Source organism: uncultured Psychrobacter sp., assembly GCF_947495825.1.
In the GTDB taxonomy this organism is placed as follows: domain Bacteria; phylum Pseudomonadota; class Gammaproteobacteria; order Pseudomonadales; family Moraxellaceae; genus Psychrobacter.
The window spans coordinates 115,343-163,696 of the sequence record NZ_CANMAH010000009.1 but is presented as its reverse complement, the minus strand read 5'-3'; the positions used below and the strand labels follow the sequence as shown (position 1 = coordinate 163,696).

Sequence of the window (48,354 nt, the reverse complement as noted above, 5' to 3'; positions counted from 1 at the left end):
ATGGCTCACCATCTAATCAGCTGAAAACCTTGAGAAAATGGTGTGATATTTAATCCTTATCTACTACAGCCCCTTAAAATGTCGCCTGCAAACTGACAGACATTTGACGCTCAGGCCCCATCCAGCAGTTATTGATATCGTAACAGGCACCGACATAGGTTTTATCAAACAAGTTATTGATGCTTGCGCCGACAGCCAGCATCGGACTGATTTGATAATTGCCACCGATATCGACCAAGGTCACGCTTGGTAGCTCATCCGAGTTTTGTTTATCAAGCTGCATGCCGTCTTCGTAGCGTACGCCTGCATTCAGTGTAAGCTTATCTGTGGCGTAGTAGTCGGCCCACAGCGTGGCTTTGTGCTTAGCTGTCTGCGCTGGGGTATTGCCGACCACATCAGGGTTAAATTCATCTTTTGTAATCTCAGCGTCGGTATAGCTATAGCTTGCCGCAACATCCACCCAGTCATTGAGCATATGACTGCCTGATATCTCAAAGCCTTTTGACTCAATCTCACCGGTCTGAGTTTGGCTTCTATAGTTGATTTCGTCTGCGACCACGACGTTTTTTTGCGTGATATCAAAGACAGCGAGCGTGCCTTTGGTCGCGCGATCTGAGGACAGATATTTGATACCCGCTTCTAGCTGGTCGGCGGTGGTGGGTTTAAACGCTTCATTGGTAATAAAGTTGCTACCAACGACAGGCTGAAACGACTGCGAATAGCTGGCATAAGGCGATAAACCATTATCCAAATCATAAATGGCCGCCAGACGACCACTGGTTTTTGAGGCGTCATTATCGATCGTTTGTGCATCGTACACCGCGCCTTGTGCGGCTTTGGTTTGCTCAGTGATACTCTCAAACTTATCGTGACGCAAGCCTGCGACCACGGTCAAATCTTGCCACTGCATCTCATCTTGTACATAGAGCCCAAGCTGGCTTTGCTCGATGTCTTCGTCTTGACGATAGGCATCTAGCGGCAGGGTATCGGTATCGATCTGGGAAAAATTGGGGTTTGATAAGTCAAGGTTTGGCGTACCCGCTGCGCCCGCATCATAGTAAGTCGCGCTACTGTCGGTTTCTTGATACTCAATACCGAACAACACATTGTGCGAGGTGTTGGCCGTGTCGAATTGATAAGCCAGCTGGTTGTCTGTGGTCCAGTTTTTCATGCGCTCATCAGTGGTATACGCCACGCGGTTTAAGATCTTATCGCTACCATCGACAAACCCGCCACTATTATACATATTGCGCTGCTCGGCTTCGGCATCGGTGTAGCGTAAGATGTGCTTAAAGGTGAGATTGTCATTGATATCCCAGTTTACCGTAATGCTTGGCATCAGTACTTCTTTACTAAAATGATTCCATTGATCCCCTGCATAGGCGTCGCTGTCTAATTTGCCATAGCTGGCGTTGTAGACTGTACCGACAGCGGGTAGTGGGGTGGATGGCACCATCTCTGGATCATCTTGATAAAACAGATTGGCAAGCACAGAGACGTCGTCAGTCGCCTGCCACTCAAGCGATGGATTAATTAGTAATCGCTCTTCTTCGGTGGTCTGCATTTGACCGTCTTTTTGCCGTTTTAATGCCACCAAGCGATAGTTGAGCGCATCGCTGACTGACCCTGTCGTATCGACCGCTATCTCTTTTAAGTTTTGATTGCCAAGTCGCAGCTGCACTTCGGTTTCTTGCGTGCTCTTTGGGGTTTTGGCGATCTGGTTGACCATACCACCTGGTGCGGCATAACCGTAGAGCGAAGAGGCGGGACCTTTGACCACCTCTACCGCTTCGGTGGCATAAATATCTACCTGCGGCATGAGATTCCACGCGCCATCATAGGGCAGTCTGAGGCCGTCATAAAAGTTTGAGTAGGTCTTAAAACCGCGGATATTATACTCATCAAAGATAGAGACTGTGCCGCGGCTCTCCGAGCTTACGCCTGGCTCATAACGCAAAGCAGCGTTGACACTATCTGCTTGGCGCTTTTGTAACAACTCCTGATCGATGCGGGTATAGCTCATGGGCGCATCTTCAGGGTCTAAGGCGGTCTTGGTACCGGTGCTGCGATAGCCATCGGCATAGACAGTAATGGCCTCTAACGTGGTTGATGGGGCGGTCGAGGTCGAAGCAGTGATCGTTTCGCTTGCGCTGATGACTTCCGCGCTTTTAGATGACTCAGCACTGCCTGAGTTGTCGATTGTCTTGGCCGCAACCGATTGCGCAGCTGCGATATGACTGATACCCATTAATAGGCCGATCTGTACGGCCAATGTCAGGTGTTTTTTTCGGATGGTTCGGATAGATAGAGGGGGTAAATGAGACCGCATCTGATGTCCTTTTGAGCTGAAATGGTTGGCTTTTGGGTACAAAGTTGTAACAATACTTACAACAATGAGAATAATAACATTAATGATAATTGTTATCATTAATAAGTTGCATTCAAGGACTTCGTATAGTCAAATCTAAATTGCTCGCTAAAGCGTTGGTTTTCTTACGTGCTGTACCTGCGCTGCTCGATGCTGCGTAAAACGACACTTCATCTCGCCATATCGTTTTTATATCGGGTTGACTATAGAAGTATCGACCACTGCAAGTAGTGCGTATCGTGCCAAGCGCGCGTCATTTATTTGAGCATCGCAATGGCGTCAATGCTGGCGCGCTGCCGTTCTTCAGCGTTTAGCTCTATCAGTCGACCAGCTTTCATCAGTAGCAATCGATCGGCATGCTCAAAATAGCTGTCGTCGTGACTAATGATAAACAAGGTTTTGCCCATGGCTTTGAGCTTAGGTATCAGTGTTTGATAAAACACACGGCGAAAGGCAGGGTCTTGGTCTGCGGCCCATTCATCGAGGAGGAGAATGTCTTTTTGTTCGGCGACAGTGATGAGCATGGCCAGTCGTTTTCGTTGGCCTTGTGACAGCTTATCGGTAGAGAGGGTGTCGTCAGTGATGCTCACTTTGTCTTGCAGGTTGAGCTGATGCAGCCATGTATCCGTCAGTACTCGATCAGGCGCTTGTCCTTTAGGGCCGATGAGCTGCGTAAACAGGTGCTGATCGCTAAAAATCGCTGAAAACAGCTGGCGATAATCGGCGCTACTTTGTAAGTTGTTAGTTTGTAAGTCGCTACTTTGTGAATCGCTGTTTTGAGAATGAATGAGCTTTCCATCGACTGTTACGGTGCCCGTCGTTGGGGCAAAAATCCCCGTGATGATCTTGGCCAGCGTAGACTTGCCGCTACCATTTGCCCCTATCAAAAACACCACATCGCCGCGTTGCAAAGTTAACGTAACAGACTGTAAGATATCATCGGCATGCTCGCTGTCGACAGCTGTCACATTTTGGCTATCGATGTTGTGTGGATAGCGATAACAGATATCCTGAAAACAGATGGTTTGCCAGTTTGTCGCCGCGCTGTCTGTCTGAAAATCCGGCTGATAATCAGCAAGTGCCAACGCCTGTATTTTTTCTAAAGCCACTTGGGCAGTTTGTAGCGTGGGGTAAGCGCCGACAGCATGTAGGAGCGGGGACTGCATAAATAAAATTGTCAAAGAAAACGTCGTGGCCACAGCCATGGAGACGCCCAGAGAGCTTGCGACGGCAAAGACGATACCAATCGCGGCAAACATCATGATATTGGACCAGTTCACTGCCGATAAATGAAAGGTATCAGACTTGGTCACGGTCTGTTCATAGGCTTTGGCGTGCCGCAAAAAGTCGTCGTTATACAGCCTTTGGGCGCGGTGTTGGTTGAGCGCCAGCTCTTTACGCCCTTCTATGATGGACTGATAATCTTGGTATAAATAATCATTGATCTCGCGTAGCTCTGTCAGATGCGTATAGACGTGCTTGACCAAAATAGTACTGATCCAAATCGTCATCACAATCCAGCACATGACAATCAATAACAATGGCAGCGACAGCCAGCTCAGATACAGCCCGACACCTACCGATAAAATCACGCCTTGTACCAGCTCTGGCATGCGCACAAACGCGGTGGTGATAGACTGAATGTCAGAGGATAGGCTGGCAAGTAAGCGCGCGCTCCCTAGATTATCTATCTGCGGCACGGCGGTGTCGATGATTTGTTTGACCAGTTTTGTCCGTAGTTCATAGACAAATCGATGACCCAAGCGCGTGAGGGCATATTGTGCTAAAAACGTGGTCGTTAGCAATAGCAGCACCAATAGCGAAAACTGCCCCAAGCTCTGCCATGATAAAGCACTAAAGACAGACTGGCTGATAAAGGTGTGATTGATATACGCGATGATACCGACGCTGACGGCGGCATTGAACAGGTTTAATAAAACAACTTTTAAAAACGGCAGGCGATAGTGCGCCCATACCATATGATACAAAGAAGCGGCAGCGCGAGGGGACATAAAGACTCAGTAAATATACGTTTTTGAGGGTTTTAAAGAAGCTTGGCGTTCGCCCTATAGATGCTTATAAGGCTGAACGCTGATAAAAAACAAATACAGGCTATATAAATAGAAGCTATGACAAGTAGAAGCTATAAAAAATAGCTTTTTATGTCGATTCCTTGCTCTGCGACTGGGTGAAAAAACACAGCCTAAGAAGCCGGCTGAATGTCTAATTTAAACTCCCATGAGGTCGCCGTCGTCGCCGTGCTATCAGGATAATTGATCTTATCCAAACGCACACGCGCATAGCTGTTACCTTCGGCGGATCTAATGAGCGCGCCTTGAGCACTATCAAGTGGTTTGGCATTTAGCTGATGGGTCATGCCATTGTAGGTATACCAGCCAAAATCCAAATTCGGAAAACTGCCAGTATACGCAGGGTTGAGATCTGAGCCTTTACTGTCAATCACCCAGCTTCTAGCGCTTAGCGGCTTGTCGTAGTCTGCTGTGCTGGTAAGGTCGGCTAAGGTCGCTGCACTACCATCGGTGATAAATTGACTGACAATAGGCTCGTCTTTTGCATCATAATATCCTGCTGGTGTGGCGGCAAGATAACCGCCAATCTTACCACTGGCCGAATCCCCACCATTTAAAATCACATCATTACGCTTAAAGCCGATCTGCCAAGTGCTGTCTTTGTCCGTGCTGCTTTGGCCTGTTTTTAGGTCAACATATACCCAGTCATCATTGTTGGTGGCGTTGATGGTTTGGGTCTGTACCTGGTTTGGTAGCGCCGTATCAATCCAGCGAATGGTTGGGTAGCCAGATTTTCCAGCATCATTATAGTAGTTGGTAATCTGTAGGGCATAGATCGGCTGCTGGACGCTGCTGTCTGTCATGTCGCTACTACTGTCTGTGGTGACCATATAGACACGGTTGTTGGGATATAGCTGATGATTGCCTTGTAAGTTGTACTCAAACCAAGGCTTGGCAGTAAACACCCCGCCGCTGCGGTCTTCATTATAGTGCAGGCTGATGTCACGGCCTGTATCAGGGTCAAGGGTGGCATTGGTATAACGGCTCAGATCAGACCAGTCGATCAAGCCAAAAACCCCGCCCAAACCTGCGCCAGAGTCGCCACTATTGGACCAAAGCTTGACTGAGCGTGCTTGGTTTTCAAACTTAATATCCCACGTATCGCCGTCACATGAGCTTTCAGCTTTGGCATCAAAGTCATAACAAGTGGCACTATCAGGTGCTAGGTTGGTGACTTGCCATGTGGCGGTTTCGTTAAAGCTGGCACTGCTGGCAGGCGGTGTGCTGCCAGCATTATCGCTATTTCCGTTATTGCCACTACTCGAGCCATCACTGCCGCCACCGCAGCCGGTCATGCTAAGGGCTAATAGGCTGCTGCTAAAAAGTAGTGCCAATTTGGTCGGCTTGGTGCTCATTGCTAGGGTGGGTTTGGTCATGTCAGGCTCCTTGATGGTTATTGTTTTGGCTAAAGATAAAAACAGCGCTATAGACAGAGTTTTTTAAACAATTGCTTTACAAGCGTTGCTTTAAGATAAGTGCGGGCAAGGGCTTACCAGTGATAGCTGGCACCCAGTAGCCATTCACGATTGTCGATCGGACGATAGTCGCTGGCATCGGTGACATCACGCTGTACATCGAAGATATTATTAATCGCCGCGTATAGGCTCAGGTTTGCCGTCATGTCATAATTGAGCTTGCTATCGAGCGTCCACCAAGACGGCGAGTACGTCTGTGCGCTGGTGCTGACGAGCTGTTTGGACTCGTAGTTGAGGCGCGGGATCAGCTGTAGCTTGTCATTGATTTGATAGTCAAGTGCCAGCATAGCTTTGTGATTGGGCTTATAGGTCAGCTCGGTATCGGTGACATTGTTGTGGGTCTTGAGATACGCATAGCTGGCTTGTAGTTTGGTGCGCTCATCCACTTGCCAGTCGATACCGATATCGCCGCCATAGGTTTTGGCGCTATCGACGTTCATAAACTGATAGACAGCAATATTGCCATCAAAGGTCGAATTGTCCTCGTCGGTTTGGATAAGGTCGTCAACGTCATTATAAAAACCATTGACGGTGAGATTGAGTGTATCGCTCAGCTGACCTTGATAGCCGATTTGGTAACTGGTTGAGGTCTCCGGCTGCAAGTTTGGGTTGCCCATCACTTTATAGCCCAAATTGCTATGATCAAAGACGTAGTAGCGCTCTTTGAGATTGGGCACACGGTAGCCGCCGCCAATACTGCCACGCAAGATATGGTCGCGGCCGCTGGCGTCCATGAGATTATATTTGAGCGATACTGTTGGTGCCGTATGGCTACCAAAGTCTTCATCGTTTTGGTAGCGAATACCGCTCAGTACCTCCCAGTTATCACCGATTAGCCAGTCGTCTTGTATATACAGCTCACCGACATCACGGCTGACCTCATCACTGATCAGCTCGTTGACTTGGTTTTTCGTTTGGCTCAGCTTGTCTTGCTGAAGCTGCCCGCCGACCTGAATAAGATGAATGTGATCGCCGGATAGCACCCACTCAGGTAGGTCGAGCTGCGCCTGCGCTAGCGTGGTACTGATGTCGGTGTCACGGGCGCTAGTGATGGTCTGCTGGGTTTTGGTATTAGACTCACTTTGATAGTCCTCATGCAGGGCTTGAGCGGACAGCCGATAGGTCTTGCTACGATCGTCTGCATGCGGCGTGATATCAGCACGCGCACCGACACTAAAGCGCTGCTTGCTGATGTGCTCATCTCGCTGCTGCGCCAAATAGCGCGGTGCCACATAGTAATTAAAGCGGCTGATGTCATCTTCTTTATAGTGACTGGCCTCTAGCCAATATTGAGCATTTTTGACCACGCGGCTATCGTCGCTACTATTGCTGTCGTTTGACATGCCTTTGCCATCAGGGCGGTAGCTTAGGCGCGCGCTGATTTGTGACTGCTCGCTGGCGTCTTTTAGTCTGGGCCACGCTTTATGATCCAAGCTCAAGCCATCATTGTCTAGATATGAGCCTGATAGGCGCGCGTGAAAGCGTTGGTCTTTATCTAAAGCGCCTTCTACGCTGGCTTCGACATAGCGTTTGTTGGCGTCTATTTCTTTACCTGAAGGGTTTTGCTCACCATTACTGGCGATCTCGGTGGTGATATGTCCTGTCGCTGCGCCGATAGGTTTGGTGATGATATTAATCACCCCGCCCATGGCCGCACTGCCAAACTGCGCTGACGCCGCTCCTTGTACCACTTCTATTTGCTCGATATCCATATTCATGTATTGATTTAAGTTCACCGTCGAGCCGGTACTGGCGGTAATCGGTAAGCCATCGATGAGCACCAATACCTGATCGCCGGTGAAGCCTTGCATACTGACTTCATAGCCTGTTTTGCCATGGACTTCGCGCAAGTAAACATTGGGCAGCAGCGCCAGAGCTTCTTTTAAGGTATGGGCATGGTTGTCATCGAGCGTTTGGCGGCTAAGTACTTGCATGGCGACGGGCGCATCGCTTAAGGCACGCTCAGAGCGTGTGGCGGTCACCACGATAGGGTCGAGACGGACGCTTGGTAGGGCAGTATCATCGGTAAGCTCAGGGCCGTTGTCTAAAAAATCTGCTGCTTGGACGCTGGCAGGGGCCAACGCAGACAACGCCAAAGCGATGCTAGTAACCAAAGCACGCTGTCGCCACTGTGGTAAACGAGCAGAGAAGCGGGTATCTGGTAAATAAGAGCGAAGTGGGGACATCGACATAAGTAAGACAACCTTTATAAAAAAAGCAAAAACAGAGGGGTTTGACGCTCTGCTTTATTAAAATTATTTATCAAGACAACAAAGTAAGCAGCTAGCAGTGATTTAATCCTTCAAGGTTTTGTTACTTAAAACCTCAACGCGAGTAACAAAGTCCAGATATCATATTTTAAATGATAATAATTATCAATATGTAAATGATAATTATTTATATTTACAAACTAAAAAAATATTGCCATAATTATTTTCGTTCAATAGCGCCTGACAAAAACGATAAGCGCAAACATGGAGCGCTGTCATTTTGCTTGATTTGGTCAGATAGATTGGGCCAAGGGCGGCGTGTCTATTATTCAGTCATTTATCTCTTTGCTGTACATCTCTTTGCGTATATAGCGAGCTGATTGGCTTTTTATGACTTATTTTATGGAGACCCTCATGAGTCAACCGTTATCTTTAACCACAAAAAATACCGAGCTGTGGCAACAGTACCAAGCACTAAAAGTAAACACGCCGATGCTGTTTCCGACAGAAGGGGCAGCGGCATTGGGGGTCAGCGAGTTTGAGCTGATGCTCGCATCGCCTTACAGTCAGTACATCGGAGATCAGTGCAAAACGGTATTACAGCAGTTTGCACGCTTTGGCAGTGTTGAGAGCATCGTCAGAAACGATCTGGCCGTACATGAAAAAACCGCGCCGTATCACAATTTAAAACTCGGCGAAAAGATGGGAATAGCGCTCAATGTTGGTGGTTTGGATTTACGGTTTTTTATGTGGCAGTGGCAGCATATGCTGGCGGTCACCGATACCAGTCGCACAGGCAAACCGTCTTATAGCATTCAGTTTTATAACGGTCAGGGAGCGGCGATTGATAAAGTCTATCTGCGCGATTTCAGCGATGAGAATATCGCCAGCTGGCAGGCGCTGATTGCGGCGCAGCAGCAGACGGTAAATACAGAGACGCTGACGTTAGAGGTGCAAGCGCCGCTAAGTGACTGGCGCTACAAGGCGCTGGATGAAGGCGCACGCACGCAGCTCCAACAAGGCTGGCAGGCAATGACAGATGTGCATCAGTTTCACTCACTATTAAAAAATCTCAATATCGACCGTGCCAGCAGCTACCGTCAAGCGCCAGAGCAGATGACGCAGCAGCTTGAGGTTAGCGCTGTCGAGGCGGTATTTACGCAGGCCCGTGATGCCAAATGCTCGATTATGATATTTGTCGGCAATAGCGGACTTGTGCAAATTCAGACGGGTACGGTGCAGACGCTTAAGCGCATGGGGGATTGGTTTAATATTTTAGACAAAGACCATAATGACTTTACCCTGCATCTCAAAGATAAAGCTTTGGCGCAAGTGTGGTGCGTCAAGCGTCCAACCAAAGACGGTATCGTTACCTGTATTGAGGGCTTTGACAATAAGGGTTCGAGTGTCTTTAGCGTGTTTGGTCAACGACTCGAAGGCACGCCTGAGCTGGCTGAGTGGCAGCAAATAGTTGCTAATGTTGTCGACGAACATGCCTACGCAGAAGCGTTAGCGCCAGCAGTCATGGCTGAAGCAGAAAGTGCATAGACCAGTTATAAAAAATCAATTTTGGATAATTATTCAACATTAATGACTTATAAATATAGTCGATTCACTCTAAAAATGACATCGCGCTACTGGGATGAATTTTGCGCCGCCTCTGTGATAACAGCACGCAAGTAAAATTTATACCAGTAGCGTGCTTAAACTTATAACCATTTTATTTTGAATTGCTTATAGGGTCATTTTTTACGTTAGTAAATTAGGAATACGTATGTCTTCTGCCTTATCAAAAACAACACTCACGCACTCAGTTATTAATAAAAAACGTACCCGTGGTGCTGTCAGTACGGCTGCCATCATTGGTGCATTGGCCGTGCCAACACTTTCTGCTCAAGCTTATGAGGGTATCGTCGCCATGAGTCCCGATGTCGCCGATGTGGTCGTCGCGCTAGGAGCGACCGATAAACTGGTGGGTAAAGATGCAACCAATAAAAATCCGGCGCTAAAGAGCGTACCCGCTGTGGGCATGCACCGTAATATCACCGCCGAGTCTGTGTTGGCGGTCAAGCCTGACTTGGCACTCGGCAGTTATATGGTACAGCCGGCGAGTATCTATCAACGCCTAAATGGACTTAAGGTTAAGGCCGTCAATGTCGCACCCAAAGAAGAAGTCAGCACCTTTGCCAGCAGTATCAAGTCCATCGGCAGTTATGTCGATAAAAAATCTGCCGGGTCGCAGCTAGCCAAGCGTTGGCAGGTGGGGATGAGTCCTATGGCAAAAACCGGTAAGCGCTATCTGCTAAGTTACGATGGCCGTATTGTCGCTGGTAAGGGCACGGTAGGCGATGAGCTGATTCGCCGTGCGGGCGGGATAAATGCCGCCAACGTATCGGGGTTAAAACCCTTATCGCGAGAAGGCTGGCTGGCCGCCAAACCTGATGTGATTATCATTGCTGAGCATAATGAGGCGGTCGTTGGCGGTGTTAGTAAATTTAGTAAGCGTCCTGAAGTTGCTGCCAGTACAGCAGGTAAAAATGGCGGCGTCCATTTTTGGCCAGCCGATGATTTTTTGCGTTATGGTTTAAAGTCGCCTGAGGTGCTAAAAAAGCTAAATGCGCTTGCAAAATAGCCTAAGTAGATAATCTAAATCAAGCAAATATACTCACTGAATCCCTATCCACATAAAACGATACTTTCCATGGCAAACACACTAACAATACCGACCCCTGTATTATCAAGCAAATACAAGCACAGCCTCTATTATCTGGTGGCGGCGGCCATATCACTGCTACTGATTTGGCTGGCCCTTGGTATTGGTTTTGGCGACTGGTCCAGTCCCAATCATCTGGATGACACCATTTGGCAGCTGCGCTATCCGCGCGTGGCGACAGCCTTGCTGGTCGGTATGGCGTTGTCTGTCAGCGGGGCGGCGCTGCAAGCGTTGTTTGAAAACCCATTAGCCGATCCTAGCCTAATCGGTACATCAAGCGGGGCAGCGCTCGGGGTGGTGCTGGTATTGGCGTTGGGGTTTGGCGGCGTTGGCATACCGCTTGCCGCATTTAGCGGAAGCGTATTGGTGTGTTTGTTTATTCTCGCTTGTCATCGGTTTTTGGGCGGCGGGCAGATGGGTCTGCTGATATTGGGGTTTGTGATCAGTGCGTTTTGTGCGGCCGTGGTCAGTCTGATTTTATTTATGTCTGATGATATGGTGCTGCGCTCGGCGACCAATTGGCTGTCGGGCAGTATGGCGGAGGCGGGGTTTGTGCCGCTGCGCTATGCGATCGTTTCTATGATCTTGGGGCTGGCTATCTTATTACCCTTAGGTCGGCAGTTAGATGGGTTAATGTTAGGGGAGGCTGCGGCAAAATCCTTGGGTATCAAAGTGGGAGGGGTGCGCTGTTTGGTGGTGATTGCCTCGGCATTATTGACAGGGGCGGCGGTGTCCTTAGCCGGCGTCATCGGCTTTATTGGCATGATGGTGCCCAACCTGCTGGCTATTTTGTTTGGCGGCGGGCGTATGCGGCTGATGATTTGGTCGGGCTGGCTTGGGGCGATACTATTACTGCTCATTGATGGCACAGCGCGGCATGTCGCTTATCCGGTGGATGTGCCTGTTGGCATCGTTTTAGCGCTACTCGGTGGCCCTTTCTTTATTTGGCTGTTTGTGCGTAGTAGCCGCCGTTAATTGATAGGAGTAACTATGCTTGATTCATTTTTTCAAAGTGGACGCAGCGCTGCGGCAGCAAAACCCGTGCGGCCAGTACGGTCAATGAAAACAGGGCAAACAGAGCGACCAAGTCAAAATAATAATACAAGTCATGAGAAAGCAAGCGAGCTATTGTCGATGCAAGATATTCATATCTCGCATGGTGACAAAGTGCTGCTAAAAATAGACAAGCTCACCGTACCAAGCCAAAAGCTCGTCGCCTTTATCGGGCCCAATGGTGCAGGTAAAAGCACATTATTGCATACAGTATTGGGTCAGCATACTGGGGTGGCGTTAAAAACACAGGGGTATATCACGGCTCAAGGCCAGCCTATCGATGAGATGATGCGTGATGGTCATGTCGCTTGGGTTGGACAACATGAGCGTTTTGAGCTGCCGCTTACGGTGCTTGATTATGCGCTATTGGGCGTCTCGCCAAACCTTGCTTGGTATCAGCGGCCAAATCGCCACCATGTCGAACGCGCGCAAACCTTGCTGCAAGATTTTGAGCTGTCAAATCTAACCGATGCCCGTGTGCAAACCTTGTCAGGCGGGGAAAAGCAGCGCTTAGCTATCGTGCGGGCACTGATGCAAGACACCAAAATCATGATGTTTGATGAGCCGACCAACCATCTTGACATTCGCCATCAGCGTTTTTTATTGCATTATTTACATCGTTTGGTACATGAGCAGCGCAAAAGTATCTTGGTGGTGCTGCATGATTTGACCCATGCCCATCGTTATACCGATGAGGTGGTACTACTAAATGGTGGGCGAGTTATTGCCCAAGGTTCGCCTACCGAGGTGATGACCCGTCAGCGACTCAGCGCTGCCTATGATGTCGATATCAAGGCACATCAGACCGAAGATGGTGTGGTGTTTGTATGATTTGGCAGATAGTCATGGTCAATAAAGACCGATAATCATCAACTGATGATGGACGCCTTAAAACCCTGCAGGTCAAAGCAGGGTTTTAAGGCGTTTTTTTTGCTAAAATAGGTCGATGGTGTTTCTTAACCTTATGTCAAAAACGCTTGCCGTTCAGCAGTAAGCGATAAATATCATAAAACTTATAAAGGACAAATTAGGCACATCACGGCAAATTTCGATGCAGGTAACATCGATATTATCAATATACAAAATAAAAACGATATCCAACTGGCTAGCCTCTGCCATCCCTCTATACAGCTTAAGCTTTAATACGCCGCATTAAGTATAAAAAATAAGCGCCGCCAATGATGGCAGCAATAGTGCCTGCTGGTATCTCATAGGGAAATATAAGATAACGTCCAATCCAATCCGCCATCACCATTAATCCTGCTCCTAAGATAGCTGCCAGTTGCAATTGCCGCTTAAGTTGTACGGCACCTAATGTGGTCGCAAGGTGAGGAATCATTAGCCCCAAAAAGCTCAGTGGACCTACTGCCAAGGTTGATACGGTGCTAAGCGCTGCGACTAAAATTAAGACCAAGCTTTGATATACACGTAAAGACACTCCAAGCTCGCGCGCCACTCCGCTACCTAAGCTTAATATTTGTAAGGGTTTTATCAGCATCAGACTTAATAAAAAAAGCACAGAAGCGAGTCCTACTAAAATCCATGCAGTCTCTGGACTGGCAATATAAGTCGAACCTGATAGCCAACTGAGCATTGCTTGCAGCCGTTGATCGCCAGATATTTTGACCAGACTCAGCAAACCACTCATCAATGCCGCTATGGACACTCCAACCAATAAAAGATAAGCAGGATTGATGCGACGCGCCAGCCAAAGAATTAAACTTAGTACGATAAAAGCTCCTAGTAATCCTGATAATACCAGGCCGCTATAACCAAACTGTGGCAAGAAGACAAAAGCCAATAGCACACCAATCGCTGAACCCGAACTAATCCCCAGCACTTCAGGACTGGCCATCGGGTTACGAGTTAGTGTCTGTAGTAATACTCCTGCCACGGCTAACATCACTCCAGTTGCCGCAGCGCTTAGAGTGCGAGGTAATCTAAAATTAGCGATTAAATCCCATACTGCATTCAATTGCCAACCCTTAGCCGTAGCAGTGAATATCAGTGTGCCTACTGTCAACAAGATTAATCCTACACTCCAGCGCACTAAATGAACATGACGGCGTACTGAAACAATCGAGGGTATGACCTCATCAGTGTGCTGATGACGCTGTCTAACTATTAGCCATATAATTAATGGTGCTCCTAATATAGCTGTCATGGTATCGACAGGTATTGCTAAGCTAAGATAAGCTTGTAGTAACGTAATGGCGTTACTGGTGATCCATAATAAAAGCGCCCCAAACACATAGCCCAATAATAGCCGAGAGCCAATGCGTTTGACAGAAAATACATTTACTAAGGTGGCAGCACCCAAACCAACAAAGCTGATGATACCGACACGACTGACCACAAGGGCGGTCAATATCGCAACCAACGCTACTACTAACCCACGAATAATGTTGACCGGTACGCCCAAGCTCTGCGCTTGTCTATCATCCAAGCTCATTATTTCTAAGGGTTTTAATATGGGTATTAAGGTAACAAAAGCGGCTAAACTGGCAAACATAAAAGTGTTAGCAACTTGCCAGTTATTTTGAGTTAGACTGCCACCTGCCCAAACCATGATGCTTAATGCTTCTTCAGAATAATAGATAAGTAATAGTGCGGCGATAGCACCCAATAAAATATTGGTAACTAAACCGCCTAGTACCAATACTAGAGGGTTCATGAGGCTAGGAGCAGCGAGCATAAATACAAGCCCCATGCTGCTAAGTGCTCCAATAAAAGCGATCCAAAAGCTACCGCCTAGACTCAAATTAGGCAAGAATAAAGTAACGAGCAATAAGGCTATATTTGCGCCACTACCTACGGCCAATGTCGTGTCTGAAGCAAGTGTGTTTTTGACCAGTTGCTGTAACAGTACACTCACTAAACCTAATAAACCACCAGCAGCCGTTGCAACTAGCATGGTTGGTAATATTTTTAGTTGAGCGTCCATATCTTTAAAGGATAAATCAAACGATGGAGAAAATAACTCAATAAAAGCCAAATTCCATAGCTGATATACAACTGAGTAACTACTACCAATAGCAATAATAACTAACAGAGTGAGAATAAGGTAGATAGGGGAAAGTGCCAAAAAATTGTTTTTAATATTCATAAGTCATTATTGCCTACAAAATTGGCATTTTTTAAGCGTTCGGCTAGGACGGACATTGACGCGATACCGCCATTAATCCAAGTAGCAGGTAGCAAGGTGAGGCAACGTTCTTCACCGATAGGATTATTATGTTTATCAAAGGAATAACCAAGACGCTGCCAAACCAAGCTGTCTTTTAACGCAAGTTTGAGTGGATTGCTTAAAGGCTCAACTACCACCAAGCAAGTATCGTCATTTAGCTCAGACAAATCTCCTAGCATGATTGGGGTAAATCCCCATTGATTGCCATCGTCTAACGCTATGAGCTCCAACCCCATTTCAGACAAAGCTGGCTCAAATAGACTGTTATACGAATACATCCGCAAGTTGTTGGTATCGGCAAACTGTACGACGGCAAGCTTTTTAATCTTGGGATGGCGAGCGCGAAAATCTTGCCCGGCCTTTTTTAGCTGATGCTTCTGATTATCTAAATATTCTTGGGCGGCGTCAGGTTGACCAATATACTTCCCTAAATTTAGAGTAGGTCTAGCATAGTCATTCCAGTGAGCCACTTTTTGAGTACTATCTAGTGAAACGGAATATACAGGTAAGTCACCATACATAGGGCGTAGATGCTCATAGAACGGACTGTCTATCACCACATCCAAACCTAACTGAGAAAACATCTCCGGATTAGGCTGATAGCGCATACCCACATCGTAGGTAGCAGCAGGCATGATAGGTTTGCCCACCCATTGGCCATAGATATATTTTTCCCCCATAGCTATAGGCGGGTAACCCATTGCCGTTAAGGTGGCAGCTATGCCCCAATTAGGGGTCATCACTTTGGGTGCTGTTTGTTCGTTTAGTATGGTTGATGGGACAGGCGTGTCATCAGATGAACGGCATGCACTTAATAAGAGAAGCGAGTAAAAAACGACAATGCACCAGGTCAAAGAAGTAATAAGACGTTGTCTGCTGCTATCTCGAAACCTAACATAACTCATATAACCGCTACTTTACGACTGGTGATAGGATGGTCTAATAAAGCGAAATTCACACCAAATATCTTGTGTAATACCTCTTTTTCCATGGTGTTTTTGACATCATTCATATGGCAAAGCTGGCCTTGCTTTAAAGCAATAAATTCATCACAAAACCTTGCCGCCAGATTCAAGTCGTGCAAGATAATAACAACACCTAGTCCTTGTTGATCAACCAATTGGCGAATCAATTTTAAGACTTCTACTTGATAGACAACATCTAGCGCAGCTAACGGTTCATCCAACAATAGATATTTTGTTTGCTGAGCAAGACACATGGCCAACCATACGCGCGCGCGTTCACCACCAGACAATGTTGAAACTTGACGGTTTCTAAAGGCTTCAGTTTTAGTCAGTGTTATGGCGTTTTCTACCTGTGCATAATCTTCGGTAGTAGGCTTTTGTAACCATTTTTGATGAGGGTATCTGCCCAACATAACCAACTCGTAGACAGTAAATGCACCTGCGTCAGGCAGGTTCTGGGGCAGATAAGCAAGATGCGTTGCCAGTCTTTTAGCAGAGAAGTCACGCAGGTCTTGATTCTCTATCTGGATACTACCTTGAGTAGGTAACATCTCTCCTGCCATTGCTTTTATAAGGCTGGACTTACCTGAGCCATTATGACCGATGAGTGCATACAGCTTATTTGGCTCGATACTAAAAGAAGTAGGATGAAGTAAGACTTTTTTCTGACGTATTAAGCTTAGATTGTTGATGTACATCATAGTGAACAATATAAAGTAAATGATGCATTCTAAATAAAAACAGTCCGTTAATGCAAATGATTTTCATTTTTATTTAAAATGTATGCATATTAGAAGCGTTTTCTTAGTCTCACGTTATTAGAGTTTCATGAATAAATTCATCGGTAACACAGATAATATCGAGGGTCTGCTGTGTGCGAGATAATAGTGGTTACTACGCGCGCCAATAGACTTTTATCACCATATCCTGACGCGATAAGCCAAGTTTTGACTTTAGTTGCTGACGTAATAACTTAATATCTGCCGCTTCAAGTGCGCCCCAAACTTTGTCAATCTTGAAAGAGGATTTCTCTAATTGCTTATCTAATACAGTAACTATTTTTTCAGCGAGATTGGCCGTCGGTGTATTAATAAGGTGACACAAATTATCTTGCAGAAAATGCGCATCTTTGCGTAGTTGATTACTAAGATTTAGGTTGTGTAAATAACCAATATCTTCTGGATCGTTAGTAACGGCAATGACAAGGGGAGGCGATGGATTTTTCCAGTTCTCTAATAAATTGGCTACCGTAGGCAAAGAGGTCTCATCACAGATGAGCAAGCACTGGCCATCTGTGAGATGTTCTATTTTCTCTGGATATTCACGTACCGTTTTAATTTGCATGCCGCAATTAAGAGAACGGGCCCAATTACCTCCTACCGTATCGCCATGAATGTAGACATCTATCCAAGCTTGCATAGATGAGTTTCTCAAGTCTTGCCAAGCCTTTCGCAGCGTATAATAGCGCTGGGAAGGCTTATCGCTATCTGTTGACTTGTTTTTTAGGTCAGATAAGTCATTGTAATCTAACTCAAATAAATAAGCGTAGCCAGGATGAGTGAGTGGCGTATTATCGGGTGCAGCTACTACTAACCGATACATATTGGGGCTGACGTAGTAACCGTTGATGAGTGTAAAATACTGCTCTTGAAGCTTAATTGTGCGCTTACCAAGCTTATTGGCAGATGTTTGCAATAGTATTATATATTGTTCTTGTAGCGTCATTGACTCACTGATAGGCGCTGTAAAATCGATAAAATACTGATTATTGAAGGTAGTGGTGTTTGCAAAGCTACTGTCATTATCAGTGGTTTTGAGTTGAGTCGCATTCGTATTATTCGGATAACGACTCGTTGTGTCTAATTCTAATAATATCCCATCCGTATATAACTCTTTTATCGATGCAATATCATACTCACTCACTGTCGTGGTAGTAAATGCATTAATAAGCATAGCAAGCTCATCTTGATGTTCTTCATTAATATGGTTGATGAACTGATTTTTATCAACAAAAGCTAGTGGTGTCTTACTGGTATTGTTCTGAACAAGTGGTCGAGCCATAAAAGGTAATCCATGCCAAAAATTAAATAATATACATGTTAATGATTATTATTATCAAATACATTATTGCTTCAATCTATATGCATGTCAATTTATTTATCACCATCAGTGAACTAGTCTCGCAGCATCATCGGTATTTTTCCTATAAAAATAATTAATATCCAAAAATTTATTATTTGTTTTGCTTGAGGGGAGAGGCAGCTTTAAAACGCAGTAAACGCAAAGCATTTAGCGTGACCAATACCGTTGCGCCAGCGTCAGCTAGTACCGCAATCCAAAGTCCTGTAATCCCAAACACAGTAGTAATCAAAAATATGCCTTTTAGTCCCAGCGCAAACATCACATTTTGATGAATATTGGTCATCGTGGCACGCGATAGCGCAATAAGATTGGCAACGTCCATCACGCGGCTTTTCAACAGTGCAATATCAGCCGTTTCGATAGCCACATCTGTACCACTACCCATAGCAATACCGACATCTGCTGTTGCTAGCGCTGGTGCATCATTAATGCCGTCACCAATCATCGCTATTTGGTTGTTATCTTTCATCTCGCTTAGCAGACGTAGCTTGTCTTCAGGTAACAGCTCAGCCTTCCACTCTATATCTAACTGACTGGCAAGCGCTTTTGCTGTACGGCTATTGTCACCTGTGAGCATGACAGAGCTCACGTTCATTGTGTTCAGCATTGCTACAGCTTGCTTCGCATCTTCTCGCAGCTCATCACGCAGAGCGATCAATCCAAGCGCCTCACCGTTTTGCTCATCAAACAAGATCGAAACCGTTTTTCCTTCATTTTGTAGCGTCTCGATTTGCGTTTGCTGCGTCATCGGTAAGGTGGTTTTCTCTGCTATGTAGACTGGTGAGCCAATGCTCAAAGAGCGCCCAGTGACCGTAGCATGTACGGCTTTACCCGCAGTAGCAGTAGCATCAGTGGCATCAAGGATAGCTACCTGAGCGTCTTTGGCATGATCTACAATAGCTTTAGCAAGTGGGTGACTAGAAGTCGAATCTACGCTTGCAAACAGTGCCAATAACTTGTCTTGACCTTTAGCGTCCGTATGCGCTGAGGTAAAGCCGATAATATCGGTTACCCGTGGCTTACCTTCGGTTAGCGTACCTGTTTTATCAAAAGCGACGGTACTGACTTGACCAATCAATTCCATGACATTACCGCCTTTGATAAGCAGTCCGTGGCGCGCACCGACCGCCAAACCTGAGGCGATAGCGGCTGGTGTCGAGAGTACCAACGCGCAAGGGCAGGCAATGAGTAATAGTGCTAGACCACGATATAGCCATGTCATCCATTCTGCGCCCATAAATAGCGGCGGAATGACAATAACCAGCGCAGCAAGTGCCATTACGATAGGCGTATAGTAGCGGCTAAAGGTCTCAATAAAGCGTGCGGTCGGGGCTTTAGATGCTTGCGCCTGCTCTACAAGCTCGATGATACGTGCAATCGTATTATCAGCCGCTGTTTTCTCCACGCGTATGTGTAGTACGCCATCGACGTTAATCGAGCCAGCAAAGACATCATCGTTTATGGTCTTAGCAACAGGAACGGACTCACCAGTCACAGGCGATTCATCAAGACTTGACGTCCCTTGAGTAATGACGCCATCGGCAGAGACTCTATCTCCAGGACGCACCAGAACTTTATCATTTACTTGTAGTGAAGCTGCTGGCACCTGACGTTGTTGACCTTGTGCGTCTAATAAAATGGCAGTCTTTGGGACAAGCGCCGATAACGCTCTAATACCAGCGCGGGCGTGATCGGCCGCTACGCTCTCTAACAGCTCACCAACAGAGAACAAAAAGACCACTGCAGCTGCTTCTTCAGCTTCACCGATGATAAGGGCGCCAATGGCCGCGACGGACATCAGCATTTCAATTGAAAAAGGCGAGCCTGTTAGCGTTAATGCAAACGCTTTGCGGGCAAATGGTATGACGCCAATAACGACAGCGGCAATAAAAGCCCATGTGCCATAGGCAGGAAAAACCAATGATAAGACGTAGGCTGCGCTCATCAACAGACCAACACCAATGACCTGTTTGCCCTTTAACGTTTGCCACCAGCGCTGATCGTTTACTGTTGTTTGAAGCTCATTGTTGCCTGCCTCATTTTGTTGGTCGGTTAACTCTGACACACCAAACCCAAGACGCTTGATGGTTTTTTCGATATCTTTGTTTTTAGTTGCCGCATTAGGCGCTAAGGTTAGCGCGAGCTTTTGGGTGGCAAAGTTTAGCTGAACATCAGAGACACCAGGCATACGTGTCAACGCTGTTTCAATCTTGCCAACGCAACTGGCACAGTCCATACCTTCAATATGATATTGCATAATATTTTATCCTCTTATTAAAGGTATTATGAACCCTATAGTGGCTTTAGGGTCAAGGCTTTGATTAACCAGTTTGTTTGATTTTTCACTTACTGAACCTTATAGTTACTTTATGGTCTAAATTTTAGAATCACTATTGATGACTTTAGCTATTTAAGGAGAGAAAAATGCCTATCAAAATTGGCGAGCTTGCCAAACGTACAGGGGCGACGGTAGAAACCATTCGCTATTACGAAAAAGAAAAATTGTTACCGGAGCCTACGCGCAGTCAAGGGAATTATCGTTTGTATCGTGAGGATCATATTGAACGTCTGCAATTTATCCTACATTGCCGTACGCTCGATATGACTTTGGAGGAAGTGCGAGTTTTGCTGCAGTATTGGGATACGCCAGATAAAAACTGCGGAGAGGTAAATATACTATTAGACGAGCATATCGATGCGGTAGAAACACGTATGAAAGAGTTGGTGCAATTAAAGCAGCATCTATTAGATTTGCGCCAAAAATGCGCCAAAGAAGCACCAGCTGAATCATGCGGGATACTCCATGCGTTGGCTGATAATTCTTGTCATCTCTCCTATTAGCCATTTATTAAAAACGCTCTATGAAGGTGGAATTGTAAAACGTCTTATATTTTTCTAAATTAGCGCTTTTCGTCTAAGTGCTTGATATTATCTGGGCTGGCTGCATAGATAGCGTCAAGCTCATGCTGCGTTAAATATTTTTCGACAATAGGAAAGAGCTCACGTTCTTCAAAACGTATATGATCATATAATAAGTTACCAAGTTGTTTAACTTGTTTAACAGTGACTATAGTATTCTCACAAGCTTGAGCAGCTTGAATTTCCATCTTCGTATTGTTCAACAGTCTATGCTGTTCTCTCATTGTATCGAGTACGGATCCAACCTCAGGTTGGGTAGCTTGATAAGGTAGCAAGGCTTTTGTGATTAAATTGTCCTCGATACTAAAATGGTTTTGCATATCATCAATATAAGAGGACAGCGCTTGCCAATGTGTAGTAATCTCTTGCGGGTTATCGGTGCACTCTTTAGCGTGACGTCCTATATGTAAACCAAGATGATGCTGGCGTGATAATGGCTGTAATTGATGGGCACGTTTCATCAGTAATCTCCGCTTTATGAAATCTGTAAACTTAATGGACGATCTACTGTATAAATAATGATAATCATTCTCATAATATAACAGTTTATAGGCTATTTTACTATCGTCATGTGACTTCGAGTATTAATCAATATACAGTTATCACTTAGATAAAATTAGTGGTTAAAATTTTTAGGCTATAAAATATATAGTTTAAAAGGCTTTACTGTATTTTAGCCTAATAAAGCACTTCTATATTTAGAATTAATTTTCAAATTCTTAAAATCTCATTAAGGAGAGGTTATGCATATCACTGCAAATTTTGACGCAGGTAATATTGATGTTATTAATTTAGACGATAAAAACGATATCCAATTGGCTATCCGACCAGACGTTGGTGGCGAGTTTTTTCAGTGGTTTAATTTTCGCTTGTCAGGTGAGATTGGTGAGCAATATGTTCTTAATATTGTCAACGCAGGAGAGGCATCATACGTTGCAGGGTGGGAGAATTATCAAGCGGTGGCTTCCTACGATCGGGAGTATTGGTTCCGTCTGCCTACCACTTATAAAGACGGCAAGTTAACCATAGTGGCAGATTTGGAATGTAACACCATTCAAATTGCGTATTTTGCTCCTTATAGCTATGAGCGTCATCAAGATTTATTGGCCGCTGTACAGACGCATCCATCAGTGACACTAGAGCATTTAGGTGAAACGCTTGATAAGCGCGACTTAACGTTGGTTAAAATTGGCAATGAAGATAGCAGCAGTGATGGGAATAAACGCAATATATGGATTACTGCGCGTCAGCATCCTGGTGAGACAATGGCGGAGTGGTTGGTTGAGGGGCTACTATATAGCCTGTTAGATGAGGATAATGCTACTGCTAAGATGTTATTAGACAAAGCAAACTTCTACATTGTACCCAATATGAACCCAGACGGCAGCGTGCGCGGACATCTGCGTACTAACGCAGTAGGGACCAACTTAAACCGTGAATGGTTAAATCCAAGTTTGGAGAAAAGCCCCGAGGTCTTTCATGTCATTAACAAAATGGAGGCAACAGGCGTTGACTTATTTTATGATGTACACGGCGATGAAGCGTTGCCTTATGTGTTTCTTGCCGGCTCTCAAGGGACACCAAGTTATAATGAACGCCTAGCACGTCTGCGTGATAGATTTTCAGACGTGTTAAAGTTAGCCAGTGCCGACTTTCAGTCCGAATATGGCTATGATATTGATGCGCCAGGCACCGCGAATATGACGGTAGCCACTAATTGGGTGGCTGAGCGCTTTGATTGTCTTGCCAATACTTTAGAGATGCCGTTTAAAGACAACGACAATCTACCTGATGCAGACACAGGCTGGTCACCAGAACGTTCTATTAAACTGGGAGAAGCGTCGTTAACGGCGATGTTGGCAGTGGTAGATGATTTGCGCTAATTGTTATGACTTGGTCTTCTCAGCAAATTTTTAGCGAACAACCAAATAAAAAAGACACCGCATTTAATGTGGTGTCTTTTTATAAGTGATTTTTTATAGCATGAGTTTTAGTGCTCATTTTAAGCGTAAGCTAACTAGAGTCTTTTTTAGACCAAGAATAAAAGCCCGCCCATGATGATTAAACCTGATACCGCCAATACAATTAAGCAGTATCCCATGATGGCTCGAGCGTCAAGTCCTGCAATCCCTAATAATGGCAGCGCTCAAAACGGCTGTATCATATTCGTCCAAGCATCACCCCACGCAATTGCCATAGCCGTCACGCTAGGGCTAACTCCAAGCGCTGTCCCAGCCGGTATCATAACAGGTCCTTGAACAGCGAATTGTCCACCACCTGAGGGCACAAAAACATTGACAATACCAGCGCTTAAAAATGCAAACACAGGAAAACTTTCTGCTGAAGCATTATTAATAAAAAACTCAGTAACCTCGGTACTAATAGAGATCCCATTGAGATTTGCCCCAGTCATGATGCCCATAATGCCACCGTAGAAGGGATATAGGAGTACAATGCCAGTGATACTACTGATGCCTGAGTTTATGGCCAAGTAGTAACGCTCAAGGGTGCCATGTGCCAGCAGGCCTATAAACAAAAATAGACCAATGACGATATTAAACCCTAAGCTAAAGCCATTATTCGTAAATTCATTTACATAATACATAAATGCAAGTGCTAGTAAGACAAGGGCAACAAGACGACTGTCATCCAGTTTTTTCGCTGGTGTATCATGTTCGGGTGCTTGGAAAACCTTACTTTTAAGCATACTGGGATCGACCAGCGTTGGGTTCTTGGGATGCATAAAGCTATTAAGTACAGGTATAACGACAATCAAAGTGACTAAGATAGCTAAATTATAAGGCGCAAATATGGTTTGCGACAGAGGAATGGCTTCTGTTAGTACGCTTCCTGAGAGTTGTTCTAGCGTATCGCCACCGCTACTGAGTGCTAATGGGATCGAGCCTGATAGCCCTGAATGCCAAACCAAAAATCCAGAATAAGCTGCGGCAACTAATAGGGGATAATCAACGCTTGTTACTTTTTTGGCAAGCGATCTGGCAAAGACCGCGCTAATGACCAAACCAAAACCCCAGTTAATCAAAGCGCCTGCCATAGCGACTAGCGTGACGATGATAATGGCGGCTTTTGGCGAATGTACTTTGTCCGCCATCGCGTCCAAAAAACGCTGAATAAAGGGGGCATTGGCGAGCGCATAGCCGGTTATCAAAATCAGCGCCATCTGCATAGCAAAACCATGCAATGACCACAAGCCATTGCCCCAATGACCTGCCATAGACAACACATCTTGACCCGTTAAAATAAGACCGGCTGCAAACGCGATAATGGTGAGAATAATTGAAAAAACGAACGACGATGGCAGGTAACGATTGACCAGTTTTACACTAGCATTGGTTATCACAGCTAACATAGCAAACATCCTTGTAGTATTGATAGCGACTTTGATACTTTGAGTTATAAAGAGCGAAACTTATCTAAGTGATAAGCCGAGTGTTCTATTCAACCTCTCTTTGATCGGGGTCTTACGTTTATATCAAACTCCTTTTGATATAGGGTTTTATTAGTTTTCCATAAAATAATCGCAGTATTCTTCTCTTAAAGTTTTTTTGCTGATTTTTCCTGTGCCTGTATACGGCATCTCATTGATTAAAATAGTTGCAGAGGGGATCGACCACTTATGTAGCTTGTGAGCTAAATATGTTTCTATTTCTATATGTTCGATATGCATGGTAGGTTTCGCTACCAAAATTAGTAGAGGTCTTTCTCCCCATTTTGGGTGATTTGCAGCAATGACTGCAGCTTCGACCACTTTCTCATGACCCAATATGGCATTTTCAATTTCGACACTACTGACCCATTCGCCACCAGTCTTAATCATGTCTTTTGCACGGTCAGTAATGTTCAGGTAGCCATGTGCATCAATCGTTGCTATATCCCCTGTATCAAACCAAACCTTTGTGTTATCGGTTATATTATTAGTCGTTTGGCTGTGGCTATCTTGTCTATAACTATTATTGTTATAGTTGCTTGCAACATTATGTCCTCTGATTTCTAAAGTGCCTTCAGATATACCGTTATGAGGAAGAAGCTCATTGTTTTTGCCTTTTAGCCGCATTTGCATACCAAAGATGGGTCTACCACATTTGAGCACTTGGGTTTTTGGTAGGTTTGTGAGGTCATTTATACGATTACAGGCACCTAAAGAGCTGGTTTCAGTCATACCCCACGCGTTTTCAAGCGCGATACCATACTGGCTTAAGCTTTTAATGAGAGAATAAGAGGCCGCAGAGCCGCCCGAGATCGCTCGTTTTAAGGTGGTTTTAGTGATGTTATTTTCTTGAAGATGGTTTTTGAGGGCTGTCCAAATCGTAGGCACGGCCATAGAGACATCTACCGATTCGGTTTGAATTAAGTGATAAACTTTTTCAATTTGGCCAGCAAATGAGTTGGGCCAAACGATTTTTGCCCCACACAGCACCGCATTGAAAGGTATGCCCCAAGCACTGATGTGATACAAAGGCACAAGTGGCATAATGCAGCTGTTTTCGTCTAGTCCTACTACCGTCGCCATACTTAAGGTGAGGGCGTGTAAAACCATACTACGATGTGAATACAATACACCCTTTGGCGCACCTGTCGTACCTGATGTATAGCAAAGACCACTTGCCGTTTGTTCTGGAATATCAGGCCAGTCATAAGCTGTAGATTCTGCTGCAATAAGTTCTTCATAGAACATAAATTCAATAGGCGATTTTAACGTTTTATCTGGATCACCAAGTACAATCAAATGTTTGACGAAGGGCTGGATGTGTTCATAGAGCGCCTCGACAATGTGCAAACAATCTTGCTCAACAATGATCACTTCATCTTGGGCAGAGGTGATAATTTGTAGCAATTGCTCATGTGGTAATTTGGGATTGATAGTGTGATAGATACGCTGTGAACAAGGAATGGCATAATGAAGCTCAAAGTGCTGGTAGGTGTTCCAAGCTATAGTGCCGACTTTAGCATCCTTACTAACTTGCAGTCAGTCTAAACTATTGGCAAACTGCGCAACTCGAGCAAAGGCATCTTTATAGGTGTACTCATGCGTAGTCATACCATCTGATTTGAGAGTGACAATTTTCTGCTCAGCATAAAGCGCCAAAGCGTGTTGCATGATAGAAGTAATATTTAAATTACAGTGCATCATCATTCCGTTAATCATCTTCCCGTCCTTAGTTAAGATGGTTGGTAATAATGATAATGCAACTATAGTGCCAAATAAATTTACTATAAATATCAATTACTTATAAAAATCAAACCATTTTTATTTTGAAAAATCATTTCAAATTTGAAACTTTGCTCTCCATCACTTTCATTTTACGCCATAGCGTGGTACGGCTAATGCCTAGGTTTTTGGCAGCCAATTCTAAATTGCCGTCAACCTCTTGGAGGGTCCGCTCTATCAGTAGCGACTCTTGATTTATCTTGGCTTCTTTTAACACAGAAGTATGGTCTGCTTTTTGAGTGGATGAAAAAAGCTCCGGCAAATGCAAAGACAAAAAACTTGGCTGAGTATGGCTTTTATCAAAATAAAATAGTACCTGTATCCTTTCTATAATATTTTCTAACTCACGGATATTGCCCAGCCAGTTATACTTTTTTAACAAGTGGGGTAGGGTATCTGGTAAGTCTTTGATCGATTTTTTATGTTTTTTTAAAAAGGTGTCAGCTAATGTCAATATGTCTTCTGGTCGGTTTCTCAAAGGTGGGATTGATAAGCGAAGAATATTAAGCCGATAGTACAAATCCGCTCTAAATTTGTCATTGGCGACCAAACCCTCTAAGTCAGCGTGTGTGGCGGCGATAACACGAATATTAAGATGATGGCTGGCCGTTGACCCTAGGCGACTGATTTGTCTTTCTTGTAGTACTCTTAAAAACCTTGTCTGTAAATGTAGAGGCATGTCACCAATCTCATCTAAAAACAACGTGCCATTATGCGCAGATTCGATCAGTCCAATACGTCCATTTTTTTTGGCCCCAGTAAATGCACCTTCAGCGTAACCAAATAACTCACTTTCTAACAAACTCTCTGGAAAAGAGGCGCAGTTAATCGCAACAAAGGGCGCTTTGCTACGGCTACTATAATTATGAATACTTTGCGCTAAGACCTCTTTACCTGTTCCGCTCTCACCCGTAATAAGGACGGTACTGTCAGTCTTGGCATAAGCTTTTGCTAAGCTTAAAGTGGTTTTAAAGATGGCATTTCGAGTAGAGAGTTGGTCAAATTGGTAACGGGTATTAAAATCTCTAGAAGATACTTTTCTAAATTCGCTACTAGAATACTCTAATGCATTGAGTTCTTGGGCGCTTAAGATATAGCCATTAATATAGTCATTGTTCATCTCTAAGATATGAACCGCTAATTGGTCGTTTTCGATATCGAGTAATTGGCGTGGATTTTGGTGCTTCATATCTAAGTCCAAATTACCAAAGATATCTGCAGTAGACTTATTTAATACGTCAGAGGGTGACTTTTTGAGTAACTGCGCCATTGAGGTATTTATAAAAGAGATTTTTTTATTCTTGGTAATAAAACAAACGCCTTCGTTCAAGTGGTTAAAGATTTCGGTAAGGCGAATAATTGTAGATTGTTCTCTTCTTATTTTTTCTAAACTCCTCAAGGCATTTGTGAGTAGATCTTTAAGTGATACAACCGTCATAGTCAGTTGTCCGATAAGGCCCTCATTAACTGCCAGCTCTACTGAAATGGGCGAGCCAATCACGGCATCAAACTTCTCACTTTTAATCTGTTGAATCGTTCTTTTAGCATCAGCATAAGAATCGTAAGTGAACTGTTCAATATCTAATAAAAAGATATCTGAATAATTCTTAAGACTAACGGTTGTAGTAGATTTTCCAAGTAAAGCAATACGTTTATATTGCTTCAAATTAGAGATGGCTTGGATGACATCAAACATACCTGTTCTGATAACTTGAATCTCAATACTTAGTATTTTTTGTAGATAACTGGCCGTCGCGCCCGTACACAAAATAATCTGGCAACCATTGACGGTCAGTTGCTGCGCTACCGCTTCAACATCAGAAATATGACATTCAACAAAACCGATATGCTGTGAATCAATTTCTGATATTGCTTGTTCGACCAAAGAGCGAATCCCATTAATATTTGGGGTGTGAATATACGTAACTAAAATATTAATGGGTTTGTTATTGGACATTCTTTAAACCTTGTAAAGCCATGTTATATAGGGGTGCAGCTGTGCCCACCATCCACCTTAATCTCTACGCCAGTGATGCCTTTACCTGCTTGTGAAGCAAGTAATAATAGCACGCCGTCTAACTCTTCAAAATCGACAAATTTACGGCTTGGGATGCGTTTTAGCAACTGTTGTCCCAAATCGCTCAGTAGGTATTCTTTATTGATATCAGTAACCATGTAACCAGGAGCAACGGCATTGACATTAATACCAAATCGAGCCAATTCAACGGCCATGACTTGTGTTAGGTGGCGCAAGCCAGCTTTAGACGTACAGTACGGGCTAACGCCCAAGTTGACTGACTCGGACAAAATAGACGTAACGTTGATGATACTTCCTTTATTATCTGAGCTAATCATATGCTGAGCAATTTCTTGTGAGCATTGCCATGGGGCTTTTAGATTCGTATTAACGATTTTATCCCAGTCGTCATCATTATAATTCAAAAAACGTTTGGTATCACTGACGCCTGCATTATTGATAAGTACATCTACACTGATGCCACTGCCTTCTAATGAATTTATCATTTGTTTGAATGCCTGACGGTCATTGACATCCAATACGAAGCTATGAACATTGATATCAAAGTCTTGCTCAAGGCTGGCTTTAAGATGCGCCAATTTGTCAGCACTTCTGGCACAGATAATAACATCTGCACCTTTTTGAGCAAACAAGGTGGCAATATGTTTTCCTAAGCCGCCAGAAGCACCTGTAATAAGTACATTTTTATTACTAACATCAAATAGGCTCATTGTTATCTCCTTAGTCCTTTTTCCCTAGTAGCTTTCTGGCGATACTCATTCTATGCACTTCGTTTGCGCCATCGTAGATTCTAAATCCACGCGCATCTTGAAAGATTTTGCAGACGATAGACTCATCTGTCATGGCTTGTCCGCCAAGAATTTGAGCACTTCTATCAATAACGCGCCAAATCCCTTCAGAGCTGATAACTTTTACTAAGCTTGACTCATAGTTACCCCGTTCCCCAGCGTCTAATACTTGAGCACAATAATGAACCGCCAATCTGGTATTCAACAAATCCATCTCATTGTCTGCTAGCATAAAACCAACGCCTTGATGATCGCCCAGTCTCTTCCCAAAAGACTGACGCTCTCTGGCATATTGCGTGGCGATATCGTGAGCGCGCTGCGCTTGTCCAAGCCAGCGCATACAATGGGTGAGGCGTGCAGGCGCTAAACGAACCTGAGCATATTTGAAGCCTTTACCTATCTCGCCCAGCACGTTTTCTTTTGGAACTCGTAAGTTGTCAAACGTTAAGACACCGTGACCGCCTGCAAAACAAGAATCCATCGCATTCATGTTTCTTTCTAAAATAAATCCTGGTACGTCGGTATCGGTCAAGAACATAGACGCACTGCCATCTTCCATTTTTGCCATAATAATAGCAAATGCCGCACCGTCAGCACCGGTAATGAGCCACTTACGTCCATTGATGACATAGTCATCGCCCTCTAACACTGCTGTAGTCTGCAACATAGAAGGGTCTGAACCTGCACCTGGACTAGGCTCTGTCATGGCAAAACAAGAACGAGTCTTGCCATTCACCATGTCTCGTAACCAGCGCTCTTTTTGCGCTTCACTGGCGACTAAATCTAATAGATGAACATTGCCTTCATCTGGCGCATGAATATTCATGGCGATAGGGCCCAAAGGAGAGTAGCCCGCTTGTTCAAACGCAATGGCTTTTTGCATATGTGACCAACCCAAGCCACCCATCTGGGTGCTGGCATGCGGTGTGAGCAGTTTTGCAGATTTAGCACGGCTAACAAGATCGTCACGCAGCTGCTTACTTGGGCCATGGCTATCTTGCCTAGGATCACGCTCAAAAGGAATAATCTCCTTGGCAATGAAATCTTTTACTTGTTGTTGTAACGCTAATAAATCGTCTGATAATGTAATCATATCTTTATTCCTTAAACCCGTTGTTATCGACATACATGTTATAAACATCGTCCATGGCACTATTGAATAATCCCTTTTTAAGCGGATTATAAGTAGTAAAGTTTTGGAGTTTTATGCGTTTGTGAAGAATTTGATTGTTTTTAACATAGATGTCTAAAATGTTTAAACACCCATAATCTTGTTCTTGGGTATAAATGTCTGCTAAAGGATGGTTGTACATCCAGTTTATTATCACTCGGTTGACGGCATCGTGAGAAGATATCAAGATATTTTGCTGCTTGGATGCGGACAAGATAGTCTTCTCAAACCAATCAAGCACTCGATGACTAAAATCCTGCCATTTTTCACCTTGTAAAAAATGCTCAAGCTGATTGGTTTGTAGTAAATACGCTTCTTTTAATTCTGTTTCAGAATTATCCTCAGTTAGATCTCTGAGTCTTCCTGATTTAATTTCTCTAATAGCATCTACTGTCGACACCTGTTCTGAAGAGTGGTGCTGAGTCAATATCTCTGCCGTTTGTATAGAGCGGGGCATGGTAGATGAATAAACCCTATCAAAGGCTGTGTCTTTTAAGTTGTCAGCAAGCAGTCCGATTTGCTCAATACCTTGGGGCGACAATTGAGCATATTTTGGATTCACAGGCTTGTTATCTTCATCGAAATAAGCCACATGTCCATGCCGTATTAAGAAGATACGTAGCCAAAAGTCAGTCATGCTTTGCCGCCTTAGGGTCAGTGATTTTTAACGCCTCATCATTTAACGACTCCAAAATAGAAAAGAGGTTAGGGATTTGCTTGCCATCTCGAATATTTTGGCTTAATAGTGTTAAAGCTTTTTGGTTGTCCACAAAGGGCATATCCAAGGCAGGTTGCAATATCTTATTGACATTTTCGGCATAGTTTTCTTGTTCTAATATATAATTTTTGACTAACTCAAAGCTTTTCATAAGCATTAATAGGTTGTATTTATCGCTAGAGTTAGGCAGGAGCTCATTTTTGATTACCGCTTGACTGGTTTCTATTAAGTCAATGAACGTTTGCTGTTTCATACTTCACTCCCCAAAATATCCAATATGTTTTTTTCTAGTTTAGGCACCATAAACTCAGTTAATGCGAGCTCCAAAGAAGGTATTTCCATATCTTCATTACGTTTTGACTGCTGTATAGCAATAATAGCCCAGCGCACATGAGACAATACGTGCCAAAACGTCAACTCAGCTTCTGGCACATGGATACCACAAACATCAGTATGTGCTTGAGAGAAGTCTTCATAAGAGCCGATGCCACCAGCGACATTTTTATCTTGACCAAAACGCCAGCACTTGGCCGTAAACCAGCCAATGTCTTCACGGCGATCTCCCCACTGAGTAAATTCCCAATCAAGAATGCCTGAAACGTGGTCGTTTTCAATCATGATATTGCCAGTACGGAAATCTCCATGTACCAGTACCAGCTCATCAATGCTAGGTAAATTATCGGCCATCCAATCAATTGCATATTCTAAAATCGGGTTAGTCGCTTGTAGGGAATCCAGATGTTCTTTGAAAGATTGAATTTTATCTGCAAGATAATTGTCTTTGTTGGGTTTGGGCAAAAATGCCGTTAATTCATCATCGAGCGGTACTTTATGAATAGAGGCTAGAGACTTACCAATATCTTGTGTGATATTTTTGCGGATGTCGACATCGGCCAGACGAACCAATTTATGGCCTTCAGCCATTCCATTGATTTTTTGCATAATGAAAAAGTCACTATTCAAAAAATTTGGAGCTTGGTTAAAATAGATGGGTTCAGGAACCTTAATACCTAACTGGTGTAAACGGGAAAGTAGTCGATACTCCTGTTCACGATCTGAGCTGACCGAAACACTGGCTTCTGAGTTTTTTCGTAAAACCAATGCAAAGCTATCATCTTGAATCAGCCAGTTTTCTTGGATAGCGCCACCACTCATTTTTACAACTTTTAAGCGGTCCGTTACTTTTAAGTTCAGCTGCTGTTCAAGGAGTGCTTTTAATTGATTGATCCTATAAGTGTCCATAACTATCCTTGTATTAAATCGACTATTTACTGTTCAGCAAATTATATGCCAGTATTATTATCCATATAAATCAGTAACTTAAGTTTTATTAATGTTTCAAAAATGAAATTATGGTATTCATATATGGAATTTTTTAGACTGGGTTTATCATGATAATTGTTTTGATTGAAGTCTATAGTGCCGATACATTTTGCTGGTTAGTAACGCGATAACTGCCATCACCGCTGAGAGCATAAACGGAGAGAGCAGACCAAATATCGGTACAAACAAAGTGACTGACAGTCCTGCTAGCACGCCGCCCCATTTTGCCAGTGCATCGTATCTGGAGAATATTTTGCCGCTATGCTTGGACTGGTTGGTATTCGCCATTTGCGCATGCAGGCTTTGGTAACACATAAACATGCCCACGCCAAATAGCATTCTCGCCAGCCAAATCAAGGCAAGATAATCTGTCAAGTGCAGCAAAACCGCGCTTGTCAATACTGCAAAACCAAGGCTTAAGGACATGGCTGGCAGGTACTGGCTGATGCGCCCATAGAGCAGCTGGCAGATCAGATATATGGCATGAGGCATGGCATATAACTGTCCTATTTCAGCGCTGCTAAGCCCAAAGGTTTTGGCAAATGGCAAAAAGTATGGAAAAGTCGCTACCATACAAAAGGCTAAGAAAAACTGCAGCAATGATATAAACAGATAAGGATTGGCGAAAAAAGCCATACCCGTTATTGCTTGCCCTGAGGGCTGCGTCTGCTTTTTATCGCTTTTGGCTTTATTACTGTTACCGTTGTTATTTTTGGTTGTTGTAGGCGCTTTAGGCAACTGGGTATTCTTGGGGCTTGTACCGATATTGTCTGCTTTGATAACGTCTTTTTTTAGCAAAAAGCTAAGTAGTAATGCTAAGAGCGGCAGGATGGCAAGCACGCGATACAAACTTAACACCTCGTAATGATGCACCAAAAATCCCAGTCCAATCGGGGCAGTGATCAAGGCAAGCCGCGCCGAAAACTGAGTAAAATTCAGCACTTATTTTAAGGCGTTTTTATCAGTGATGCTGGTGGCTAAATAAGCGTTTGAGGCAGCCATTGTCCCGCCAAACAGACCCTGAACGCTCAGTCCTATGACAAGCTGCCATAAAGACTGAGAAAATCCGCATATCAAAAACCCTGCCGCCAAGCCAAGCTCCGCCCGCAATAAAGACGTCTTGCGGCCATACGTATCGGCAAAACGCCCCAGTATCTGGCAGCGATAGCGGTCATAAGGGTCGGTAGTATAAACAGCAACCCAACCCAGCCTGATTGCAATGGCGCATTTAGCTCTTGGAGTATGATTGGCAAAAACAACGGCATACCTAACGCAGAAAACGCGGATAGGTAGTGACAACATAGGACGATTGCCACCATCATTCGATAGCTCATTAGGAACCTTGATTTTATCTCTGCATAAGCTTTAAGTCATTGGGCGCTGATTTATAGCATTTATGTAATATCACATCAATAACGCTTATTAGAATTTAAGAGGCTTCGTGACGGTGGAAGATGTTATGCCTGCCCATTATTTTACAATTTATTATCAAAAGTAGAAGCAAACCTATGACAGGTTTGCTTCTTTTGTTGCGAGGTATCGGACAATGGGGACTTATGAACCATTAAAACTGATAGTTAAGACCTAATTTATACGAGCGTCCCGGTGCAGGATAGCGACCGACAGGACTGGTATCGATACCGCGGAAATAATACTGCTCATCAAATAAGTTATTGATACCAAACTGCACAGACAGCTTTTCGTTGTCGGTATCTTGCAGCGTTTTTTGTAGGCTCAAATTCCACACTTGGTAAGCAGGCGTCTCGCCGATAGCACCGTCTGCACTTTCTGCCACTGTATTGGCATTGTCGGTGTAGGCTTTGTCATAGTAGACCCCAGATAAGGTGGCGCTGTAATCTTGATGGTCGTAACTGGCATGCCAGCCCAACTGGTGCGGCGAGCTGTAGGGCAGCTGATTGCCTTTATTTGCGCCTTCTTGTAGCGTGGCATCGAGATAGTTGTAGCTCAGACCGACACTGAGATTGTCGTATTTTTTCGGGGTGTAAGTGATAGCCGTCTCTATCCCTTGGTGCAGTGTCTCTCCGATATTATCAAAGCTTTGATCGCGGCTGTTCCATTGCAGCTGGTCTTTAAAGTCTATGCGATACAGTCCCAAGTTGGCTTGCAGATTATCGGTGGTATAGCGCGTGCCGACTTCATAGTTCCATGCCAGCTCACTGCCTTCTTCTCCATTGCCGCGAATATTGGCAATTTGCGGCGTTCTAAGCGACTTTTGCGCATTGGCGTAAACCAGCCAAAGCTTGTCATCAGACTTGGTGAGCGCATATGAGGTGGTCAGCCCAGGCAGCCACTCTGTGATGGTATTGTCTGTTTGTGTGTTATTGCCAGCGTCATTAAACGTCATTTTGGCATTCTCATAACGAATGCCAGGCGTCACCTTTAGGCGCTCATCCAAAAAGCTCAGCTCATCACTTAGATACGCCGCCCATGCATCGGTCTGTAGGTTCCAGTCGCGCGGCGTGCTTGTCGTACCATCCGCCAGCTTGGTTTGGGTGAGTTTATAATCGATGTCTTCATTGACGTAGCGCACGCCACTGATGAGGTGGTGCTTGATATTGTCATCGTCGCCAAGTTTTATAGAAAACTTTGGCTCCACGCCATATACGTCAAACTCACGCGGGGAGGTGCGTAGGCTGTCTGAGGCAACCGCTGGATCTGCCCAGTGCACGCCGTCATTGTTAAATTGTGAGTTAAATCCCCATTCAAAGTTACGCGTGGCATGATGGCCAAAGGTAGTGAGGTCTAACACTGCTTCGTCACCGATATTTAAGTAGTTTTTGTACTTAGCATGCCAGCGTGTTGATTTGCCTTGATAGGCTTCAAATGGACGCTGGCTTTGCTCGACATCTTGCTCGTAGGCGGCGGGCGAGAGTGCGCCTGGCATTTCTGTATCAGCATCATAATATTGTAAAAACCCTTCTAACTTTTGGTTTTCGTCGATATACCAAAGCGCTTTGGCCTGCAAGTTGGTGACTTCGGTGTCTGAGTGGTCTCTAAAGCTGTCACCTTTGATACCATTGGCCTCTAACTGTACGCCAACGTCATCATTTAACCAGCGGCTATGGCGGGCATATAAGCTGGTCAATGGCTTGCCGTTTTGTTCAAAGACGGTCAAATCAGTACCAATCTCAGTTTGTGTCTCATTGGCAATCGGTTTGGTGACGAGGTTAATCACGCCGCCGACATTGTTTGGACCGTATTGGGTCGCCGCGCCGCCGCGTACCACATCGATACGCTCAATATTGTCGAGGGTCGCTGGAAATATAGACTGACCCGTATGACCATAAGGTGCCAAGGTCAAGGGAATGCCATCCATCAAAAACTGCGCCTGCCCACTGCGGCTGGCATGCAGACCACGTATAGAGATGTTAGGTAGCACGCCTGTGCCTGTTTCATCATCAATCTTGGCACCTGGGATAAACTGTAATGCACCGTCAATGGAGTTGCTCACGGTTTTTTTAATAAAATCGTTGTCGATCACTGTGCGATTGCCAGCAAAGGCTTTTACCTGATTGGCACTAGAGTCACCAAGCGTTTCTGCTGTGACGATGATGGGCGCTGCGGTAAAAGAAGGGGTCGCAGTTTTTGTTTTGTGATTAATAGTGCTGGCTGTAGGGGAGGCATCCAAATCTGAATTTAAGTCCGAATGTAAGTCTAAGCCTGTGGGCGACTCAATACTCGCCTCCTTGTCGGCAGGCGTCAGCTGGGCATAACTTTGCTGATAAATACAAAGCATCGCCAGACAAAGTGTCGAACGTTTAAAAAAAATAACCATATTTATTCCAAGTAGTTAGCGTGTATTTGCAGGGGCCAAGAATGAACAGTGTTGCTAAAGCGTTGCAATTATAAACAGTAATAGTTATCATTTGCAAAATTATTATCATTGATGTATGCAAAAAATCTAGATTTATTGACAACGATTGTTTGCTAAATTATTGGGAATATAGTCGATTCTAAATAAAACAGATGCATTATATGTCACCGTGGAACTGGTATAAATTTTTCTGGCGTGCTGTGCCTGCGCAGACAGTGGCTGCATAAAATTCATCCCAGTCCCACTGTATCGTTTTTATACTGAACTCACTATATTTCAATAAAAGAGATTAAAGCACCAATTATTGTTTAACGGCTGTTGTTTAAAGGCTGTTGTTTAAAAACCGTTGTTTTAAAAAACGTGCCCTTATACGCTGCTCGCTAGGCGTTGGCACGCTCATTCATTTTTCACGCATTCTATGGCCTATATATGACGACTAACTCCCCTAAGCGGCTCGTGATCGCAGTTCGTAATCAGCTTTGGTTAACCATCACAATGACAGGTTTGATGATGGCGGTTAGCTCGTCATCGCTTGCGCAAGAAACAGCCAGCCTGCCAGTAGATACTGAGCCAAATACCCAGCCCTCTGTAACGCTAGCGCCCATCATGGTCACAGCAAAAAAATATGAAGGCTACGCCGCTTATAACCCCACATCAGGCACCAAAACCAATACCGAATGGTTGGATGTGCCGCAGTCGGTATCGGTGGTCACAAAGACCGAGCTGGAGGATAGGGGCGCGGTACGGGTTTTGGACGCGGTCAAAGGCGTTGCTGGTCTCAATAACACGCTGGGTGAGGGCAGCCGAGATGAGTTTGTGCTGCGCGGGTTTAATGGCTTAAACGATGTGTATAGCGATGGCATGCGTGATGATGGCAAACTGCAGTCCTATCGCAGCCTCGCCAATGTCGAGCGCGTCGAGGTGGTCAAAGGCCCAGCAGGCGCTTTATATGGTCGCGGCAGTGCTGGTGGTATCATCAATCTTGTTAGCAAAAAAGCAGAAGGCGATGAGTTTAATAAGGTGCAAGCGCAAGTAGGTAGCGATGGCTTGGCCGTGGCGCGCATCGATAGCTCCCATAAGCTCTCAGATACTCTCAACGCGCGACTCAATGCTGAGTATCGCCGTAGTGATTCTTTTGTCGATCATGTGGATTCAAACGATGTGTTTATTGCGCCGACAGTTCGCTGGCAGCCAGATGATCAGCAAACGCTAGATTTCTCTTTTGATTTTACGCGTCAGCATCTTGTGCCTTATCGCGGCGTACCCGCCAAAGATGGCAAGCCTGTTGATGTGCCTATCCATACTTTTTATGGCGGTACCAACGATTATCAAGATTCAGATACTTGGCATGCGACGGTCAATCATGAGTTTGCGATCAACGATGAGATGACATGGACCAATCGCGCCTCATACAGCCATATTACTTTAGAACAAAAAGGCACCCGTCAGTCGCCAGCGGAGGTGACTGACAACCAAGTTGGCCGAACCGTTAATAACTTTGGTTATGACCCACGCACCAGCAAGACGGTGCAATCTGAGCTGGCTTGGAATACCGGCAACCATGAATTGCTCTTTGGTACCGATTATAATGATATCGACATTGACTTGACCCTTGCTACTGATAAAAATGTACCGCCCATATCTGCCACTCATCCAAGCGCTGATGCGACACCCAACCCAGGGTTTCCTAAATTTCGTAAAAACAGCACCCAAAGTGTCGGTGTCTTTGCCCAAGATGTCTATCATATCGGCGACTGGTCGCTGGTCGGCAACGTCCGCTATGACAATATCCAGCTGGATCAAAACTTTCAAGGTCAAGACAGCGAGCTAAACGACGATAAGTTCAGCTACCGCGCAGGTATCGTCTATAACTTTACCGATGCCACCTCCGCTTATGCGACTACCGCGCGCTCGTGGCAGCTGCCTTATTCAGGTATTTATATCAATCCAAAGCTTGCCGCGCTGTATCAGACCGATCTCAAAGAGATAGGTGTTAAGACGTATCTCTACAATGACGATATCATGCTCAACGCTGCCGTCTATCAGATTGATAAAGAAGACCCAAAAACCAATGAAAACCGAGAAGTCATTGATAAAGATGAGTTTCGCCATCAAGGCCTAGAGCTTGAAGCGCGCGGCAAGATTCGGGACAACTGGGATGTGTCAGCAGGTTATAGCTATTTGGATGCGAAAGACAAAAAGACTGGCCTTGTGCCAAATGATGTCCCAGAGCAGACTTTTTCATTGTGGACCGCCTATCAGCCCGATGACCAATGGCGCATTGGTGGCGGCGTCAATTACATCAGTGATCGCTATGCAGGGGATGCAGAGGCAGTAGAGCTTGATGGCTATACCACGGTGGATTTGATGACTGCTTATAGTATGGGCAAACATAACTGGCAGCTGAACCTGAATAATGCATTGGATAAAAAGTATGCATTTGGGGCGACCAATGGCAGCTCAGGCAAAAACCAAATCGGCTTTGGCGCACCCAGAACGTGGCTGTTAACGTATAACTATGAGTTTTAACGCCCAACCCATTTTATGATAGTAAGACAGGTTATTTATGAATCAACGCCCAAATCTCACGCTTATTTTGCCTTTATTGGTCATCGTATTGATTGTCGTTGGCGGTATTGTTTTTATTAACACTCAAAAAAACAATGTGACAGCCACGCCATCATTGAGTGCTGATAATGACACATCGGTAGCAGCCACTCAGTCAAACGGCAGTAGCAGTAGCGATAATCATGCTGTACAGCTGCTAACCGACAAAGAGATCAAAGCGCGTTTGCCCAATCTGAGCGACTATCCGCAGAATCCAAAGCGTATCGTGGTTTTGGAATACTCATTTTTAGGGGATGCGTTAGCCTTAGGTCTGACGCCAGTTGGTATCGCTGATGATAATAAGCCTGACAGCATTATTCCTGAGTTTACTCAGCAGCTATCTGATTATACCTCAGTCGGTTCACGCTATCAGCCAAGCCTTGAAGCCATTGCTGATTTACAGCCTGATCTGATCATTGCCGATGACGAGCGTCATACCGTCATCGCCGATGAGCTAAATCATATTACGCCATCGGTCGTACTAAAGAGCCGCGGTGAGAGTTATGCAGAAAATATCCAGACGGCGCAATTGGTCGGGCATATCGTCCACCAAGATAAAAAAATGGCGCGCATCATCGATAGTCATCTAAAAAAGATGGCAGATCTACAGTCGCAGTTGGCAGCCACTCCGCTTGCTAACCACAGCGTTCAGTTTGCCATTATCAGTGATAAGGGCATGTGGCTGCATGGTCCAAGCTCGTATGCTGGCAGCTTGCTTGATTATCTAAATATCAAAAGCCCCATTCCTGAGCAAACGGATGAGGCGTATATCGCAACCAGTCTTGAGCAATTAATAGCGGCCAATCCAGATTGGTTATTGATTGGGCGTTATAACGAGCGCACCATTTATGATGAGTGGAAATCCTCACCGCTCTTTAATCAGCTAACGGCGGTCAAAAACGATCAAGTCATCGAAGTCGACCCAAACTATTGGGCGCTCAATCGCAGTATGCAGTCTGCTGAGTACATGGCAGCTAAGCTGCTTGAGATTGCTCAAAAAAGTAAGACAAAAGGTTCAAGTGCGTCTTTAAATGAGTCAAATGAATGAGACATGATACTGTCGTCTGCTTAAATCTAGGTGGGTTCTGTGGCTAAAGCAAAGCTTATCCACTCATCTTCTGCCTCGCTAAAACCGCAGACTAAAAAGCGTCCGATAACACGGGCGCTATTGTGGTGCGGATTGTTCATTATTTTGCTAATAGGCTGTTGGCAAGGGTTGACGGCGTACTCAAAGTTTGACCTATCGCTGACGGATTTATTTTCGTTATTGACGCAGCACAATACTCAAGCCTCATTAGCCGCGCAATTATTAATAGAGATTCGTCTGCCACGCGTGCTTGTGGCGATGATAGTCGGTGCCAATTTAGCCGTGGCGGGGTTACTCATGCAGGTGATGACCCGTAACTCGCTGGCCTCTCCTGCGGTATTGGGTATCAATGCTGGGGCGGCATGTGTGGTGGCTTTATCTTCCATTGGTTTGGGGTTTAGCTTTTTAACGTCTACCTTTTTACAAGCGCTGGTCGGGTCAGTGCTTTCTTGTGCCCTTGTTGCAGGATTGGCCGGTTACTTCTCCGGTCGTCCGGTGCATCCTGTGCGTCTGATTTTATCAGGCGTTGCTATCAATGCGCTGCTGGTCGGTATGACGCGAGCGGCGCTGATAACCACCGATGAGCAGGCGTATGGGGTGCTATATTGGCTGGCAGGCTCTATTGCCAATACGCGCTGGGAGTCTATTCCGATGCTCGCGGTGATATCACTGCTGGCCTTGGGTTATGGCTGGTGGCTGTCGCCTAAGCTAAATGTCTTGGTGCTGGGCGATGAGGTGGCAAGTAGCCTTGGGGTAAACTTGCGTGCATTGCAGTGGTCGTGCGGGGCATTGATTACCATACTCACGGCGATCAGTGTGGCAGTCGCAGGCCCCATTGCCTTTGTGGGTTTGATTATCCCGCATATTGCCAAGCGTCTGTTGAGGTTGGTGTCTAATATGGCTTATGAGCAGCTTTTGCCCTTATGTATGCTACTTGGCAGTATCTTGATGGTATGGGCAGATGTCCTATCAAGGGCTATCGCTTATCCAGCAGAGACACCAGTGGGGCTGTTAACGGCGCTGATTGGTACGCCAGTTTTTATCGCGCTGGCATGCAGGCGACGGCTTGATAGCTAATTGAGACCGTGAAATCAGGGAACCCTTTATCAAAAAATAAAAGTAAGCAATAAATGACCATAAAAACCAACGCCTCTGCATCGCTCTTACACACATTATTTGCTCGTAAATCGGCAAGTAGAGCAGTGATGCTCATTATAATGCTGCTATTGATACTAAGTATGAGCAGTGTGTTTTTTGGCGCCAGTGAGTTAACGTACGGGCAAGTTTGGCTGCATTTACAGCAAGGCTTTAGTGGTGACAAAGACTTTATTGTCTGGCAGCATCGTCTGCCGCGCACGCTATTGGCCATATTGGTGGGCGCAAGCCTTGGTCTATCAGGCTCATTGGTGCAAGGGGTGATCCGTAACCCGCTGGCATCCCCTGACTTGATGGGCATTAGCGCAGGCGCGGGGTTTTGCGCGACGCTTTTACTGGTGATGATTCCTACGGCCCCTACTTGGTGGCTGTCTGTCGCAGCGCTACTTGGCGGATTATTAGCCTTTTGTATTATCATGCTATTGGCACAGATATCACAGCCTACGCCTGCGCGCTTGGCACTGATAGGTGTCGCCATTAGTGCGTTTTTAGCCAGTGGGATTAACTTTTTATTGGTGATTTATCCTGTTGAGATTAATACTGCGATGATTTGGTTGACCGGTAGCTTGTGGGGTCGCAGCTGGCAACATATTCCGATGCTAACGATGATATTTGCCGTATTGATGGTCATCAGTATGTATCTGGCATGGCGTCTGGATGTGTTGGGACTTGGTGAGGAGACAGCCTATCATTTGGGTGTGTCCGTCAAACCGTTGGAGTTTAGCACCTTGCTCATCGCGGTGGTGATTGCAAGCCTAGCGGTCTCGGTGGCTGGGACGGTCAGCTTTATTGGATTGCTTGCGCCGCATATCGCACGATTGCTCTTTGGGCATCAGCACCGTATCTTATTGCCAGCGTCCGCGCTGATAGGTGCCATTATATTGGTTTTGGCTGATGTATTGGCACGCAGTTTATTTGCGCCAATTGAGTTGCCAGCTGGCGTCTTAACCTCAGTGATCGGTGCGCCTTATTTTATCTTTTTGCTATCGCGCTATAAGGGGTGGTGATGCTATCGGTGAATGAACTCCAGCTTGGCTACCATGGTAGTCAACGTATTATTAAAGACTTATCACTTGAGCTGCCAGAAAATAAAGTCATCGGGCTGATTGGTCCAAATGGCTGCGGAAAATCGACGCTATTAAAAGGCTTGTGCCGCTTGATTCAACCGCAGTCGGGCAGTATTTGTCTTAGACAACAAAACATGGCGCAATTAAACAATCGGCAGATTGCCCGCCAGATATCGGTATTGCCGCAAGTGCAGACCAATCCTGAAGGCCTGAGTGTCAGACAGTTGGTGGAATACGGCAGGACGCCGTACGTCTCGCACTGGGGCAAGATGAGTGCGGCGGATAGTCAGATAGTAGATAGTGCCATGCATGAGATGACGATTGACGCTCTAGCTGACACGCCGCTTGATGCCTTGTCAGGCGGTCAGCAGCAGCGCGCATGGATTGCGATGATTTTGGCGCAGGATACTGACATTATCATGCTTGATGAACCCACCACCTATCTAGATATCTCCTATCAAATAGAGCTGATGCGACTCATTCGAGCACTAAAAGAAAAGGGCAAAAGCATCATCGTTGTGCTGCATGACCTTAACCAAGCAGCGAGGTATTGTGATCTATTGGTGGTGTTAAAATCGGGGGAGTTGCAAATGATGGGCACGCCTTGCGAGGTGATGACAGAGGCGATGCTGGCTGAGATATTTGACGTACAAGCCAAAGTGATTACCGACCCTATTGCAGGCTCGCCAATGTGTGTGTATTTGTAGATATCTTCGATAAACAACATAAATCAGATTAGACTTGCCAAACTTAAAACCCCTTGCAAACTATAGTGTGTAAGGGGTTTTAGAATATATAAGTATATTGATGACACGCTCACCAAGAGTGGATTATGGTCTTGAGAGCCTTTTATATAAAGACATTCTTCAGTTTTTAAATGACTTTAACAACGTTTCTATATCGTTTGTACTGACAGGGATACTTAAAAAACATCGACCCTTACATAAATCGTAGAGCCTATGTAGATAATGACTTTTGAAGAAGTAGGGCATACAAGTGAGGTCAGCAACCAAAGTGAGTAGTGATACAATGTCGAGATAATCGTTATTTTATGAAGGGTTTACATTATGGCTCGTACAGCTAGCGCATTACATATTTTAGTAAAAGACAAAGGAATGGCTGAAGACATTATTGCCAAGCTTAAAAAAGGAGCCCAGTTTGATGTGCTGGCTAAGAAACACTCAACCTGCCCATCAGGTAAAAAGGGCGGCAGCTTAGGTGAGTTTAAAAAGGGGCAAATGGTACCGGCATTTGATAAAGTCTGCTTCAACGGTGAACTCTTCACCCCACATTTAGTGAAAACTAAATTTGGCTGGCATGTGGTTAAAGTGCTTTATAGGACGTAAACGTTAGTGTCGGAGCTTTGATTGTAAGGCGAATGAATGGATAGCAGACAATAAACTATGCTTTGAGTTGAAAGGAAACCCCAGTTTTAACACCCTCATCTGAGTTAAATGCTCAATTAGAAAAAGGTTGCTAACACTATGTACAGTATAGTTTTAGCAACGTCTAACCAATTTTCATAAACAATAAGATGAAGTGATGAGAAATCCATCTCATTGCTTATATTGGTGTTGCCTTTTTTAGAAAATAAAAGTTTATTTGTTATGCTTCTTCTTGATGGCTTATTAGTCATAATAAAAGTGATTGAAAGCACCAAAACAAGGAAGTAGGCATGACTACAAAAACTATAGGTATCGTCGGGTTAGGCCGTATGGGCAACGGTATGGCTAAGTCTTTGCTTCGAAAGGATTTCAAAGTGTACGGCACGGATATAGGAGAAGCTCAATGCCAAGCTGCCAGGGAAATCGGCGTGAATGTTGTTGCAGATATTAAAGCTCTGTGTGCTGAATCTAGCGTCATCATTCTATCTTTGCCAATGGCAAAGCATGTACAAGCAGTTGTTAAAAGCAAGGGAGGCATTATTGACTGTGCTCAGCCTAAAACCCTAATTATTGATACATCTACCTCAGAACCAGAGGTGACAAGAGCACTCTCAATAGAGCTGAATCAGTTAGGCCATCAGTTATTGGACTGCCCTGTCAGTGGCGGTCCTGCGGGTGCCGAAGCCGGTACTATGGTAATGCTTGTTGGAGGTGAACGTAGTTCCCTTGAACGTGCACACTTGTATTTGGATGCCTTGAGCTCACAAGTGGTCTACATGGGAAAGTCTGGCAATGGACATGCGGCTAAACTGATCAATAATCTACTATGTGCCGCACATCTAGTGACCACTGCCGAAGCAGTAGCTCTGGGTACCAAGACAGGACTTGATGCTGCAGACCTTATTGCTGGTTTGAACGCTGGTTCAGGCCGCAGTGCGGTCAGTGAAGTGAATTTTCCTCGTTGGATTCTCAATCAAAGATTTGATTCTGGTTTCACTATGCAGCTGATGCGTAAAGATGTGCGTCTGGCAGAAAATATGATCGATGAGATGGGATTAGAGTTACCTTTGTCTAAACAGGTAGCCAAAATTTGGTCACAGAGCGAAGAAAGCATACCTGATCAGGATGATTTTAACTGCATTGTCAAAGATGCCGGCTTGGGAGAATAGATGATGAGTTTTGTAGTAGAAGGAAATGGCGCGCAACAAGTTGAAATACTGCTTAATGAACTACTGGGTACTTCAGAGTTTGGCAGCTGGATTGATGGAGAGTTGGTTGCAGGTAATGGTGACGACATCGAGCTGATTAACCCAGCAACCGGTCAGGTATTTTTAATCTATCGTGATGCGGGGAAAGATATTGTTGCTAATGCAGCCGATGCGGCTATAAAAGCTCAAAAAGTGTGGTGGTCAATGACCGCCAGTGCAAGAGGTCAGTTAATGTGGCAGTGCGGCATGAAAATACGTGCCGCCGCGGAATCTCTGGCAAGCCTAGAATGTATATCTGCAGGTAAGCCTATTCGCGATTGCCGGGTTGAAGTGGCAAAAGTTGCAGATATGTTTGAATACTATGCTGGTTGGTGTGACAAAATTACGGGACAAGTTATTCCCGTGCCAACAAGTCACTTAAACTACACTCGTCATGAGCCTTATGGCGTAGTGACTCAAATCACACCTTGGAACGCCCCTATATTTACCGGAGGCTGGCAGATCGCGCCGGCCATCTGTGCAGGAAATGCAGTCTTACTGAAGCCATCTGAATTAACCCCACTAAGCTCAACAGTACTTGCTAAAATTCTTGAGCAAGCAGGTATCCCGCGTGGTTTGGTGAATGTAATTAATGGGCTTGGGCATACTACAGGCACTGCCGCAATAGCTAATCCGGCAACTAAAAAAGTGGTTTTTGTAGGTTCACCACAGACCGGTGCTCTCATTGCTTCGGCATCTGCAAAGCGTGTCATCCCTTGCGTATTGGAGCTAGGTGGAAAGTCAGCCAATATAATTTTTCCAGATGCTAATCTTGATCGTGCGGTAGTGGGTGCGCAAGCTGCCGTATTTTCTGCCGCTGGACAAAGCTGTGTATCGGGTTCTCGGTTATTGGTTCATCGGGATGTTTATAAAGAAGTGGTGGAGCGTGTTGCCTCGGCAGCCAGTAAGTTGCCTGTAGGTTTGCCGTGGGATGAAGGCACGATGGTGGGGCCCATTAATAACCAAAAACAGTTTAGTCACGTGCACTCGTTAGTCTCCAGTGGTATTGCTGAAGGTGCGGTTGTTGCCACAGGCGGAAAGTCAGGTGAAATTTGTGGCGGTGAAAATGGTTATTTTTATCAGCCAACAGTTTTGACCAACGTGAAGAATGATATGCGAGTCGCACAGGAAGAAATTTTTGGACCTGTGGTTTCTGTTATTTCATTCAATGAAGAAGAAGAAGCTGTGGCGCTGGCCAACGACAGCCGGTTTGGTTTAGCTGGCGCTGTGTGGACTGCTGATGTCGGTCGTGCTCATCGGATGGCTGCTCAAGTAAATGCGGGAACATTCTGGGTAAATAGCTATAAAGCAATCAATGTCATGTCGCCGTTTGGTGGCTTTGGTAAGAGCGGCTATGGCCGATCTAGTGGCTACGAAGGTCTGCTTGAGTATACACAGACCAAAAGTGTCTGGGTCGAAACCGCAAAAGATTCTGCTATTCAATTTGGTTATTCAATTCAATAAAAGGAGAAAATAAATGTTAATTGATGAAACTCTACTAAGTGAAGTAAAGCAGTGGCGTAAGCAGATTCATAGTCAACCAGAGCTCGGTTTTAAAGAGTTCAAAACGTCATCATTTATTGTCGACAAGTTACAGTCCTTTGGGATTGAGGTGCATCAAGGATTGGGCGGTACTGGTGTTGTCGGTACTCTAAAGAATGGCTCAGGCCCTACTATCGGCATACGAGCAGATATCGATGCTTTACCCATAGCTGAACAAAATGAGGTTGCGCACAAATCCACTCATGACAACTGCATGCACGCCTGTGGTCATGACGGTCATACTTCAGTACTCTTAGGTACCGCAAAACACCTCAGCGAGAATAAAAACTTTAGCGGTACCATTTATTTTATATTTCAACCGGCTGAGGAGGTCTTAGGTGGTGCCAAGGCCATGATTGATGACGGCTTATTTGATAAGTTCCCGATGGATGCGGTCTATGGATTGCACAATTGGCCAGGGCTTCCTGTAGGACAAGTTGCCGTTAATGATGGACCGATGATGGCGTCATTTGATACTTTTGAGATTACCTTAACTGGTAAAGGCACACATGCAGCTATGCCACATTTAGGCGCTGATCCTATAGCAGCAGGAGCGGCATTGATTACTAATATTCAATCTATTATCTCTCGCCGCATATCGCCATTGCAATCTGGCGTGATAAGCGTGACACAGATGAATAGCGGTGATACTACCAACGTCATCCCTGATTACGCCATTTTAAAAGGAACCGTTCGTAGCTTTGATATGGACGTGCGCCAGTCCATGCAGGATATGCTCACAGAAATGGTTAAGACACTACCACCTCTATATGGCGTCACAGGCGAGATGGATTACCATATTCGCTATCCAGTAACCACTAATAATAGTCAAGCTTATCTTGAAATCAAAGAGGCTGCTACTAAAGTGCTGGGTGCTGATAAGGTAAATACTGCCGTAGAGCCATCAATGGCTTCTGAAGATTTTTCATTCATGAGTCAAGTGGTTAAAGGCGCTTATTTTTGGTTAGGTGTTGATGGTAGCAGCCCCTCCAAACCATTACACAATGCGTCTTATGATTTTAATGATGATGCTATTGAGACGGGTATCAAAGTATGGACTTCTTTAGTTGAATCTCAACTACCAAAAAATGCTGCATAAGCCAAATAATAAAAAAACTTAGAAATCATAAAATGCAAAGGGAGTTGCTATGAATAATACCAGTGTGCTATCAAGTACAATGACGAAGCGCTTATTTGATTGGAAGCTGCATTTACTAGTGATTGCTACATCGTTACTTGCAGAATGGATTGGAATCATTAAGATTCCGATTGGTATTGGTACATTAGTCTTACTGCCTTTGCTATACGCATTCATATTTACAATATTGTTGAACCCCAACGTTATACCCTCAATGAAAGCGATTATCTCTAAAGACCGAGCAAAATTTGCAAGCTACGCCGTTCTTTTAAGTATCATGCCTTTCATTGCAAAATTTGGCGTTGGCGTCGGCCCTAAAGTAGAAGAAATAATAGCTGCAGGTCCCGCCCTTTTACTACAAGAGTTAGGCAATGTAGCTACTGCCGTTATCGCCTTGCCTGTTGCTGTATTGGTGTTTGGAATGGGAAGAGAGGCTATTGGTGCCACTCACTCAATTGCTCGTGAGCCTAATATTGCGCTAATTGCTGATAAGTATGGACTTCAGAGTGCTGAAGGTATCGGCGTAATGGGTGTCTATGTGATGGGTACTTTATTTGGTGCAATTTATTTTTCACTTATGGCAGGGGTCATTGCCTCTTTAGACATTCTAGATATACGTGCTTTAGCAATGGCTTGTGGTATCGGTAGTGGTAGTATGATGGGTGCCTGTTCAGCAGCGCTAGCAGAGACTGTCCCAGCGCAAGAGGAGACCATTACTGCCTTTGCCGCGACTTCTAACTTGCTTACCTATGCTACAGGTCTGTTTGTCAGCTTATTCATAGCGCTACCAGCCGCTGAGTTTTTATACAAAGTTACCAGTAAATTCAGAAAAAATAATGGCGCTGATATCAGTAAAGCCATGGATTTTGGTTTGCAAGAGCAGGCTATCTTATCAGTATGG

At 44.9% G+C, this 48,354-nt stretch carries 33 protein-coding genes and 3 pseudogenes (1 of these 36 running past the window's edge); 16 read left to right on the top strand and 20 right to left on the bottom strand.

The window, feature by feature from the left end:
• Positions 1-73: 73 nt before the first annotated feature.
• From Q0895_RS10800 to Q0895_RS10785, 4 genes are all read right to left on the bottom strand, one after another.
• Positions 74-2,329 (bottom strand): TonB-dependent siderophore receptor, encoded by a 2,256-nt coding sequence (locus Q0895_RS10800; protein ID WP_299188785.1) that lies wholly within the window; start codon positions 2,327-2,329, stop codon positions 74-76.
• A 296-nt stretch (positions 2,330-2,625) separates the two neighbouring features.
• Positions 2,626-4,380, bottom strand: coding sequence for a multidrug ABC transporter permease/ATP-binding protein (locus Q0895_RS10795; protein WP_299188781.1), 1,755 nt, complete (start codon positions 4,378-4,380; stop codon positions 2,626-2,628).
• Positions 4,381-4,571: 191 nt separating this feature from the next.
• The gene (locus Q0895_RS10790) at positions 4,572-5,834 is read right to left on the bottom strand and encodes an HmuY family protein (RefSeq protein WP_299188779.1); all 1,263 of its coding nucleotides are present in this window, start codon (positions 5,832-5,834) and stop codon (positions 4,572-4,574) included.
• A 113-nt stretch (positions 5,835-5,947) separates the two neighbouring features.
• Complete coding sequence (locus Q0895_RS10785; RefSeq protein WP_299188777.1) at positions 5,948-8,125, bottom strand: TonB-dependent receptor; 2,178 nt, start codon at positions 8,123-8,125, stop codon at positions 5,948-5,950.
• A gap of 432 nt (positions 8,126-8,557) precedes the next feature.
• Here Q0895_RS10785 and Q0895_RS10780 point away from each other — a divergent pair, with 432 nt between their 5' ends.
• The 4 genes from Q0895_RS10780 (at position 8,558) to Q0895_RS10765 (ending at position 12,740) form a co-directional block, all read left to right on the top strand.
• Positions 8,558-9,691, top strand: coding sequence for a ChuX/HutX family heme-like substrate-binding protein (locus Q0895_RS10780; protein WP_299188775.1), 1,134 nt, complete (start codon positions 8,558-8,560; stop codon positions 9,689-9,691).
• A gap of 226 nt (positions 9,692-9,917) precedes the next feature.
• Complete coding sequence (locus Q0895_RS10775; RefSeq protein ID WP_299188773.1) at positions 9,918-10,775, top strand: ABC transporter substrate-binding protein; 858 nt, start codon at positions 9,918-9,920, stop codon at positions 10,773-10,775.
• 69 nt (positions 10,776-10,844) lie between these two features.
• Positions 10,845-11,831, top strand: a complete 987-nt coding sequence (locus Q0895_RS10770) for an iron ABC transporter permease (RefSeq protein WP_299188772.1) — start codon at positions 10,845-10,847, stop codon at positions 11,829-11,831.
• 15 nt (positions 11,832-11,846) lie between these two features.
• The gene (locus Q0895_RS10765) at positions 11,847-12,740 is read left to right on the top strand and encodes an ABC transporter ATP-binding protein (RefSeq protein ID WP_299188769.1); all 894 of its coding nucleotides are present in this window, start codon (positions 11,847-11,849) and stop codon (positions 12,738-12,740) included.
• Positions 12,741-13,041: 301 nt separating this feature from the next.
• On the opposite strand, the gene fhuB is transcribed toward Q0895_RS10765, so the two are convergent.
• The 5 genes from fhuB to Q0895_RS10740 all read right to left on the bottom strand — a co-directional run bounded on the left by fhuB (position 13,042) and on the right by Q0895_RS10740 (position 20,460).
• A complete protein-coding gene (gene fhuB / locus Q0895_RS10760; RefSeq protein ID WP_299188766.1) occupies positions 13,042-15,015 on the bottom strand; it encodes a Fe(3+)-hydroxamate ABC transporter permease FhuB in 1,974 nt (657 codons plus the stop codon).
• Positions 15,012-16,001: an ABC transporter substrate-binding protein gene (locus Q0895_RS10755; protein ID WP_299188764.1), complete on the bottom strand. Its 990-nt coding sequence runs from the start codon at positions 15,999-16,001 to the stop codon at positions 15,012-15,014. The genes fhuB and Q0895_RS10755 overlap by 4 nt, the downstream gene beginning before the upstream one ends.
• Entirely contained in the window at positions 15,998-16,762 is a 765-nt protein-coding gene (locus Q0895_RS10750) for an ABC transporter ATP-binding protein (RefSeq protein WP_299188759.1), read from the bottom strand. Before Q0895_RS10750 ends, Q0895_RS10755 begins: the two co-directional genes overlap by 4 nt.
• Positions 16,763-16,955: 193 nt before the next feature.
• Complete coding sequence (locus Q0895_RS10745; protein ID WP_299188756.1) at positions 16,956-18,122, bottom strand: siderophore-interacting protein; 1,167 nt, start codon at positions 18,120-18,122, stop codon at positions 16,956-16,958.
• A gap of 172 nt (positions 18,123-18,294) precedes the next feature.
• The gene (locus Q0895_RS10740) at positions 18,295-20,460 is read right to left on the bottom strand and encodes a heavy metal translocating P-type ATPase (RefSeq protein WP_299188753.1); all 2,166 of its coding nucleotides are present in this window, start codon (positions 20,458-20,460) and stop codon (positions 18,295-18,297) included.
• Between the two features lie 167 nt (positions 20,461-20,627).
• On the opposite strand from Q0895_RS10740, the gene cadR reads away from it, so the two are divergent.
• The gene (gene cadR, locus Q0895_RS10735) at positions 20,628-21,044 is read left to right on the top strand and encodes a Cd(II)/Pb(II)-responsive transcriptional regulator (RefSeq protein ID WP_299188752.1); all 417 of its coding nucleotides are present in this window, start codon (positions 20,628-20,630) and stop codon (positions 21,042-21,044) included.
• Positions 21,045-21,103: 59 nt separating this feature from the next.
• Here the strand turns inward: cadR and Q0895_RS10730 are convergent, their stop codons facing one another.
• Positions 21,104-21,583 carry a hemerythrin domain-containing protein gene (locus Q0895_RS10730; protein ID WP_299188750.1) on the bottom strand — a complete coding sequence of 160 codons (480 nt, stop codon included), beginning with the start codon at positions 21,581-21,583 and terminating at the stop codon, positions 21,104-21,106.
• Positions 21,584-21,865: 282 nt separating this feature from the next.
• On the opposite strand from Q0895_RS10730, the gene Q0895_RS10725 reads away from it, so the two are divergent.
• Positions 21,866-23,005 (top strand): M14-type cytosolic carboxypeptidase, encoded by a 1,140-nt coding sequence (locus tag Q0895_RS10725; protein WP_299188748.1) that lies wholly within the window; start codon positions 21,866-21,868, stop codon positions 23,003-23,005.
• Between the two features lie 146 nt (positions 23,006-23,151).
• Here the strand turns inward: Q0895_RS10725 and Q0895_RS10720 are convergent.
• From Q0895_RS10720 to Q0895_RS10665, 10 genes and pseudogenes are all read right to left on the bottom strand, one after another.
• Positions 23,152-24,492: pseudogene (locus tag Q0895_RS10720) on the bottom strand (TIGR00366 family protein).
• A 150-nt stretch (positions 24,493-24,642) separates the two neighbouring features.
• Positions 24,643-26,289, bottom strand: a pseudogene (locus Q0895_RS10715) (AMP-binding protein).
• A gap of 115 nt (positions 26,290-26,404) precedes the next feature.
• On the bottom strand, positions 26,405-28,309 hold the full coding sequence (locus tag Q0895_RS10705; protein ID WP_299188746.1) for a sigma 54-interacting transcriptional regulator: 1,905 nt from the start codon (positions 28,307-28,309) through the stop codon (positions 26,405-26,407).
• Between the two features lie 23 nt (positions 28,310-28,332).
• The gene (locus Q0895_RS10700) at positions 28,333-29,100 is read right to left on the bottom strand and encodes an SDR family oxidoreductase (protein ID WP_299188744.1); all 768 of its coding nucleotides are present in this window, start codon (positions 29,098-29,100) and stop codon (positions 28,333-28,335) included.
• Between the two features lie 10 nt (positions 29,101-29,110).
• Positions 29,111-30,271, bottom strand: a complete 1,161-nt coding sequence (locus Q0895_RS10695) for an acyl-CoA dehydrogenase family protein (RefSeq protein WP_299188742.1) — start codon at positions 30,269-30,271, stop codon at positions 29,111-29,113.
• 4 nt (positions 30,272-30,275) lie between these two features.
• Positions 30,276-30,986, bottom strand: coding sequence for a histidine phosphatase family protein (locus Q0895_RS10690; RefSeq protein ID WP_299188740.1), 711 nt, complete (start codon positions 30,984-30,986; stop codon positions 30,276-30,278).
• Positions 30,979-31,320: a hypothetical protein gene (locus Q0895_RS10685; RefSeq protein WP_299188738.1), complete on the bottom strand. Its 342-nt coding sequence runs from the start codon at positions 31,318-31,320 to the stop codon at positions 30,979-30,981. The genes Q0895_RS10690 and Q0895_RS10685 overlap by 8 nt, the downstream gene beginning before the upstream one ends.
• Positions 31,317-32,309 carry a phosphotransferase family protein gene (locus Q0895_RS10680; protein WP_299188737.1) on the bottom strand — a complete coding sequence of 331 codons (993 nt, stop codon included), beginning with the start codon at positions 32,307-32,309 and terminating at the stop codon, positions 31,317-31,319. Before Q0895_RS10680 ends, Q0895_RS10685 begins: the two co-directional genes overlap by 4 nt.
• Before the next feature lie 147 nt (positions 32,310-32,456).
• Positions 32,457-33,692 (bottom strand): annotated as a pseudogene (locus Q0895_RS10675) (MFS transporter).
• A gap of 262 nt (positions 33,693-33,954) precedes the next feature.
• Entirely contained in the window at positions 33,955-36,186 is a 2,232-nt protein-coding gene (locus Q0895_RS10665; RefSeq protein WP_299188732.1) for a TonB-dependent siderophore receptor, read from the bottom strand.
• Between the two features lie 468 nt (positions 36,187-36,654).
• Here Q0895_RS10665 and Q0895_RS10660 point away from each other — a divergent pair, with 468 nt between their 5' ends.
• The 10 genes from Q0895_RS10660 to Q0895_RS10615 form a co-directional block, all read left to right on the top strand.
• Positions 36,655-38,754 (top strand): TonB-dependent siderophore receptor, encoded by a 2,100-nt coding sequence (locus Q0895_RS10660; protein ID WP_299188730.1) that lies wholly within the window; start codon positions 36,655-36,657, stop codon positions 38,752-38,754.
• 37 nt (positions 38,755-38,791) lie between these two features.
• Positions 38,792-39,880, top strand: a complete 1,089-nt coding sequence (locus Q0895_RS10655; protein WP_058368743.1) for a Fe(3+) dicitrate ABC transporter substrate-binding protein — start codon at positions 38,792-38,794, stop codon at positions 39,878-39,880.
• A 39-nt stretch (positions 39,881-39,919) separates the two neighbouring features.
• Entirely contained in the window at positions 39,920-40,996 is a 1,077-nt protein-coding gene (locus Q0895_RS10650; protein ID WP_299188725.1) for an iron ABC transporter permease, read from the top strand.
• A 53-nt stretch (positions 40,997-41,049) separates the two neighbouring features.
• Positions 41,050-42,081: an iron chelate uptake ABC transporter family permease subunit gene (locus tag Q0895_RS10645; protein ID WP_299188723.1), complete on the top strand. Its 1,032-nt coding sequence runs from the start codon at positions 41,050-41,052 to the stop codon at positions 42,079-42,081.
• The gene (gene fecE / locus Q0895_RS10640; RefSeq protein ID WP_299188721.1) at positions 42,081-42,848 is read left to right on the top strand and encodes a Fe(3+) dicitrate ABC transporter ATP-binding protein FecE; all 768 of its coding nucleotides are present in this window, start codon (positions 42,081-42,083) and stop codon (positions 42,846-42,848) included. The genes Q0895_RS10645 and fecE overlap by 1 nt, the downstream gene beginning before the upstream one ends.
• A gap of 360 nt (positions 42,849-43,208) precedes the next feature.
• On the top strand, positions 43,209-43,487 hold the full coding sequence (ppiC, locus tag Q0895_RS10635; protein WP_299188719.1) for a peptidylprolyl isomerase PpiC: 279 nt from the start codon (positions 43,209-43,211) through the stop codon (positions 43,485-43,487).
• A gap of 329 nt (positions 43,488-43,816) precedes the next feature.
• Complete coding sequence (locus Q0895_RS10630) at positions 43,817-44,695, top strand: NAD(P)-dependent oxidoreductase (RefSeq protein WP_299188717.1); 879 nt, start codon at positions 43,817-43,819, stop codon at positions 44,693-44,695.
• On the top strand, positions 44,696-46,237 hold the full coding sequence (locus Q0895_RS10625) for an aldehyde dehydrogenase family protein (RefSeq protein WP_299188715.1): 1,542 nt from the start codon (positions 44,696-44,698) through the stop codon (positions 46,235-46,237).
• 13 nt (positions 46,238-46,250) lie between these two features.
• On the top strand, positions 46,251-47,414 hold the full coding sequence (locus Q0895_RS10620) for a M20 aminoacylase family protein (RefSeq protein WP_299188713.1): 1,164 nt from the start codon (positions 46,251-46,253) through the stop codon (positions 47,412-47,414).
• A 49-nt stretch (positions 47,415-47,463) separates the two neighbouring features.
• On the top strand, positions 47,464-48,354 hold the 5' portion of the coding sequence (locus tag Q0895_RS10615; protein ID WP_299188711.1) for a DUF3100 domain-containing protein. It continues 420 nt past the right edge of the window; only the first 891 of its 1,311 coding nucleotides appear in the window; the start codon lies at positions 47,464-47,466; its stop codon lies off the right edge, out of view.

Coding starts and splice junctions, on each gene's coding strand:
- Q0895_RS10800 (WP_299188785.1), bottom strand. CDS start 2,329: ATGCGGTCTCATTTACCCCCTCTATCTATCCGAACCATCCGAAAAAAA.
- Q0895_RS10795 (WP_299188781.1), bottom strand. CDS start 4,380: ATGTCCCCTCGCGCTGCCGCTTCTTTGTATCATATGGTATGGGCGCAC.
- Q0895_RS10790 (WP_299188779.1), bottom strand. CDS start 5,834: ATGACCAAACCCACCCTAGCAATGAGCACCAAGCCGACCAAATTGGCA.
- Q0895_RS10785 (WP_299188777.1), bottom strand. CDS start 8,125: ATGTCGATGTCCCCACTTCGCTCTTATTTACCAGATACCCGCTTCTCT.
- Q0895_RS10780 (WP_299188775.1), top strand. CDS start 8,558: ATGAGTCAACCGTTATCTTTAACCACAAAAAATACCGAGCTGTGGCAA.
- Q0895_RS10775 (WP_299188773.1), top strand. CDS start 9,918: ATGTCTTCTGCCTTATCAAAAACAACACTCACGCACTCAGTTATTAAT.
- Q0895_RS10770 (WP_299188772.1), top strand. CDS start 10,845: ATGGCAAACACACTAACAATACCGACCCCTGTATTATCAAGCAAATAC.
- Q0895_RS10765 (WP_299188769.1), top strand. CDS start 11,847: ATGCTTGATTCATTTTTTCAAAGTGGACGCAGCGCTGCGGCAGCAAAA.
- fhuB (WP_299188766.1), bottom strand. CDS start 15,015: ATGAATATTAAAAACAATTTTTTGGCACTTTCCCCTATCTACCTTATT.
- Q0895_RS10755 (WP_299188764.1), bottom strand. CDS start 16,001: ATGAGTTATGTTAGGTTTCGAGATAGCAGCAGACAACGTCTTATTACT.
- Q0895_RS10750 (WP_299188759.1), bottom strand. CDS start 16,762: ATGATGTACATCAACAATCTAAGCTTAATACGTCAGAAAAAAGTCTTA.
- Q0895_RS10745 (WP_299188756.1), bottom strand. CDS start 18,122: ATGGCTCGACCACTTGTTCAGAACAATACCAGTAAGACACCACTAGCT.
- Q0895_RS10740 (WP_299188753.1), bottom strand. CDS start 20,460: ATGCAATATCATATTGAAGGTATGGACTGTGCCAGTTGCGTTGGCAAG.
- cadR (WP_299188752.1), top strand. CDS start 20,628: ATGCCTATCAAAATTGGCGAGCTTGCCAAACGTACAGGGGCGACGGTA.
- Q0895_RS10730 (WP_299188750.1), bottom strand. CDS start 21,583: ATGAAACGTGCCCATCAATTACAGCCATTATCACGCCAGCATCATCTT.
- Q0895_RS10725 (WP_299188748.1), top strand. CDS start 21,866: ATGCATATCACTGCAAATTTTGACGCAGGTAATATTGATGTTATTAAT.
- Q0895_RS10705 (WP_299188746.1), bottom strand. CDS start 28,309: ATGTCCAATAACAAACCCATTAATATTTTAGTTACGTATATTCACACC.
- Q0895_RS10700 (WP_299188744.1), bottom strand. CDS start 29,100: ATGAGCCTATTTGATGTTAGTAATAAAAATGTACTTATTACAGGTGCT.
- Q0895_RS10695 (WP_299188742.1), bottom strand. CDS start 30,271: ATGATTACATTATCAGACGATTTATTAGCGTTACAACAACAAGTAAAA.
- Q0895_RS10690 (WP_299188740.1), bottom strand. CDS start 30,986: ATGACTGACTTTTGGCTACGTATCTTCTTAATACGGCATGGACATGTG.
- Q0895_RS10685 (WP_299188738.1), bottom strand. CDS start 31,320: ATGAAACAGCAAACGTTCATTGACTTAATAGAAACCAGTCAAGCGGTA.
- Q0895_RS10680 (WP_299188737.1), bottom strand. CDS start 32,309: ATGGACACTTATAGGATCAATCAATTAAAAGCACTCCTTGAACAGCAG.
- Q0895_RS10665 (WP_299188732.1), bottom strand. CDS start 36,186: ATGGTTATTTTTTTTAAACGTTCGACACTTTGTCTGGCGATGCTTTGT.
- Q0895_RS10660 (WP_299188730.1), top strand. CDS start 36,655: ATGACGACTAACTCCCCTAAGCGGCTCGTGATCGCAGTTCGTAATCAG.
- Q0895_RS10655 (WP_058368743.1), top strand. CDS start 38,792: ATGAATCAACGCCCAAATCTCACGCTTATTTTGCCTTTATTGGTCATC.
- Q0895_RS10645 (WP_299188723.1), top strand. CDS start 41,050: ATGACCATAAAAACCAACGCCTCTGCATCGCTCTTACACACATTATTT.
- fecE (WP_299188721.1), top strand. CDS start 42,081: ATGCTATCGGTGAATGAACTCCAGCTTGGCTACCATGGTAGTCAACGT.
- ppiC (WP_299188719.1), top strand. CDS start 43,209: ATGGCTCGTACAGCTAGCGCATTACATATTTTAGTAAAAGACAAAGGA.
- Q0895_RS10630 (WP_299188717.1), top strand. CDS start 43,817: ATGACTACAAAAACTATAGGTATCGTCGGGTTAGGCCGTATGGGCAAC.
- Q0895_RS10625 (WP_299188715.1), top strand. CDS start 44,696: ATGATGAGTTTTGTAGTAGAAGGAAATGGCGCGCAACAAGTTGAAATA.
- Q0895_RS10620 (WP_299188713.1), top strand. CDS start 46,251: ATGTTAATTGATGAAACTCTACTAAGTGAAGTAAAGCAGTGGCGTAAG.